Origin of the sequence: Ureibacillus thermosphaericus (assembly GCF_012396605.1) — a bacterium.
In the GTDB taxonomy this organism is placed as follows: domain Bacteria; phylum Bacillota; class Bacilli; order Bacillales_A; family Planococcaceae; genus Ureibacillus; species Ureibacillus thermosphaericus.
Genome location: NZ_JAAXPW010000019.1, coordinates 1 through 56,933, shown reverse-complemented (window position 1 = coordinate 56,933; position 56,933 = coordinate 1). Strand labels below are relative to the sequence as shown.

General features: G+C 34.6%; 58 protein-coding genes and 1 other annotated feature. Of the genes, 17 read left to right on the top strand and 41 right to left on the bottom strand.

Features of this window, described 5'->3' with window-relative positions:
• Positions 1–241 precede the first annotated feature (241 nt).
• From HF990_RS09035 to HF990_RS08980, 12 genes are all read right to left on the bottom strand, one after another.
• Positions 242–1,132 (bottom strand): LysR family transcriptional regulator, encoded by an 891-nt coding sequence (locus tag HF990_RS09035; RefSeq protein WP_096550548.1) that lies wholly within the window; start codon positions 1,130–1,132, stop codon positions 242–244.
• Between the two features lie 90 nt (positions 1,133–1,222).
• Complete coding sequence (cbpB, locus tag HF990_RS09030; RefSeq protein ID WP_016838274.1) at positions 1,223–1,669, bottom strand: cyclic-di-AMP-binding protein CbpB; 447 nt, start codon at positions 1,667–1,669, stop codon at positions 1,223–1,225.
• 110 nt (positions 1,670–1,779) lie between these two features.
• The gene (locus HF990_RS09025; RefSeq protein WP_247595868.1) at positions 1,780–2,025 is read right to left on the bottom strand and encodes a short-chain dehydrogenase; all 246 of its coding nucleotides are present in this window, start codon (positions 2,023–2,025) and stop codon (positions 1,780–1,782) included.
• 82 nt (positions 2,026–2,107) lie between these two features.
• On the bottom strand, positions 2,108–2,875 hold the full coding sequence (gene fadH / locus HF990_RS09020) for a 2,4-dienoyl-CoA reductase (protein ID WP_168412448.1): 768 nt from the start codon (positions 2,873–2,875) through the stop codon (positions 2,108–2,110).
• 394 nt (positions 2,876–3,269) lie between these two features.
• Positions 3,270–4,910, bottom strand: coding sequence for a putative bifunctional diguanylate cyclase/phosphodiesterase (locus tag HF990_RS09015; protein ID WP_016838271.1), 1,641 nt, complete (start codon positions 4,908–4,910; stop codon positions 3,270–3,272).
• Between the two features lie 97 nt (positions 4,911–5,007).
• Entirely contained in the window at positions 5,008–7,185 is a 2,178-nt protein-coding gene (locus HF990_RS09010) for an RNA degradosome polyphosphate kinase (RefSeq protein ID WP_247595867.1), read from the bottom strand.
• Positions 7,185–8,732: a Ppx/GppA family phosphatase gene (locus tag HF990_RS09005; RefSeq protein WP_168412447.1), complete on the bottom strand. Its 1,548-nt coding sequence runs from the start codon at positions 8,730–8,732 to the stop codon at positions 7,185–7,187. The genes HF990_RS09010 and HF990_RS09005 overlap by 1 nt, the downstream gene beginning before the upstream one ends.
• 176 nt (positions 8,733–8,908) lie before the next feature.
• Positions 8,909–9,811: a chemotaxis protein gene (locus tag HF990_RS09000; protein ID WP_016838268.1), complete on the bottom strand. Its 903-nt coding sequence runs from the start codon at positions 9,809–9,811 to the stop codon at positions 8,909–8,911.
• 76 nt (positions 9,812–9,887) lie between these two features.
• Complete coding sequence (locus tag HF990_RS08995; protein WP_168412446.1) at positions 9,888–11,195, bottom strand: MFS transporter; 1,308 nt, start codon at positions 11,193–11,195, stop codon at positions 9,888–9,890.
• Positions 11,196–11,227: 32 nt separating this feature from the next.
• Entirely contained in the window at positions 11,228–12,097 is an 870-nt protein-coding gene (locus tag HF990_RS08990) for an NAD(P)-dependent oxidoreductase (RefSeq protein ID WP_016838266.1), read from the bottom strand.
• Positions 12,098–12,330: 233 nt separating this feature from the next.
• Positions 12,331–12,501, bottom strand: coding sequence for an aspartyl-phosphate phosphatase Spo0E family protein (locus tag HF990_RS08985; protein ID WP_016838265.1), 171 nt, complete (start codon positions 12,499–12,501; stop codon positions 12,331–12,333).
• 48 nt (positions 12,502–12,549) lie between these two features.
• A complete protein-coding gene (locus tag HF990_RS08980; protein WP_016838264.1) occupies positions 12,550–12,738 on the bottom strand; it encodes a hypothetical protein in 189 nt (62 codons plus the stop codon).
• 114 nt (positions 12,739–12,852) lie between these two features.
• Here HF990_RS08980 and HF990_RS08975 point away from each other — a divergent pair, with 114 nt between their 5' ends.
• From HF990_RS08975 to HF990_RS08965, 3 genes are all read left to right on the top strand, one after another.
• The gene (locus HF990_RS08975; protein ID WP_016838263.1) at positions 12,853–13,047 is read left to right on the top strand and encodes a YkvS family protein; all 195 of its coding nucleotides are present in this window, start codon (positions 12,853–12,855) and stop codon (positions 13,045–13,047) included.
• Positions 13,048–13,126: 79 nt separating this feature from the next.
• Positions 13,127–13,744: a CPBP family intramembrane glutamic endopeptidase gene (locus HF990_RS08970; protein WP_016838262.1), complete on the top strand. Its 618-nt coding sequence runs from the start codon at positions 13,127–13,129 to the stop codon at positions 13,742–13,744.
• A gap of 57 nt (positions 13,745–13,801) precedes the next feature.
• Complete coding sequence (locus HF990_RS08965) at positions 13,802–14,449, top strand: hypothetical protein (protein ID WP_016838261.1); 648 nt, start codon at positions 13,802–13,804, stop codon at positions 14,447–14,449.
• Positions 14,450–14,570: 121 nt separating this feature from the next.
• Here the strand turns inward: HF990_RS08965 and HF990_RS08960 are convergent, their stop codons facing one another.
• The 8 genes from HF990_RS08960 to HF990_RS08925 form a co-directional block, all read right to left on the bottom strand.
• The gene (locus tag HF990_RS08960) at positions 14,571–15,017 is read right to left on the bottom strand and encodes a MarR family winged helix-turn-helix transcriptional regulator (RefSeq protein WP_016838260.1); all 447 of its coding nucleotides are present in this window, start codon (positions 15,015–15,017) and stop codon (positions 14,571–14,573) included.
• A 74-nt stretch (positions 15,018–15,091) separates the two neighbouring features.
• Positions 15,092–16,543, bottom strand: coding sequence for a PAS domain-containing sensor histidine kinase (locus HF990_RS08955; RefSeq protein ID WP_168412445.1), 1,452 nt, complete (start codon positions 16,541–16,543; stop codon positions 15,092–15,094).
• A 581-nt stretch (positions 16,544–17,124) separates the two neighbouring features.
• Positions 17,125–18,474 (bottom strand): TrkH family potassium uptake protein, encoded by a 1,350-nt coding sequence (locus HF990_RS08950; protein WP_016838258.1) that lies wholly within the window; start codon positions 18,472–18,474, stop codon positions 17,125–17,127.
• 101 nt (positions 18,475–18,575) lie between these two features.
• Positions 18,576–19,346, bottom strand: coding sequence for a TerC family protein (locus HF990_RS08945; RefSeq protein ID WP_016838257.1), 771 nt, complete (start codon positions 19,344–19,346; stop codon positions 18,576–18,578).
• Positions 19,347–19,635: 289 nt separating this feature from the next.
• Positions 19,636–20,721, bottom strand: coding sequence for an SDR family oxidoreductase (locus HF990_RS08940; RefSeq protein WP_168412444.1), 1,086 nt, complete (start codon positions 20,719–20,721; stop codon positions 19,636–19,638).
• Positions 20,722–21,020: 299 nt separating this feature from the next.
• Positions 21,021–22,598 (bottom strand): peptide chain release factor 3, encoded by a 1,578-nt coding sequence (locus HF990_RS08935; protein WP_168412443.1) that lies wholly within the window; start codon positions 22,596–22,598, stop codon positions 21,021–21,023.
• 188 nt (positions 22,599–22,786) lie between these two features.
• Entirely contained in the window at positions 22,787–24,259 is a 1,473-nt protein-coding gene (locus tag HF990_RS08930) for a UDP-N-acetylmuramoyl-L-alanyl-D-glutamate--2,6-diaminopimelate ligase (RefSeq protein WP_168412442.1), read from the bottom strand.
• Between the two features lie 257 nt (positions 24,260–24,516).
• Positions 24,517–25,905 carry an aldehyde dehydrogenase gene (locus tag HF990_RS08925; RefSeq protein WP_168412441.1) on the bottom strand — a complete coding sequence of 463 codons (1,389 nt, stop codon included), beginning with the start codon at positions 25,903–25,905 and terminating at the stop codon, positions 24,517–24,519.
• A gap of 141 nt (positions 25,906–26,046) precedes the next feature.
• On the opposite strand from HF990_RS08925, the gene HF990_RS08920 reads away from it, so the two are divergent.
• Positions 26,047–26,211: a hypothetical protein gene (locus tag HF990_RS08920; protein WP_016838252.1), complete on the top strand. Its 165-nt coding sequence runs from the start codon at positions 26,047–26,049 to the stop codon at positions 26,209–26,211.
• A 49-nt stretch (positions 26,212–26,260) separates the two neighbouring features.
• On the opposite strand, the gene HF990_RS08915 is transcribed toward HF990_RS08920, so the two are convergent.
• Positions 26,261–26,851 carry a phosphatidylglycerophosphatase A family protein gene (locus tag HF990_RS08915; RefSeq protein WP_168412440.1) on the bottom strand — a complete coding sequence of 197 codons (591 nt, stop codon included), beginning with the start codon at positions 26,849–26,851 and terminating at the stop codon, positions 26,261–26,263.
• 127 nt (positions 26,852–26,978) lie between these two features.
• On the opposite strand from HF990_RS08915, the gene HF990_RS08910 reads away from it, so the two are divergent.
• Both HF990_RS08910 and HF990_RS08905 read left to right on the top strand, forming a co-directional pair.
• Positions 26,979–27,704, top strand: a complete 726-nt coding sequence (locus tag HF990_RS08910; protein ID WP_016838250.1) for an alpha/beta hydrolase — start codon at positions 26,979–26,981, stop codon at positions 27,702–27,704.
• A 67-nt stretch (positions 27,705–27,771) separates the two neighbouring features.
• Positions 27,772–28,287: a 2'-5' RNA ligase family protein gene (locus HF990_RS08905; protein ID WP_016838249.1), complete on the top strand. Its 516-nt coding sequence runs from the start codon at positions 27,772–27,774 to the stop codon at positions 28,285–28,287.
• A gap of 237 nt (positions 28,288–28,524) precedes the next feature.
• Here the strand turns inward: HF990_RS08905 and HF990_RS08900 are convergent, their stop codons facing one another.
• The 6 genes from HF990_RS08900 to HF990_RS08875 all read right to left on the bottom strand — a co-directional run bounded on the left by HF990_RS08900 (position 28,525) and on the right by HF990_RS08875 (position 31,251).
• Complete coding sequence (locus HF990_RS08900) at positions 28,525–28,770, bottom strand: stage VI sporulation protein F (protein WP_016838248.1); 246 nt, start codon at positions 28,768–28,770, stop codon at positions 28,525–28,527.
• A gap of 11 nt (positions 28,771–28,781) precedes the next feature.
• A complete protein-coding gene (locus HF990_RS08895; RefSeq protein WP_016838247.1) occupies positions 28,782–28,964 on the bottom strand; it encodes a YjcZ family sporulation protein in 183 nt (60 codons plus the stop codon).
• Positions 28,965–29,032: 68 nt separating this feature from the next.
• Positions 29,033–29,401: a stage V sporulation protein AE gene (gene spoVAE, locus HF990_RS08890; RefSeq protein WP_016838246.1), complete on the bottom strand. Its 369-nt coding sequence runs from the start codon at positions 29,399–29,401 to the stop codon at positions 29,033–29,035.
• Between the two features lie 10 nt (positions 29,402–29,411).
• Positions 29,412–30,407 (bottom strand): stage V sporulation protein AD, encoded by a 996-nt coding sequence (locus HF990_RS08885; RefSeq protein WP_168412439.1) that lies wholly within the window; start codon positions 30,405–30,407, stop codon positions 29,412–29,414.
• A complete protein-coding gene (gene spoVAC / locus HF990_RS08880) occupies positions 30,401–30,856 on the bottom strand; it encodes a stage V sporulation protein AC (RefSeq protein ID WP_168412438.1) in 456 nt (151 codons plus the stop codon). The genes HF990_RS08885 and spoVAC overlap by 7 nt, the downstream gene beginning before the upstream one ends.
• Positions 30,856–31,251 (bottom strand): YhcN/YlaJ family sporulation lipoprotein, encoded by a 396-nt coding sequence (locus tag HF990_RS08875; protein ID WP_168412437.1) that lies wholly within the window; start codon positions 31,249–31,251, stop codon positions 30,856–30,858. The genes spoVAC and HF990_RS08875 overlap by 1 nt, the downstream gene beginning before the upstream one ends.
• A 156-nt stretch (positions 31,252–31,407) precedes the next feature.
• Between HF990_RS08875 and HF990_RS08870 the strand changes: the two genes are divergently transcribed.
• Complete coding sequence (locus HF990_RS08870) at positions 31,408–31,923, top strand: CotY/CotZ family spore coat protein (protein WP_016838242.1); 516 nt, start codon at positions 31,408–31,410, stop codon at positions 31,921–31,923.
• A 231-nt stretch (positions 31,924–32,154) separates the two neighbouring features.
• A complete protein-coding gene (locus HF990_RS08865) occupies positions 32,155–32,502 on the top strand; it encodes a hypothetical protein (RefSeq protein ID WP_016838241.1) in 348 nt (115 codons plus the stop codon).
• A 139-nt stretch (positions 32,503–32,641) separates the two neighbouring features.
• Here HF990_RS08865 and mgtE read toward each other — a convergent pair whose 3' ends face one another.
• The 5 genes from mgtE to HF990_RS08840 all read right to left on the bottom strand — a co-directional run bounded on the left by mgtE (position 32,642) and on the right by HF990_RS08840 (position 36,909).
• Entirely contained in the window at positions 32,642–34,015 is a 1,374-nt protein-coding gene (gene mgtE, locus HF990_RS08860) for a magnesium transporter (protein ID WP_016838240.1), read from the bottom strand.
• 116 nt (positions 34,016–34,131) lie between these two features.
• Entirely contained in the window at positions 34,132–35,022 is an 891-nt protein-coding gene (locus HF990_RS08855; protein ID WP_184656230.1) for an RluA family pseudouridine synthase, read from the bottom strand.
• Between the two features lie 5 nt (positions 35,023–35,027).
• Positions 35,028–35,819, bottom strand: coding sequence for an NAD kinase (locus tag HF990_RS08850; protein ID WP_026019069.1), 792 nt, complete (start codon positions 35,817–35,819; stop codon positions 35,028–35,030).
• A 1-nt stretch (position 35,820) separates the two neighbouring features.
• Positions 35,821–36,486: a GTP pyrophosphokinase gene (locus tag HF990_RS08845; protein WP_016838237.1), complete on the bottom strand. Its 666-nt coding sequence runs from the start codon at positions 36,484–36,486 to the stop codon at positions 35,821–35,823.
• Positions 36,487–36,522: 36 nt separating this feature from the next.
• On the bottom strand, positions 36,523–36,909 hold the full coding sequence (locus tag HF990_RS08840; RefSeq protein WP_016838236.1) for a UPF0738 family protein: 387 nt from the start codon (positions 36,907–36,909) through the stop codon (positions 36,523–36,525).
• A 103-nt stretch (positions 36,910–37,012) separates the two neighbouring features.
• On the opposite strand from HF990_RS08840, the gene HF990_RS08835 reads away from it, so the two are divergent.
• The 4 genes from HF990_RS08835 (at position 37,013) to HF990_RS08820 (ending at position 39,679) form a co-directional block, all read left to right on the top strand.
• Complete coding sequence (locus HF990_RS08835; protein WP_168412436.1) at positions 37,013–37,603, top strand: CYTH domain-containing protein; 591 nt, start codon at positions 37,013–37,015, stop codon at positions 37,601–37,603.
• Positions 37,604–38,302 (top strand): lytic transglycosylase domain-containing protein, encoded by a 699-nt coding sequence (locus HF990_RS08830; protein ID WP_168412435.1) that lies wholly within the window; start codon positions 37,604–37,606, stop codon positions 38,300–38,302.
• 154 nt (positions 38,303–38,456) lie between these two features.
• Positions 38,457–38,858, top strand: coding sequence for a globin domain-containing protein (locus HF990_RS08825; protein ID WP_016838233.1), 402 nt, complete (start codon positions 38,457–38,459; stop codon positions 38,856–38,858).
• Positions 38,855–39,679: a DsbA family protein gene (locus tag HF990_RS08820; RefSeq protein ID WP_168412434.1), complete on the top strand. Its 825-nt coding sequence runs from the start codon at positions 38,855–38,857 to the stop codon at positions 39,677–39,679. Before HF990_RS08825 ends, HF990_RS08820 begins: the two co-directional genes overlap by 4 nt.
• Before the next feature lie 588 nt (positions 39,680–40,267).
• Here the strand turns inward: HF990_RS08820 and pepF are convergent.
• The 4 genes from pepF to spxA form a co-directional block, all read right to left on the bottom strand.
• A complete protein-coding gene (gene pepF, locus HF990_RS08815; protein WP_168412433.1) occupies positions 40,268–42,073 on the bottom strand; it encodes an oligoendopeptidase F in 1,806 nt (601 codons plus the stop codon).
• Between the two features lie 45 nt (positions 42,074–42,118).
• On the bottom strand, positions 42,119–43,255 hold the full coding sequence (locus tag HF990_RS08810; RefSeq protein ID WP_168412432.1) for a competence protein CoiA: 1,137 nt from the start codon (positions 43,253–43,255) through the stop codon (positions 42,119–42,121).
• 139 nt (positions 43,256–43,394) lie between these two features.
• Positions 43,395–44,039, bottom strand: coding sequence for an adaptor protein MecA (mecA, locus tag HF990_RS08805; protein WP_016838227.1), 645 nt, complete (start codon positions 44,037–44,039; stop codon positions 43,395–43,397).
• A gap of 393 nt (positions 44,040–44,432) precedes the next feature.
• On the bottom strand, positions 44,433–44,828 hold the full coding sequence (gene spxA / locus HF990_RS08800; protein ID WP_172597913.1) for a transcriptional regulator SpxA: 396 nt from the start codon (positions 44,826–44,828) through the stop codon (positions 44,433–44,435).
• 434 nt (positions 44,829–45,262) lie between these two features.
• Positions 45,263–45,475 (top strand) — a binding site (T-box leader).
• A 56-nt stretch (positions 45,476–45,531) separates the two neighbouring features.
• Here spxA and trpS point away from each other — a divergent pair.
• Positions 45,532–46,527, top strand: a complete 996-nt coding sequence (trpS, locus tag HF990_RS08795) for a tryptophan--tRNA ligase (protein WP_168412431.1) — start codon at positions 45,532–45,534, stop codon at positions 46,525–46,527.
• A gap of 267 nt (positions 46,528–46,794) precedes the next feature.
• On the opposite strand, the gene fabF is transcribed toward trpS, so the two are convergent.
• Both fabF and HF990_RS08785 read right to left on the bottom strand, forming a co-directional pair.
• A complete protein-coding gene (fabF, locus tag HF990_RS08790; protein WP_096550515.1) occupies positions 46,795–48,033 on the bottom strand; it encodes a beta-ketoacyl-ACP synthase II in 1,239 nt (412 codons plus the stop codon).
• A gap of 67 nt (positions 48,034–48,100) precedes the next feature.
• The gene (locus HF990_RS08785) at positions 48,101–49,039 is read right to left on the bottom strand and encodes a beta-ketoacyl-ACP synthase III (protein ID WP_016838219.1); all 939 of its coding nucleotides are present in this window, start codon (positions 49,037–49,039) and stop codon (positions 48,101–48,103) included.
• Positions 49,040–49,229: 190 nt separating this feature from the next.
• Here HF990_RS08785 and HF990_RS08780 point away from each other — a divergent pair, with 190 nt between their 5' ends.
• The gene (locus HF990_RS08780) at positions 49,230–49,430 is read left to right on the top strand and encodes a DUF2929 family protein (protein WP_016838218.1); all 201 of its coding nucleotides are present in this window, start codon (positions 49,230–49,232) and stop codon (positions 49,428–49,430) included.
• Positions 49,431–50,201: 771 nt separating this feature from the next.
• Here HF990_RS08780 and HF990_RS08775 read toward each other — a convergent pair.
• Positions 50,202–52,337 carry an ATP-dependent Clp protease ATP-binding subunit gene (locus HF990_RS08775; protein WP_016838217.1) on the bottom strand — a complete coding sequence of 712 codons (2,136 nt, stop codon included), beginning with the start codon at positions 52,335–52,337 and terminating at the stop codon, positions 50,202–50,204.
• 184 nt (positions 52,338–52,521) lie between these two features.
• On the opposite strand from HF990_RS08775, the gene HF990_RS08770 reads away from it, so the two are divergent.
• Entirely contained in the window at positions 52,522–53,229 is a 708-nt protein-coding gene (locus HF990_RS08770; RefSeq protein ID WP_408056483.1) for a Crp/Fnr family transcriptional regulator, read from the top strand.
• Between the two features lie 549 nt (positions 53,230–53,778).
• Here the strand turns inward: HF990_RS08770 and HF990_RS08765 are convergent.
• Both HF990_RS08765 and HF990_RS08760 read right to left on the bottom strand, forming a co-directional pair.
• Entirely contained in the window at positions 53,779–54,093 is a 315-nt protein-coding gene (locus HF990_RS08765; RefSeq protein ID WP_016838215.1) for a metal-sulfur cluster assembly factor, read from the bottom strand.
• Positions 54,094–54,169: 76 nt separating this feature from the next.
• Complete coding sequence (locus HF990_RS08760) at positions 54,170–54,931, bottom strand: alpha/beta fold hydrolase (RefSeq protein ID WP_168412430.1); 762 nt, start codon at positions 54,929–54,931, stop codon at positions 54,170–54,172.
• Between the two features lie 118 nt (positions 54,932–55,049).
• Between HF990_RS08760 and HF990_RS08755 the strand changes: the two genes are divergently transcribed.
• Positions 55,050–55,859, top strand: coding sequence for a Cof-type HAD-IIB family hydrolase (locus tag HF990_RS08755; RefSeq protein ID WP_168412429.1), 810 nt, complete (start codon positions 55,050–55,052; stop codon positions 55,857–55,859).
• A gap of 94 nt (positions 55,860–55,953) precedes the next feature.
• Positions 55,954–56,826 (top strand): DegV family protein, encoded by an 873-nt coding sequence (locus HF990_RS08750; protein ID WP_168412428.1) that lies wholly within the window; start codon positions 55,954–55,956, stop codon positions 56,824–56,826.
• The last annotated feature ends 107 nt before the right edge of the window (positions 56,827–56,933 follow it).

Here is a 56,933-nt window from a genome sequence, read left to right as displayed (position 1 = left end):
GTTTTGCCTCCAGCTTCCTTCAGATTCCGCGTCACCACGGACACCCTTGCTCTTGGCTAACCTCTACTTCTGTCTTCGGGGTTCGGGACTTACACCCTATAGTTCATGTACATGCCGGGCGCACATAGAAAAAGAGCGGATGGAATAAAATCGTTCCATTCGCTCTTTATTTGTTTATTGAGAATTAGTTTTTCAAATACATACTATTGTTCATATTTCGCCATTGTTTTTCATCAATAAATTATCGTTGGGACTCATCTACTGAATCAGCATGTTTTTTCACTACTTCAACAAAAGCTTCCACTTGACGTAATCGGAAGGAGGATTCATAACCAATCAGCCAAGTATCCCGAGTTAGCCCAATATCTGTATCTCCAGATGTTAATGCAATTTTATTTACATTTTCTCCTCCATTTAATGTAATAGAAGGTAAAATCGCATATCCAATACCATTGAGCGCCATTTGCTTACATGTTTCAATTTGATCTACAATGATTTGTCTTTTAGGGCTAGATGCAAAGTGTCCTTGCCACCAAACTTGAATTTCTTGATAATAATTGGAATCGCTTTTAAATTGAATAAATGGCCGTTCCGTCGTTAAAATTTCTTCTAATCTTTCAATTTCTTTATCTACTAGATACATTGTATCGCGGAATAAGTGCATCTTTTTCCCTTTCCACTCTGACTGGCCTCTGACAATACCAACTTGGGCTTCCCCATCATAAAGAGCTTTCACAATTTCAGAACTCCAACCGGTAATTAATGAAATTTTAACATCTGGATAAGTTGTGACAAATTCTTTTAACACTTTTGGTAACCAGTTAATTCCAACGATGGAGGCACAAGCGATTTTTAATGTACCATGCACTTTTGAATCTAGAGCTTGAATCCTTTCAAAAACTTCTTCTTTTTTTTGCAATGTCTCAATTGCATATTGAATAACTAATTCTCCTGCAGGTGTAGGCATCAATCCCTTTTGAGAACGAATGAATAATTGAGTACCCCAATATTTTTCAATCGATTGCAATCGTTGAGATAACGCAGGTTGTGTAATAAATAGCCGTTCTGCTGCCTTGCGCATATTTCGTTCTTCCGCTAATATTTTTATAATTTCTGCTTCTGTCGTTGTCATCCAATCACTCCAAAAAAATACGATACATAAAAATTCAATAAAAATCGACAAAATCCTTTTCATCCATGGATTTTGCCGATGATTGTTCAATTAATAATCTAATACTTGATAAATATATTTTTTTAATTGCTTTAAAATCACTCTTCTCGTTAATATCCCTGCAAAAGTGCCTTCATGATCTACAACGCATAAAAAGGCATGGTTAATGACTAAATCTAATGCCCTTTGAATCGTATCATCGATTTTTAAATATGTGACATTTCGATCCATGCAGTCATCAACTTTAATATGAGCTAATTTTTCATACTCAATCCGCTCTAGCCCAAGTATTGATTCGGTAATCATCTTTGAACTTACCAAACCATGAATTCGAAACTTCGTATCCAATACCGGTACTTGAGAATAACCTGTTTTAGTAAGAACTAACAATGCATGTTCAGCACTATTTCCAACTAAAACATGAGCTACTTTTTCTGCCGGAATAATAAAATCACTAATCGGCGTTTCCAAAAAGGCTCTTGTCTTTGTTGAAATCAAATCCTTCAACCCCTTCCATGAGGACCCCAGTTACCACTATCATATCATATTTGACAGTTTTATGACCATGACAATGACACATGAATTTTTGGGTTGAAGGATTTTTTGTTTTAATAAGAAGCAGATTTTGCCCAATAGTAAAAAATCATGATACCAGTAAATATACCGAAAATAATGTACATAATAATGATTGGATTCATTAAAATTGGATGTTCTCGAACAGTTTTACTAATAGGTGTATCCATAGCGGAAGCTCGCTCTTCTGTTTTCTTCATGACACTTACAGTCATGACATACGAAACACCAACAATAATTAAGCCTACAATAATTGTCGGAATGGTCCATCCACCCATCATCATACTCTCCCTTCTAGTCTTAAGAAGAGTATGTTTCTTTTTTTTATTTTTTATTCTTCTTAATAAAAACGACAGATTTCAATTAAAATGGAAATTGGTTGAGCCATTGGCCGCCATCCAACGTTACACATTCTCCGTTCATATAGGCACACTTTTCAGATAACATGAATGCTGCCAAATCCGCAATTTCTTCTGGTGTACCTAGACGTTTTAAAGGGACGGATTCAATCGTGCGTTTTACTTGTTCTTCTGATTCCCAAAGTTTTTCTGCACCACCCGTTCTGTCAATCGGTCCTGGTGCAATGGCATTTACACGTATTCCATATTTGTGTCCCCATTCAACAGCAAGAGTACGAGTTAATGACAATACTCCTGCTTTGGCTGCTGCGGAGTGAACGACCCCTGCACCTGCTTGCCAAGCATATGTGGCTACCATATTTAAAATTTTTCCTTTTATCCCTTGTTCAATCCAATATTTTCCTACTTCTTGTGAGCAATAAAATGTTCCATTTAAAACAATATCAATAACCGCTTTCCAACCATTTGGCGATAATTTTTCTGCTGCAACAATAAAGTTTCCTGCTGCATTATTTACTAATCCATCAATTTTTCCAAATCGTTGAATGGTATATTGAACCGTTGCCTTTACTTGTTCCACATCTCGAACATCCATCTGAAACGTTTCAATTGTATTGCCAAACTGTGAAATCTCATTTTTTGCCTTTTCAAGACGCTCTTCATTTCGACCAGTTATAACGACATTAGCACCTTCTTGCACAAATTTTTTTGCCATAGCCAGTCCCATTCCACTAGAGCCGCCTGTTACGATAATCGTTTCATTGTTTAACATAAACATTCCTCCCATCGTATATGAATGAATAACCATTCATTTCTATTGTACAAGAAAAGAAGTGCAAAGTTTGTCGAAAATTCAACTTTTGCTATTTGTAAATAAAAAATAAATATACTATATTTTTACATATTTAACATTTAGTATAATTGTTGTATAATATTTTCTAGGTTTTGTTTTCTTAAAATTATTTCAATTATCAAAATCTTCGACATATGTAGTGTCGAAGATTGTATTTGATTGGTAGAAAAGTAATCTTTACTTATTCATTAATCTACTTTTTCCTTTGTTTTTTATTCCAACAATGGAAGTTTGAATAATCCCGAATAGTGATCATGTCACTATTCGGGTTATTGAAATTGGAAGCTATGTAGCAATCCTAAACGAATTGCATTTATTTACATTCTAAATATTTTTTAATAACTTCTTCCACCGGCATCGGTTTATTATACAAATAACCTTGTCCTTTTTTACAACGATTTTCCTTTAAAAATAATTCTTGATATTTTTCTTCCACACCTTCTGCGACCACATCCATCCCTAAATGATGTGATAAAGAAATAATCGCTTTTATTATGGCTTCATTTTTTTCATCTTTGTTAATATCCGAAATAAAAGATTGATCGATTTTGATGATATCAATCGGGTATTTTTTTAAATAACTTAAAGAAGAATAACCTGTACCAAAATCATCTACAGATACATAAACACCGAGCTTTTTTAGCTTTTTCAATATTTCTTCCGTTTCTTCTACATTTTCCATTGAACTTTCTGTAATCTCCAGTTCAATAAATTGTGGGTCAACCTCGTACTTCTTTAATACGGATTCAATTTTATTCGGGAAGTTTAGTTGTTTAAATTGCATTGGTGAAATATTTACTGCAATTCTTACAGGACGATATCCTTTTTTTCTCCATTCTCGCTGATAACTACAAACTTGTTCCAACACCCAATCTCCTATTTCAATAATTAAACCGCTTGATTCAGCTAAAGGAATAAATTGGGATGGTGGAACATAACCAAACTTCGGGTTGTTCCAACGGAGTAAAGCTTCAAAACTATCAATCTCATTCGTTAAATAATTTACTTGCGGTTGCAAGTGGATGGATAATTCATTAAACTCGATCGCCCGTTTTAAATGAGCTTCCATCAGCACTTCATTTTTAAAATCTTTACTCATTTCTTCACGATAGAAACGATAATGAGCACGGCCATGAGTCTTCACATAAAATAGTGCTTGTTCTGCTTGATGCAACAATGAGTTAAAATCTCTTTTTTGCTCAGAATTTAATGTAGCAATCCCAATGGATGCAGTTACAAAATATTCTTGTCCATCTATAATAAAAGGTACTTTTAACTCCTCTAACACTTGGTTAGCAAGAAGTTCCACTTCTTCTCGAAGATAATGCTTCATTAAATAAAGGAATTCATCACCATTATAATGATATAATTCAATGTTTTTTCCTTTTAATCGCTTAAATCGCTCACTAATTTGCTTAATCATTATATCTGCATTTTGTTTTCCTAACGACTCGTTATACTTTTTAAAGCGATCAAGATCTACCAATAAAATTGATAGATTCATATCATGATTATAGTTACGATATTTCTCATCCCAACGAAAATTTAATGCTCTTCGATTTAGCAATCCTGTATTTTCATCAATAAACGATATATAGCTAAATTCCTTCCCTTGACTCATGATGACCGCATAATACAATTCGTCATGAAACTTAATCGGTTCCACATACATTTGCAATTCTTCATCCATATTCATTGTTATGTATTGAATTTTCTCTTGCTTTTCTAATATCACTTTTTTGATTTCATTCCAATTTAATAGCTCAAAAAAATGTTCAGCGTCCATCCCTTTTTCAAAAGTATTGGGCGTTAATTTGTAAGCACTGGAATTAATCATTTCTACAGAAAATTTTCCAGCCCTTAACTGTTTTAATATGACAATCGCATTAAAAGGGTTAAGTTTCATGACATATTGTAAGTAATCTTTTTCTGTATTGGCTGGAAAGTTAATCATCGATGTTCCTCCATTACTATGTAAATGTATAAAAAGGTGTAGTTTATGTGTCCGGTCATTTATTCAATTAAACTACACCATGCATTCAATACAGTTCTTATTCCTCCATCATGACTGTACTAGTTGCTTCTAAAATAAATAGCTCCTGGCTATTGATTACCGACTCGCCTTCTTTACGTTCCTTATATCGATATTTTCCTGTTGAATCTTGAACACGAGCCTTTACATTATCAGCTAGTTGTGTTGAAAAAATATGCATTATTCGTTGTTTAATTTCAGCAGAATAGATTGGGAATAGTATTTCCACTCGACGCACCATATTCCGAGTCATCATATCGGCTGAAGATAAATAAATTTTATTTTCTCCGTTATGATGGAACCAATAAATGCGCGAATGCTCTAAGAATCGACCGACGATACTAGTAACCGTAATATTTTCACTAATGCCTGGTATACCAGGTCTCAAACAACAAATACCTCGTATTAGTAATTCAATTTTAACACCATTTATGGAAGCTTCATACAATTTCATAATTAAATCTTTGTCAGTTAACGCATTCATTTTTGCACGAATGAATCCATTTCCATATTTTTTATGAAACTCAATTTCTTGATCAATCATTTCAATAAATTTATCACGAATATCATAAGGTGATACGACAATATGGTGGAACCTAGGCTTTTCCGTATAACCACTTAAATAGTTAAAGAAATTCGTTGCATCTATACCAAACTCTTTATTCGTTGTAATAATCCCCATATCGGTATATGTTTTAGCTGTCGCATCATTATAATTCCCTGTTCCTAAATGGACGAAACGCTCTATTTTTCCATTTTTCCGTCGAACTACAAGGGTTATTTTTGAATGGGTTTTTAAGTTATGCATTCCATAAATCACAAGGCAACCTGATTGTTCCAGCTCCTTCGCCCAATGCACGTTGTTTTCTTCATCAAAACGTGCTTTTAACTCTACTAAAACTGTCACTTGTTTCCCATTTTCAGCCGCTTGTTTTAGAGCTTGAATAATCGGTGAATTACCGCTTACTCGATATAAAGTCTGTTTGATTGCTAACACTGTCGGATCATTCGCCGCTTCTGTAATAAATTCCACAATAGGCTCAAAGGATTCATATGGATGATGAAAAAATAAATCCTTTTCTAGCGCCTTTTCGTAAATATCTTCATCAGACTCTAAATCTAATGGACGTTGAGGAATAAAACTTTCAAATAATAAATGCTCTCTTCCTTGAGACAACTTCTTCACAAAACTAAATAAAAACGTTAAATCAAGGGGGCCATCAATTTTAAAAACATCGGATTCACTAATTTCAAATTCTTCTAATAAATATTCTAAAACGTCATCATTCATTTCTCCATCGCGAACTTCAAGACGGCTTCCAATTCCCCATTTTCTTTTTTTCAATTCCTTTTCGATTTCAACGAGTAAATCTTGAGCGCCTTCTTCATGAATTGTTAAATCAGCATTTCTCGTTAATCGGAAAGCCTGTACCGATTTCACATTATAGCCATAAAATAGTCGATCTACATGTGAAGTAATGACATCTTCTAATAGAACAAATACTTTTTGATCAGGGCCTGCGGGTACTTCAATAAAGCGATCTAATACAGATGGAACTTGTATAATAGCAACTTTTTCGTTAAACTCGCTTAACACTTTTGTATCTTCTAACAAAACAAGCAAGTTTAACGTTTTTCCAAGTAATGTAGGAAAAGGGCGATAAGCATCTACTGCTATGGGTGTTAGTACAGGGAAAATGGTTTCTTCAAACATTTCATTGATATATTGCTGCTGTTCTTTCGATAATGATTTGATATCTGTTAAGTAGATATTTTCCTTTGGCAATAGCTCGAATATTAAATGACGAAAAACTTCCATTTGCCTACGAACAAGCGCTTGCGTTTTTTCAGCAATTTTCTCCAATTGTTCCTTGGGCGTTAAGCCCGCTTTATTTTCCGGTTTATGAAATCCCGCGCGAACTTGGTCTTGAAGTCCAGCCACACGCACCATAAAAAATTCATCTAAATTCGAACTAAAGATTGCGATAAATCTCAACCGCTCCAGTAATGGATTTGTTTCATCTTCCGCTTCTTCTAATACTCGTTCGTTGAATGCTAACCAACTTAATTCACGGTTATTATAATACTCAGGTTTCGATATTTCATCCAATATTTTCCTTCTATCAATATCCGTTAATTTATGATTATCTATAAGATTTTCCCTTTCAGGAGAGTTCAGCCCTGTTTCATCTGTCATTACTCATTCCACCCTTCATAGATTAACTCAATTTTTACCCTCTTCTTAAATAATCGTTCAATATGCTTCTTTTGGCTTTGTGCTCGATGGATTTCTGCCACTGCACGCCCTTTCGAAACAACAAATAGAGTAATGATATCCTTTTCTTGTAATTCCATTTTAATACTTTTTACGATATTTCTTTTTGAACTATTTAAGGAATATACAAATTTTAATAAAGCACCGAAATTTCGCAAAATTTTTAACTCTTCACGGGTAAACCATGTCAGAAACGGTTGACTAAGACGTCTGAAATAATCTCGGTTTTTATAAGATGCAAGCAATGCAATTTTTACCCGATTTTTATGGTTTAATCCGGGAATAGATTGATTGGCAATTAGATAAAAAGTGTGTTGATTCGATGAATCTAATTCGATATAATCTCCAATTGAAAATACTCTTGCTGCTTTTTTTAGTAAATTCAGATGTTCTTCATTAAATTGAAATAAGTTCCATTTACAACTTTCTATATATATATTCTCTATTAATGTAACTAATGTACCTACTTCAGCCTCCGTTCTCCCATATTTGAATGCTAGATGATTCGCATAATCTTCAAATACGTTAAAGGGTTGAAAAACTTCAGGATTCGATTTCATCACGATATCCATGATTAACCCTTCCCGCAATCCTCTTTTACTAATGTAAAATGAATTCGAATCCACAACTTCCATTAAAGTTTTAAAAATGACTAAAGCAATTTCAATAATGTCCGCTCGATCGGAAGACAATCCATCAATTTGCTTTAATTGTTCAAAAGATTGTTTTCCTAAGTAACCACTCAAATTTTTTAGCGTTTCTTCATTCATTTCATAATGATGGACGCCAGATATTGGATAATCAATTAGATGCTGATGAATTTGCGCGAGATTTCGAGCACTGCCACCAATCCCCACAATTGGTAATTTAACATTTTTTAACCATGCTACATTTTCAAAATATTTCTTTATATTTTGATATAGTTGATATTTTTCCTTTTCGTTTATTTTATCACCGGTAACAAAACTTTGTTTTAACGATACAGTACCAAAAGGAAAACTTATAGAATGTTGTAATTCTTTATTTATAAACAACGTAATCTCCGTTGAACCTCCACCAATATCAATTGTAACGGCAGAAGGGATCTCCATCGAATGAACGACTGCTAAATATCCGAAATAGGCTTCCTCATCTTCCGATAATAAATCGATTTTTATGCCAGTATCTTTTTCCATTTGTAAAAGGATTTCTTGATTATTTTTTGCTTGTCGAATAGCAGCTGTTGCAGCAGCCTTTACGGTCGTCACACCGTAATCTTGCATTATTTCCTTGAACGAAATTAACGTATTTTTTAATACTTCAATGCCTTCTTCAGACATATATCCATCAGTTTGAATATATTTCCTTAGCCTAGCAACCGTTTTCATATTTCCAATTTCACGTAATCCTTTTTCGTGACTATATCTGTATAGCACTAGGCGAATTGTATTCGAACCGATATCTATAACCGCCATGTTTACTTCATTCACCGAATAAAATCCCTACTCTCTATATACGAATTCTAAGTTTAAGAATATTTTGTCATATGTTTAATGTTGGTTCAACGAATAAAAATTAATCAAAAACGTCGGAGCCTTTAAAGGCATCCGACAAATGTGAATTGAAAAAAGCTATTGAATTGATGGATACCTAAAATTGTGCTATGTTACAAAATCAATTCATCAATTTTTAAAATTAAATCTCCAATTTCAGGTTTCGAAATTTGATCATCTGCACCAACTCTTTCCCCTTTATGGCGAAGATCATCGGTAATTAAACTTGAGAAGATAATAACCGGTAACTTTTGTAGCTCTGAATGAGTTTTTATTCTTTTTGTTAAATGGTGTCCATCCATTTGTGGCATCTCAATATCCGTTACCACTAATTGTACATGCTTCGTAATATCATCATTCGTTTCTAATAAGTGTTCCAGATATTCAAAAGCTTCTTTACCATTCTCAAAAAACTCTAAATTAACATACCCTGCTTCTGTTAATGTATCATTTAACAATTTACGCAATAATGGTGAATCTTCTGCCACGATGATTCTTTTTTCTGATCGTTCCCTCTTTCCAAGTTTCTTTACAGAATCCATGCTAATTCCGGAATCTGGATTAATATCAACCATTATTTTCTCAAAATCAAGTAATAATATCATTGATTCACCTATTTTAATGACACCGATAACTTGGTTAGAACTTCCTTGATACATATCTGAAGGCTTTTCAATTTGATTCCAAGAAATACGATGTATCTGTGTAACATTATCCACATGGAATACCACTTTTTGTTTATTAAATTCTGCAACAATATATTTTTGCTGATCACTATAAGAGGCATTTGGTATTCCTAACACTTTCAACATATCGACAACCGGTAATACTTCTCCTCGCAACTGGACAATTCCCTCTATATGCGGATGAGCATGAGGAATAAATGTGACAGGAAGTGGCTGTATGATTTCTTTTACTTTTATTACATTGATTCCAAATTTATTATTTCCTACTTCAAATTCAACAATTTCTAATTCGTTGGTTCCTGATTCTAGTAAAATACTTTTTTGCTCCATCTATCATCATTCCTTCCTATATAACTAAATATAATAATATAACTTTTCTATAAATTCAGATGGTAATAATTTAAATTTAATGTTGCTCCTGCTGTACTTGCAAATGAACAATTAAACCAATAACCGTTAATACAATTAAAGAACCTAAAGCAATTCTTGATGCAAGGGGTCCATAATCCTTTAGCATGAACGTCACCGTTCCATATAACGCTGGGCCAATAATAGAAGAAACTTTTCCTGAAAAAGCAAACAAACCGAAAAATTGACCACGTTTTTCCTCCGGTGATAATTCAATAATCAATGTTCTAGAGGTTACCCACATGGAACCAAGTGACACACCGAACATGCTTCCCGCAATCCAAAACATCCATTCTTGTGTAGCACATACCGCTATTATTAAAGCGATAATCATAATGATGCTTACGATTGCAACAGCTTTTCGGGCACCAATTGCTTTTGTAATGTTGCCAAAAATGAAAGACCCAATCACAGTAGATATGGTACTTACTAAATATAAAATTATAAATTTCCCAGAAGTAAAGCCAACAATCACTGTTGCGTAGACTGCCATCATCGCTATTGTCGTTGCAATGGCGTCGTTTAAGAAAAAGTAAGCAATCATGAAAGTAAAAATTGCTTTATATTTTTTCATATCTTTAAAAGTATCGACAATTTCTTTATATCCTTTAAAAAATCCAAACTTTTTTCTTTGATGTTTAGGGATTGGTCGATCTTTAATAAAGAAAAATAATGGTAAGGAAAATATAAGATAAAGAATTGCCGTTGGAATAAAAGCTCGATGAAAACCACCATCAGCTACGAAAAAGTATATCGATAACCCTACTATCGTTCCTAAATAACCGACAGCTACACCAAATCCTGAAATTAATGGTATCTCTTCACTTGTGCCAAGATCTCCTAACATCGTGTCATAAAACACTAAACTGGAATTAAAACAAAATTTTGCAATGACAAAACTAAGAACAACGAAACACAAACTGAGGGGCAATCCTGAAATATAACTTGAAACATCCAGTTGAGCAAAAATTCCCATCATAAATGTAAAAAATATTGAGATAGATGCAAACCAAACGATAAATCTCTTTTTATAACCTGTTTGATCAATCCAAACACCATAAAGCGGAGAAAAGAGCACCAAAAAGAGACTTGCAAAAGCATTGGCATAAGAAATAAAGGAGCTTGCAACCTGTTCCATCACTCTATCTGTTCCAAGCACTTCATCCATATAAAAAGGAAAAAAAACCGTATTAATATTGGATGAAAAAATCGTATTCGCAAAATCGTACAATGCCCATGAAAGAATTGGAAGGGAACAATATAATGCGAATTGATTCCTCTTCCTCAGGTTTTGGCCTTTAATCAAAAATATCGCCCCTATCAGTTTAAAATTGCCACTCAGACATTGTAGTATTTAATTAACGCTTGAGTTCCCAAATCACCATACCCTTTGTTTAACAACGTCTCATACATTTCTTTCGCCAAATGTAAACCTGGTAAATCTAATTCCATTTTTTCTGCTTCTTCCAAAGCAATTTTCATATCTTTAATAAAATGTTTAATATAAAAGCCTGGATCTAGATCGCCTTTTAATATACGTGGTCCCAAATTTGATAATGACCATGAGCCAGCAGCTCCTGATGAAACCGACACTAATACTTTATTTAAATCTAATCCTGCCTTCATTCCATAAGCAATGGATTCACACACGCCAATCATGTTCGTCGTTATTAATAATTGATTGCACATTTTTGTATGTTGACCAGAGCCAGCTTTTCCTTGATAAACAATATTGGAGCCAAATAATCCAAAAATTGGCAACATTTCTTTAAAAACTTCTTCATCTCCACCTACCATAATGGATAATGTACCATTTCTTGCACCTATATCTCCCCCAGACACCGGTGCATCAAGGCTCATTATTCCCTTTTCTTTCGCTGCCTCATATATTTTCTCTGCAAGGCTCGGTTTTGAAGTCGTCATATCTATGAGAGTCGAACCTTTTTTTGCTGTTTTGAAAATGCCATCATCTCCAAAATACACATCTTCAACATCTTTAGGAAAACCAACCATTGTAAAAATGATATCCTTGTTTTCAGAAGCAAGGGCAGGTGTATCAGCCCAAGTAGCTCCAAGGTCAATTAAAGGAATTGCTTTTTCCTTCGTACGATTATATAACGTTACTTCGTATCCCGCCTTCAATAGATGCTTTACGATACTAGTTCCCATAACCCCTGTACCGATAAATGCAATCTTTTTATTAAACATAATTCCCCAACACCCCTGTATCATTATTAAAAATATGCATATTTTACACTTTCTTGTAATGTACCATATAAATGGGCAATTGTTGATATGTAATGAAAAAATTGTTAATACATAGACAAAAAAAAAGAGCAGCAAGATACGCTGCTTGAAAAGGGGGAAAATGAGAATGTTGCTGTGTTCAAAAAATACTATTGCCAATTGCATGATTTTTTATAACAAAAAATTGAAAAAAATTATTTTTTCGTAATAATCAATGGGGATTTTTCATGCTTTTGATATTGATTTAAAATCTGGTCCAGTTGTTTACTTAATCGAATCGTTTTTGGTGATTGCAGGCCATTTTCTAAACCTGAACGAATCATTTTTTCCCGAACGTACTCCAAATGTAGCTTCAATCTATCCATACTTCTAATCCCCTCTTTCATATAGAAATGGGTGGAAGTAGTTTTTTGTTATGCACGCGGTGTATCTGAATAAGTATAAATGACCCTTCCACCTTGTTTTGCTTCACCTCTAAAATGTTTAAACTTTTCATCATTCACAAGCACTTCACGAAACTGCAAAAATTCCTCTTTTGTAATTTCTATACTTTTTATTTCCCCATTTTTTAACTTTTCAATCATATCTTTGTAGTTATTCATAAATATTTTACCTCCTACTTCTTATATTTTCGAAATTATTCTAAAATCACTTTACATTTGTTCTATTATCATGCAAACTAACTTCATAGTAACTGATAGAGGAGGGGCACGCCAATGAAAATAGCAGAAGTGGGAGATATTATTGAATTTAAGGATGGACTTCGCGGAATGGTTGAAAAAGTCAATGATAATTCAGTAATTGTTGATTTAACAATTATGTCGAACTATCGTGACTTAGATCTGGAAGAAAAAACCGTCGTTAATCATAAACGTTATAAAATCGTAAAGTCAGTAAATGATTTTAAATAAAAAAACTTCCCCTTTTCATTTGTAATTGATGATAGGGGGAGTTTTTTTTGATATTATGATAACAAAGGAGGCAAGTAACATGAAATTTTCAAAACAAATGATTGTACTCCTTCTCTCGCTTGCTTTCATCTTTATAAGTATGTATTGTTCCTTCGAAGTAAAAAAAATCTTCTGGCATTTATATACTTTTACTCTCCTCGTCGGTACTGCAATCTCCATCCTTTTTGGGAAATTCAAAGATGAACTCCCAACTTGGAAATATATCCTATTTGGTATCGGATTCGGCACAATTACTTATGGCATCATCCGACTTGGTTATATGTTGCTTAAGTTTACAGACAGTAGTTCAATAAAAACGATTCGCAAATTTTTAGAAACATATGGTCCGAATAATATTTGGCATTATTTATTGCTCATTTTTATCATTGTCGTCGGTGAAGAATTGTTTTGGCGCGGCTACGTTCAACATGCACTCAAACAATATGTTTCTCCAGTAATTGCTTGCATCATGACTAGCTTATTATTTGCATTGGCAATATCATTGAGCGGTTTTATCCATGGTGTCATTTGCGCATTCATTATATCCCTAATATTTGGGTTTTTATACGAATGGAAGAAAAGTATGCCATTAGTCATCGTTGCGCATGAAGTTTTTGTTTTGCTGTTATTTTTAATATTGCCTTTTATTCATTATTAAAAAAAATGAAACTTCCTTCGTTTCATATTCGTTTAATCAAAAAGGAGGTAGAGTAAAATGAAAAAGAAACTACAACTATTTATTTCAGTAACTCTATTAATGTTCCTTCTCGCTGCTTGTGGAACAACAAATGGACAAAATACGGAGCCAGATCAAACAACAGCAGATTCGGAAAAGGAAATAGAAAATGTTGAAGATGAAGAGACAACAGAGAATGGAGCACAAGACGAAGAAACAAATCAGCCTGAAAATAAAATTGAATACACATCAAAAGGTGAAGTGTATACTCATGAAACCGCAGTTGTAGAAGAAGAAAATTATACAATACAAATTTTAGAAGGGTATGAACTCACAAAAGAAGAACCAGGAAAAGAAGTTCTTTTCCTCCAAGATAATGATGCCATCTCCATGCGTATTGAAGTGTTTCCAAAAAATGCTTCATCATATGATCATCTCGTAAAAAGTACAGAAGAATGGATGGCAGCCATCAACGAATACAAACCATTGGATATTACTGAAGCGGTTAATAAACATCCGGAAATTACTAATTCTGTTGCATTCATAACTACCATTGAAAATGATGAAGTCGTTGGAATCGTTTACGAAAAAAATAATATACTAGTTCGTTTATCTGTTTTTGATCAAAAAGATTACGATTTAAAAGACGCACTCATCAAAATGGGGTTAACAATTGAAGAAAAATAACTTATCCCTCTAAAATTAGGTGGAGGATGAAGTTACAATAAAATAAAAAAATTTTTGAAGATAATTATACAATTCAAAAGAATATACAAACGAGCTGTTCGTCTTAGCGAACAGCTCGTTTTTAATAAGACAAATCTTTAATCGATAAACCTAATTTTTTCAACAATTCGATTGCTATTTCTTTTTCACTTGGTGTTAACGCGTTCATCAATTCATGTAAATTTTTCTCATGCTCTGGAAATATTTCTTCCATAAATTTATCGCCTTCTTCAGTTATCTCTGCATATGTGACTCTCCTGTCAGAAGGACAAGATACCCGTTTAATCAAACCTCTTTTTTCAAGTTTATCAACAACATATGTGATAGACCCACTTGCTAATAAAATTTTACTTCCAATTTTTTGTAAAGGTTGTCTTCCCTTATGATATAACAATTCCAACACAGCAAATTCAGTTGGATTTAAACCTTTTTGTTGAAAAAACTGATTTGTCACTTCATTAATCGCTTTATTTGCTCTTGATAACACAATATACAATTTTAACGATTGTTTCATCTCATTTGACGGCAAGACAAATCATCCTCTTTTTTCTATCTATATAAAAGCATTATATCTATTTGAGAGAAGATTTGTCAAAGTCGTGCCTATACAACTGGTAATGAATTAACTTCCTGGGTAGTCAACCATTTTTTCAGTTGGCTGTCGTTGTAATAAATCTTAGTATAACCCTCGGTATAATTTGGAAATTCTAAAATAAACGTAGATCCTACACCGACAGTACTTTTCACAACAATCTTCCCTTGATGTTCATCTACCACTTTTTTTACAAGACATAGACCTAATCCTGTTCCTTGTTCCTTTGTTGTAAAAAATGGCGTAAATAACTTGCTTAAATTTTCTTCAGGAATTCCTATCCCTTCATCTTGTACCGAAACTTGAATTTTATTGTGGACATCCTTTAATTCAATTGTAATCGTTCCACCTTTTTTCATTACTTCAATGGCATTTTTCACTAAATTAATGAACACTTGTTTTAACTGATTGACATTCCCCAATATCGTGGAATTGCAATTGTCTTCAGAATTTAATTGAATAATCACATTGTTCGAGTATGCATGTGGTTGCATTATTTGAACAACTTCTTTCAAAATTTGTAAAAGCGATACCTTTTCCTCAAAGGCCTTACTTGGTTTTGACAAATAAAGCAATTCTGAAAGAATGGATTCCATTCTTTCCATTTCAGATTCCATTACATGTAAATATTTTTTTCCTTCTTCGGTTGTATTATCTTTCAACAATTCAACAAAACCCTTTAATGATGTTACAAGATTTTTTATTTCATGGGTAATGCTTGCCGACATCCTACCCATATTACTTAACCGTTCTAAATCTCTCATATTTTGCTTTAGTTTTACATTTTCCGTATTATCAATAACTGTCATCACATACATATCTAAATAATAATTGTATTTGCAGTTTAGTGTTAAATAAACCTCTTCTTCATTATTTAAATGGGAAATTTCCAACGTTGCTTGTCCATATTTTTTTAAATCAGACAGGAATTGTAATTTATTATTTTTATAGTCATGATATTTTGAGAGAAAAGATTCCAGTGACAAGTTTAAACCTTTTTCAACATCAATCTTTAATAATTCAACCGCTTGAGAATTTATTTCAAAAATCTGATCTTCTTTGAAGAATATGATGCCATAAGGCAAATCATTAAGAAAACCTCTACTGCTCACTTGAAACTTCTTTTTTTCATCATCACTTAATATTTTTAAAAATACTAAATTCTCCTTTTGGATAAACATTCCCAAAACTTTAATTTCCTTAAAAGATGAATCCTTATTTTTAATTTTAAATGAAGAGAAGGAAAAACTCTCTTGTCTAATTCTTTTTAAAAATGAATACCAACGTGATTGAGATAGTTTATCCATGGAAAGGGGCTTCCCAACCTCCACAGCTAAGTTCAACAATTCGGCTGCTTTTTGATTGATTGACTCAATTTTACATGAGGTGTCTAAAATAAGCACTGGATCATTATCATATTGGACTAATTCTTCCAAAAAAGGCAACATTGTGGCACTTTTCATTAAAATACACCAATCCTTCCCCTCAATCATAAATTTCTCTTATCTTTTCTATCTATATATAAATTGCTAATTTTTAATTTTACAAAATTTTCTTAATTTATATTTTGTACAAAATTATTTCATAAAACAATTCAGAATAAAATGGGTATAATATACCTATTTTCTAATTTTAACCAATATCGGATATCAATTTTACTTTTATATTATTATATTTTTTGATTGTGATAGTAATTTAGTTCTATTATTAATTCACTTATTCGATTATATTAGATTACTAATTACTACTTCCCCTTATTTTGTATATTCTTGTATTTTTTTGAAAAAACCTTTTTTTACAAAACATATGATAAAAAGGACAAGGATATTCATATTTTTCAGAAAAGTTTTAATAATAACTTCTAATACGACACCATAGAAAGAAAAAATGGTCAATTCGACTTATTATTTTGTCACCCAATTTGGTATTTTGTTAAACAAATGGCATATTAGCTTTTATACTCTTTGATAATATTCATTAGAAAAATTCACCATTTTCATTTTAAAAATGGTGAATTTTTTGGTTTATTCACGTGTTCAACTCATTATCCAATAATTATTCGTTCTTCTGGGTACCGATATTTTGGATTTTGGGCCTTTCCACCCAAAGTAAATAAAAATGAAATCAACCCGACTCTTCCAATGAACATGAGGGTCATAATGACCAATTTCCCTGCAGTTGATAATTTTTCAGTAAGTCCAAGAGACATGCCACAAGTTCCGAATGCAGATGTTATTTCGAAAACAATTTGCGTAGCAGTTCCATGGGGTTCCGTCACTACCAATATCATCGTCGAGATCATGACCATAAATAAAGCTAAAATGATCACTACAAAGGATCTTAAAATATCATCCATACAAATTTCTCGACCAAACACTTGAATTTCTTTTCTTCCATTTGCGAAATTAATTAAAAATAATATAGCTATCGCAAATGTGGTAGTTCGAATCCCCCCACCAACAGAACTTGGCGAAGAACCGACAAACATTAAAAAACTAAGAAAGATATTTGTCGCCTCATTAAACATCCCGATATCCATTGTCGTTAGGCCAGCCGAACGTGTAGAAACAGATTGAAACATAGCGACAAAAATTTTTTCATGCCACGATATACCTTTTAATGAATGAAATGATTCAATAAATAAGACAACAAGTGTACCTAATATAAACAATCCCCCATACGTTACGGTCGTAATTTTAGTAAACAAACTAAAGCGAAATGCGGGATTCTTTTTCATTAAAAAATGTTTCAATTCCACTAATACCGGGAATCCAATGGCTCCGAGTACGATTAATATCATCGTAATAAATTGAACAAAATAATCGGAATAAAATGGTTCAAAGCTATGACCCGTAATATCAAAGCCGCTATTCGTCGTAGCAGAAATTGAAGCAAAAATGCCATGTTTAAAGGCCTCTGACCATGACTCAAAATACCTTTTAAAATGAACGCTTAAAATAAGTGCCCCTAATGCTTCAATAATAAATAAAATTTTCACAATTTCTTTCAGTAACCGAACAACCCCTGCAAGATGATGTTGATTAAAATCAATCATAATCAACTGTCTTTCCCGCATCCCGATTCTTTTCCCTATCAATAACCAGATAAAGGTGCCGATAGACATAACACCAATCGCACCTAATTGAAGAATAATCAATAAAACAATCATTCCAAAATTAGTGAAAGTTTCCGAAATATCGAACACCGTCAATCCTGTAACACTGATTGCGCTGACAGCAGTAAACAGCGTATCAATAATTGATACTTCTTTTCCATCTTTATAGACAGCAGGGATTCGTAATAACAAAAATGATATTAATATAGCGATAAAATAAAATGATACTAGCAGTTGAAATGGCGTTATATTTTTTATTCTCTCGGACATATTTGCCATTCATTTCGCCCTCTTTATTGTCGAATAAACTTTTTATTAGTATAAGAAAAATTTTATATAAAATAAAGAGGAACAGCTGCTAAAACTGCTCCTTCCTTACTTTAAATTTCTTTTGTTTTTTGTTTTTTATTTTTTACCATGCTAACAAACCATCCACCAATTGCAATGGCTAATAAAACGCCCCAGAAAGTAAGTTCCCAAGGGGTTGAATGCGGGAATTCATGTGGCAATATGCCAACTTTTTGATGCGATAATGTTAACACCACTAACTTCACTCCGACCCATCCTACAATTAAAAAGGCAGCAGTTTCAAGTTCAGGATATTTATTTAATATTTTCACAAAGGCTTGCGCTGCAAATCGCATTAAAATCAAGCCAATAACACCACCGAAGAACATAACAGCAAATTGTCCTCCGTTAATGCCACCGATATGGAAGTCACCAACTTCTGGTAAAGTTACTGCAATTGCAACAGCAGCAAGCATTGAATCTACCGCAAAGGCGATATCTGCAATTTCTACTTTTAATACAGTTACCCAAAAGCCTTTGCCTTTTTGTAGATGTTCATCTATCTTCTCTTCTTCATTCTTAAATTTCTTCTCGTAAATATTTTTAATGGCAATAAACAATAAATAAGCTGCACCAATCGCCTGAATTTGCCAATAATTCACTAATATTGTAATTAAGAATAATGCTGTAAAGCGGAAGATGAACGCACCAAATAATCCGTAAAATAGCGCTTTTTTCTGTTTATCTGGTGGTAAATGTTTTACCATAACGGCCATTACAACCGCGTTATCTGCAGCCAATAGCCCTTCTAAAACGACGAGAACGACTAAGACCCACAAATATTCCAAAATAATTGCTTCCACTAATAATTCCTCCTTAAATTTTTTATGCCCAACTTGTAACTGTTTTACTAGTCAAGGAACTCTAATTTTAAGCAAACGAAAAGACCTTTGCCTAATTAGGCAAAGGTCTTGCTAAGCAAATTGAATAAGTTTGCTTTCATATCCGATGGCAATTGCCATGTAGTGACGAATATGAAGTAAGTATTTAGTCACGCTAAATACTTATAGCTACTCCCCTTTGACAATGTCAATGGTTGTTCGATTTTCTATAGGATAAGTATAGCAATAGAATATTATATTTGCAATGAATTTATTTTATTGGAATATGAAATTGTTGGTTATTTTTATTTTTCTTATAAAATTGAACCATTGAGGGAATGGTTGCTATGAAATCCGGACAACTGATATTCCCTTTTGATAAAAGTTCTTTTGCTATCGAACAATCAAAGGTTGCATTCCATGTCAAATAATCAAGCGTTTCCTTTTCCACACCAAGTATTGTTCGAACCTTTTTTAATTGCAAAAATTTCTTCGCTATTGAAAGTGGAATTCTCCCTTTTGGAAATTTTCCTGTCATTTCCTTAACCATCGCCCGATATACTTCTTGAACAGGATGGGGATTGGGATCCGTTAAATGGACCGTCTTTCCAATCGCCTCTTCCTCTTCACAAAGGAAAATAGCCGCTTCTGTTATATAGTCTATGGGTACTACGTTAATGTGTGTATCCGATTTTCCGATGTAAGGAATGAAAGGTAAAAAACTCAAACAATCAATCATATTTAAAAAGAAATATGGACCGTCAAATTTATTGGTCTCTCCTGTAATCGAATGTCCTTTCACAATGCCTGGACGAATGATAGTTAGAGGAATTTCTCCAATTAAATTTTTCACAAGCAGCTCCGCTTCAAATTTTGTTTCTTCATAATAGTTTTTGAATTCTTTTGGACGAATTAACTCCTTCTCAAGAATTACTCCTTCTCTTCTCCCTGCTACATAAGCAGTGCTAAAATACATATATCGTTTTAAATGAGGTAATGATTTGACAAAATCGTTTACATGGGAAGTCCCTAGCACATTGATTGTCCACGCCACATCTCGAGGAACTGCCAAATCATAGATTGCCGCTAAATGCCAAAAATAGCGAACTTCCTTTGCAATTCGATTGATTGTCTCTTCCTTTAAATTTAGTTTTGGTACTGTAATATCCCCTTCGATGATTTCAATCCTTCTTCCAGGATAAGTTTCTAAAATTTTTTCACGTTCTTTTTCCGCTTTCTTCATTTCCGTTCTTAACACAAGAACATACACGGAGTCCGTTATGTTTTTTTGGAACAATTCTCCAATCAATTGTCTCGTTATAAATCCAGGAAAACCTGTAAAAAAGTGAACTGCCATCGCCAATTCCTCCATCCCCCTTTTTCCTTTTATCAATTATTCTTGATAAAAATCCGTATTCCTTTCTTTCATATACTGTATTACAAATTTGTAATTGCATATGATACAATACCGTTTCTTACACTTCGTTAATAGTTAAAGCTGTCAGCATCATTGTCAATCTACATGCCAAAATCGAAAAGAATAATGTAGAAAGATTGCAAAAAAGAAAAAGAGCGAAAGGATAACTCCTCGCTCTCTTCCTACACGCTTATTATTCGTAAACTTGTATTCTTGCATTACTTATACAACTAAACAACTTAAAGCAAACTATATAATTGAATATGCTCGTTTTTCTCTGAAAACCAACGCATTGCAAATTCATTTTCAAATAAAAAGACAAGATTGTCGAAACGGTCTTTTACGAGCATAGAACGGGATGAAGACATTGATTCTTTTACCTCATTTTCATTTTTAATCCAACGGGCAATTTTAGATCCGATTGGTTGCATTACGACTTCCACATTATATTCATGCTTCATTCGATGTTCAAATACTTCGAACTGCAATTGACCAACCGCACCAAGCATAATCTCTTCCGTGTGTAACGTTTTATAATATTGAATGGCTCCTTCTTGTACAAGTTGAAGAATTCCTTTATGGAACTGTTTGGATTTCATTACGTTTTTTGCACTTACTTTGACAAACAATTCCGGTGTAAATTGTGGGAGTTTTTCAAATTGGAATATTTTCTTTCCACCAACAATCGTATCACCAATTTGATATGTTCCCGTATCATATAGACCAATGATATCTCCCGCTACCGCTTCGTCAACCGTTTCACGAGTTTCAGCTAAAAATTGTGTGGATTGGGTCACTTTAAACGTTTTGCCTGTACGAGCTAAAGTAACATTCATTCCTCGTTCAAACTTCCCAGATACAATGCGAACAAAGGCAATCCGATCTCGATGGGCTGGATTCATATTTGCTTGAATTTTAAACACAAATCCGGAAAGTTCTTCATGTGAAACTGGATCAATCAATTGTTCATCTTCAGTTAATCTAGGTTGTGGAGATGGTGCAAACTGTAAATAGGTTTCTAAAAAAGTTTGCACGCCAAAGTTTGTTAATGCAGAACCGAAAAAGACAGGTGTTAATTCACCGCGGCGAATTTCTTCTTCAGAAAATTCGTTACCTGCTTCATCTAATAATTGAATATCATCCATTGCTTGTGTATAATACGAAGTTTCCTTCATTGGATGATCAACAGCTAATTCTCCATTTTCATCTAATGGTAAAAAACGATCCTTCTCATCTACTCTGAATTGCTCAATGCGTCGATGGAAGCGGTCGTAAATACCGAGGAACTCTTTCCCCATACCAATTGGCCAGTTCATTGGATAGGCTTGGATTTCAAGCACTTCTTCAATTTCTTGAATTAATTCTAGCGGCTCTTTTCCTTGGCGATCCAATTTATTAATGAATGTAAAAATTGGAATTCCACGCATGCGACAAACTTTGAATAATTTAATTGTTTGTGCTTCAATCCCTTTTGCTGCATCGATGACCATGACAGCACTATCCACTGCCATTAATGTACGATACGTATCCTCTGAAAAATCTTGGTGTCCAGGAGTATCTAAAATATTTACTCGATAACCGTTATAATCAAATTGCAGCACGGAAGATGTTACGGAAATCCCCCGTTGTTTTTCAATTTCCATCCAGTCACTCGTTGCAAATTTTCCAGTTTTTTTCCCTTTTACTGTTCCAGCAGCTCGAATGGCCCCACCAAATAGCAATAATTTTTCAGTCATCGTCGTCTTCCCTGCATCCGGGTGGGAAATGATGGCAAATGTACGACGAGATAAAATTTCTTGTTCTAATTTTGTAGTCATTTTCTACGTCTCCTTTTTCTACGTAAACAATAATAAAAGAATTTCCCCTATTCCGACAACCATTTTCTGATTTTCATGAATAGCCTTCTATAAATTAACAACGAAATCTCTTACATAACAATACCTTTTCTTATCATCATAATTTTAGCCGTCCCTCAATTATTTGAGACGGCTATATTTTCATAATATTATTTTACGAATTTTAATTTCGCAGCTTCTAATGCAATATCAGCATCACTATGCGGGTACTTTTTATTGCCTATTATTTGATAGTCTTCATGACCCTTTCCAGCAAAAATGATAATATCTCCAGGATTAGCAACAGATACTGCATGGCGCACCGCTTCTGCCCGATCACCAATACAAGCATAATTCTCATGAAGCATTCCTTTCGCTAAATCCCCTGTAATACTATCATAATCTTCAAAACGTGGATCATCCGTTGTTAAAACAACATAATCAGCTTTGGATGCTTTTTCAGCCATTGTTGGACGTTTTGATTTATCTCGATTTCCACCAGTCCCCACAAGGAAGATGAGTTTATTTTCTGGCTTTTTAAAAGGCATTGCCGCTTCAATTGCTTTTTCAATCGCATCTGGCGTATGGGCATAATCAATAAAAATATGTAGTGGTAAATCTGTTTTAACCTTTTGCATGCGACCTCGAATCGGTACTAAATCTTCAATTTGCTCGATGATGATGTCAATCGGATACCCCCGAGCATATAAAACAGCTACAGCAGCTAAAACATTATAAACATTAAACTCCCCTAGTAATTGCATTGTAACAGGAAACTTTCCTTCTGGTGTAATCATGTCAAAGGAAGTGCTTTCATCATTATACTCGCAATTTTCAGCCCGGAAATGAGCATCATTTTTTAACCCATATGTCCAAATTGGAAACGGTGTCATAGTTGCATACTTTTTAGACCAAGGATCATCCGCATTTAATACAACTGTTTTATTTTTTGTCAAATCTTGTCCTAATTGTGAAAATAATAGCCCTTTTGCGTAACCATACTCCTCCATTGTTCCATGGAAATCTAAATGGTCATGGGTTAAATTTGTAAATACAGCCACATCAAAATCCACACCCGCAAGTCTTCCTAATGATAGTCCGTGAGATGAAACTTCCATGACCATCGTGTGGCAACCTTCCATCTTCGCACGGAATATCATTTGTTGAGTGTTTAAAGCATCGCTTGTTGTATTTGCTGTTTCATACAGAACACCATTCAAATTAAAGCCAATAGTTCCCGATAAAGCAGATTTTTCTCCTATACCCACGTACATTTGATGAATGATGTTTGAAACGCTTGTTTTTCCATTTGTTCCAGTGACACCAATCATCGTTAAATCTTTTGAAGGATAATCAAAAAATTTAGCGGCAATGAGTCCTAATGTCCTCTCCGTATCCGGTACAATTACTTGCGCCACATTCCCTTCTAATTGCAACGGTCGTTCTGCAATCACAACCGTCGCACCTTGATTCACTGCATCTTGAGCAAAATCATGACCGTCTACCGTGTAACCTTTAATACAAATAAATAAACTTTTTGGTTGCACACTTCTTGAATCGTTGGAAATATCCTTAATAGTATTTGGCAATTGTCCAATTACTTGTTTTAGTGGTATGACGCTCAATAATTCTTCTGTAATCATTTTTCTTCCTCCGTATATCCAATGGTAAGTTACGATATAAACTCACTTTTCTATGTAGCAACGGTGTATATTGTTATTAATAAACATTTTCTTTAATGATAATAATCATATCAAAAATAGATAATATTCGACAAAAATAATTTTTGAAATATGAATTTTTTAGAATTATGTCGAATTTTGACGACATAAGCCGATTTTTTTCAAAATAAATACGCTATGAAATAATTTTTCTTTTTACCACAATTGAATAATTCAATTTATTTCAGGATTTTTCGAACTAATTTCACTTTTTGTTTATATGGTGGAAATAATAAGTTATTAGCAAATTTAGATGAACGCTTCAAAATCGATTTTGCATGGGTAAACGTTTCAAAACTCGCTTTTCCATGGTAACTGTTCATTCCAGAAGTGCCTACGCCTCCGAAAGGTAAATAGATATTGCCTACGTGAGTCACCGTATCGTTTATACAACCTCCACCAAAAGGTAACTCTTGTAAAAAATTATCAATTTGTTTTTCGTCTTCTGAAAAGAAATAAGCTGCTAACGGTTTTGGAAGTTTTCGAATTTGCTCAATTACTCTTGATAAATCGTCGTACTTCAATACAGGCAATAACGGTCCAAATATTTCATCTTCCATAACAGGACTTTGCCAACTTATATTTTCAATGATGGTAGGCTCGATATATAAATCCTTTCTGTCCGTTCTTCCGCCAAAAGTGACATTGTGCTTTTCCGATTGTAAAAGTTTTGCAAGTCGATCAAAGTGTCGTTCATTGACGATTCGTCCGTAATCTTTACTTAATTGAGGATTCTTTCCATAAAAACTAACAATTGCTTGCTTTAGTTTTTTCATAAATTTTTCATAAATCGAAGAATGGACTAGAAGATAATCAGGTGCGACGCAAGTTTGTCCAACATTGTTAAATTTGCCCCATGTAATTCGTTTTGCTGCAACATCAAGATTTGCACTTTTATCTACTATTGTAGGGCTTTTTCCACCTAACTCAAGAGTAATTGGTGTAAGCCGTTCAGCCGCAGCACGCATGACAATTTTTCCGACCGAGACGCTGCCTGTAAAGAAAATATAATCAAAAGGAGCATGAATCAATGCATTTACTTCTTCCTTCTCTCCTTCAACAACTCGTATATACCGCGAATCAAAGGTTTCTTCAATAATTTTTTTAATGATTTGAGCAGTATGAATAGCAGACTCAGAAGGTTTTACAATGGCAGTATTTCCACCAATGATAGCTCCAATTAACGGCTCCATCACTAATTGGAACGGATAGTTGAAAGGACCAATAATCAATACAACACCATATGGTTCTCGAATAATCATGCTCTTTGCCGGTTGAAAGTGGAATGGCGTTTTCACTTCCACAGGTTTTGCCCACTCATCGATAGACTTGATCATATGTTGAATGCTGTGCAACACGAAACCAACTTCATTAGAATAAGCTTCGAATTCGCTTTTTCTTAAATCCAAATTTAATGCTTTTAATATTTCACTTTCATACTTTTTGATTGTATTTCTCAAGTTTAGTAATTGTTTTTTTCGATATTCTATATCCCTTGTTTGCCCCGAATAAAAAAAATCCTTTTGTTCTCGAATCATTACTTCCACATCATATATATCAAATTTCATTATTTCCTCCCGAATACATAAATTAATTTTTTCAGTCCATACTAACTACAGTAATATTACTACAACTTATTGAAGAACTCCTTTTAAAAATTAGCTATGGAGGTTCTTTAACAAGAATTTTTGAAGAGGGGGCAATGATGTATGATTTCGACTGAATATTGGTGGGAAGAAATTTTTTCTGGACCCTTGGCTATCGGAATAAATGAAGAAAAAATTCATCAATTAGAGGACGAATCGTTTTTATACTTTAAAGAACAATTACCACAAGAGGAAAATAATTATACTGGTGAGGAAACAGAAAATTAAACATTTAAATAAATAAGAACAGGCTGGGCATGTCTCACCCCAGCCTTTATTATGGTTCATCATCGACCGGCAACATTTCTCCTTCAGGTCCTAATTCCATTGGAGGAACATCTTGAAATGTTTCCCCTTCTTCCTCTAAATCTCGCATTTTATGTGCAATACGGCTCGCAGCACATGCGGAAATACTAGCCACTAAATCATCTAAAAATGTATGGACTCCTTTGCCAGCTTTTGTGTCTAACTTTTTAATAATACCGATTTTATTTTTATCTAAATGACCATAAGTCGTTAATGCAATACTTCCGTATGTCAAAACAGAACCTAAAGCAATCGTTTCATCGACACCAAACAAACCCTCATCATTTTCAACAAGCGCTTGAAGTGGTTCTGAAAGCATCTTTTTTTCTGCTAATTCATCTAGTTCTATGCCGACAAGTATTGCATGTTGAACTTCCCGCTTCATAATAACGCGCTCAACGGAATTAATGCAATGTTCTAAAGTTAAGCCATGATTATATGGTGACTGCATTTCATACACAATTTCAGCTATATCTTCAATTGTTACGCCTCTTCTTTGTAATGCTTCCTTAGCTGCTTTCGTCACGTAATTCGAATGTACTCGACTTTGTTTCTCTTGCATTTGTGAATCCTCACTTTATTTGAATTTTCCTTTATAATGCTTATTTTAAATATTCTCTTATTTCATAATACACGATATTTTCGAATTATGATACAATTATGAACAACTGTTTTAAGGAGGATAAAAGGTGGAAAAAGGATCTATTCAAGAAATACCATTTTATAGTAATGCATTAGATGAACACTTTGAGTTGCTTGTATATACTCCTGGAAATTATACCCCTCTCTATAAATATAACATTTTAATTGCATCAGATGGAAAAGATTACTTCCAATTAGGTGGAATTTCTCGTATTGCTGATGAATTAATGGACAATTATGAAATCGAAAACTTAATTATCGTCGGAGTGCCTTACAAAAATGCACAAGATCGTAAGAGAAAATACATACCGACAGGAGATCAACATGCTGCTTATTTGAAATTTTTAGCACATGAGCTAGTACCATTCATTGATAATGAATTTTCAACAACAGCGCTTGGTGCTAGTCGAGGGTTAATTGGAGATTCCATGGCAGCAACTGTATCTCTTCTTGCCGCAATCAAATATCCACATACTTTTGGCAAAGTTATTTTACAATCACCTTATGTAGATGAATGGGTATTAAAAGCAGTTGAGGAAGCACCAACTCATAATACGTTGTCAATTTATCATGTTATAGGAAAACAAGAAAAGGAAGTTGTAACACTTGATAAAGAAGTGAAGGATTTCCTAACACCTAATCGGGAATTAAATAAATTGTTACACTCTAAAAATTATCTCAATATATTCTACGATGAGTTTGATGGCAACCATACATGGAAATACTGGAAACCAGATTTAAGAAGAGCACTTTGCAAAACTTTTGGAATATAAAATAATGTATTCTCCGGGCATTATTTGCTATACTTAAGTAAAATTTGCATTTTAGGGAGGAAAGCGGATGAAGTTAAGTGTTGTGGCATTTCCATCAAAAAAACTGCAAGATTTGGCGAATACTTATCGCAAACGATATGATTCCCATTATTCAAAAATTACCCCTTATATTACGTTAAAAGAAGCCTTTGAAGTGGATGAATCACAAATTGAAAGTGTTTCAAATACAATCAAATCCATTACAAATAAATATGGTCCGCTAAAAATACACGCATCGAAGGTCAGCTCGTTCTTTCCAACAACGAACGTCATTTACTTTAAAATTGAGCTAACGGATCAATTGCAAAACATTCACGATGATTTATATAAAGAAATCAACATTGGTGAACCAAAACATGTGTTTATCCCACACATTACAATCGGTCGTGATTTAACGGAGACAGAACATGACGATATTTATCCTCAATTGCGTATGATTGGTATTGATGAAAAGGAAGAAATTGACCGCATACACCTAATTTATCAATTGGAAGATGGGTCTTGGACAACGTACGAAACATATAAATTAACTGGAGAATTATAATCAAATTCATTGACACTTAAAAGCAGCTTAGCTTAACAATGGGCGAGTTTTTTAATTCGCTCATTTTCTTTTCTCAAAATAACTGCATGAAATGTAAGAGCCTTCTGAAAAGCCTTTTGAGATCTCGCCTTTTCAATGAGGAAACTTGTTTCAAATACCACAGAAACAAAGATAGATAATCATAAGAAGTGAGGGTGTCTGGAAAGTCGAAAACTTTCTAGACACCCTCTATCAACATTACCCTAACATTCTTTGAATGCTACTTAAGTCTAATGATTCTCCATTATTTATAATTGAATTCACAATTTGATCTTCTAATTCCTTAGAAATCGGCTTATTTGCTAACTGACTAACTCGGCGAACAATTTTACGCACTTGCTTTTCATTTGTAAAATCCGCATGTTGTATCGCATTTGCTAGTGCAAATATTTCTTCCATGCTTACGCCAGTCTTTTTTTCAATTTGTTTAAAAAAATGATTCATGCTTCCCCTCCTTACCACTTACATGCTCCTACAATTATTAATAAAATGAATAATACAACGAGTAGTACAAACATGTTACCGTTGTATTTACATTTACCTCTATAATATGCAGGACTTACATATGAGGGTGCACAATAGTCATAGGCTGGCATAATTTGTTGATATTGTTGTTGGCATCCACATTTATTCCACATAAAAAATCCCCTCCTTTCTATACAGTCGTAGTGTATGCATAGCTACAACGTTAAGGAGGGGTAATCGTCTAGTTGACTTTTCCTTTCGGCTTAAAAATTAACGCTGCAATAAACCCGAAAACAATGGCAGAACTAATACCTGAACTTGTTACTTCAAACATTCCAGTTAATACGCCTACCCAGCCATGTTTTTCGGCTTCTGCAATTGCTCCTTGGGTTAATGAATGTCCAAAAGATGTAATGGGTATTGTCGCTCCAGCACCCGCTAAGTCGATTAAAGGTTGATACCATCCTAATCCAGAAATAATTGAACCCGCAACAACTAGAATAGATAAAGTTTTTCCTGGTGTCATTTTTCCGACATCCATTAATAACTGACCTATAGCACAAATCAATCCACCTACAATAAATGCAAGTAAAAAGTCAATGAATATCATATTTATGCCCTCACTCCATCGTCACTTCGATTGCATGGGCAGTACAAGGAATTGTCTCCCCTTGTTGGAAAGTTAGTGGGGAGAGAAGAGAACCTGTCGCTACAAGTAATACTCGTTTATAACGCCCATCTTTTAATTGCTGAAGTATATAACTGAAATATACTGAAGCAGAACATCCAGCTCCACTTGCCCCAGCTAAAAAGGATTTATCTTCTCCGTAAAATTCTGCCCCGGCATCGCGGAAAATATTTAATTCTTCCTGGGTTGCACCTGTTTCAGCAAACATTCTTTTTAATATTTCTAATCCGATTTTCCCTAAATCTCCTGTCATGATGACATCATAGTCTTTTATTGTTTGTTTTCGCTTTTCTAGATGTTTGGTAATGGTGTCATATGCAGCAGGCGCCATTGCAGCTCCCATATGAAATGGATTCGTTTGTCCATAATCTACAACTTTTCCAACAGTCGCAGCTACAATTGAAGGGTTTTTCGGATTATGTTTCCCAATTAAAGTAAAGCCTGCTGCCGTTACAGTCCATTGGGCAGTCGCTGGTTTTTGAGCACCGTAATAAATAGGATAGCGGAATTGTCTTTCAGTTGAATTATGTTGGCTGGAAGCACCTGCAATAGCGTATTTTGATGCTCCTAATTCTGTCAGCAAACAAGCAATAATGACAGATGAAACCGATGTTGCACATGCTGAAAATAAACCTATAAAAGATGCAGCGATTTCTTTTGCTGCAAAATTCGTTGGCGTCATTTGATTCACCAAATCACCCGCTAAAAAGAAATCGATATCCAAGTTATTTAAATTCGCTTTTTTTAATAAAATTTGACATGCTTCTTCAATCATTTTTGCATTACCTTGCTCGTTTGTGGTTTGATGCCATCGTTCATCTTCAACAACAGAATCGAAATAAGAATAAAAAACACTCTTTCTTTCCAAAGGCCCTGCGACAGCTGCGCTTGCGATGATAGACGGTTTGCTCTGAAATATGATTACCATTCGATAACACCCATTGTTACAAGAATTAATTTAATGAGGGAGACAACAAAAGCTGAAGAAACGCCAAATAATATAACCGAACCAGCTAATTTAAACATATTGCCTCCCACTCCAAGCACAAATCCTTCTGTTCGGTGTTCAATTGCTGCTGAGATGACTGCGTTCCCAAATCCTGAAACTGGAACAGCACTTCCTGCTCCTGCAAATTGACCGATTTTTTTATATAAGCCAAAACCAGTCAATAACATGGAAATGAAAATAATTGTCGCAGCTGTCGGGTTCCCAACCGTTTTTTCTGTAAAATCAAAAAAGATAATGTAAAAGTAGGTAATAGCATGTCCAATGGTACATATAAGGCCGCCAACTAAAAATGCTTTTAACACGTTTTTCACATAGGGCGTTGGAGGGGTAATTTCCTGCTCAATCTTGTCAAATTGTTCCTGATTCATTACGTTTCCTCCTTTTTCAATTTTTTTAGCTTTTCCAATTTCTCCTTCACCTTTTCGCTGTCTTCTTCTTTCAAAAGTTTTTGCGCTTCCCAATAAAGTTTGTAATCCGAGGAAACAGTGATGTCGTATTCAGGCAAGATCTCTTCCAGCTTCTTTTTTAAATTTTTTTCAATTTTTGTTTTTTTATAATCCAACCAAGGTTTTGCTTGAACAGCTACCAACAATTGGTCTTCCACAAAAATGGCTCTTCCGCTGTTTATTTCATCTTCATTTTTAATAATTGCAGCAACTTCTTTCACTTCTTCACCATTTGCATTATTTACTTCAAGTGTTTTTTCATCATTGCATCCCACTAATAAAATCGAAAGAAAAATAGGAAGTACCAATTTTTTCAAGTTCCATCCCCCTTTTTAATGTCATTATGCGTTTTCATAAAAAAAACTATTCAAGATAAATGACTTAAATGAAACGCGCCTATAGACAATCGCCCTTATTTCAATCGCACTTTTACATATTGTAGATTGAACAAAATTAAGTGAGGTGACATGATAATGGGTTGTGGAAGAAAACATTTTGAGAGTTCATCTCATCATGGTCGTCGTCATGAAGGATGCATTTGTGAAGTAGTAGAAACAATATTAGAACTTCAAAATCATGTAGTGGAAGATGATGATGATACTTGTGGAACAAGTTGCTTCTTAGAACCTCTTGGGGGAATTAACAATAAAAATCGTCGCAACCATGCAGATACTCGGGTATTTATGTTACTAACAGAAGATGGTTCTCCATTTAAAGTAATGTTCTGCGATAAAGAATATGGTTGGTACAAAACGCCATTCTTCAGAGTGGAAGATATGTTCGGTGATTGCTGTGCTACACTTAGAGCAATTGCTCCAACAAGCGAAGCATATGAACCAATATCAGCAGTAGATGGAGAGACATTAGATGCTGGAGCAATGATGGATTGCTACCACTTCAAGAAAACAGATACTTGCGTAACAGTTGATCTATCACGTTTTGCTGGAATTCAATGCATTGCTGACGTAAATTTACACATTAACAAGTAAGGAATAACATCCACCAAGAGGAAGGGGCAGCTTGCTCCTTCTTTTTATTTACTTTTATTGATTTACTCTTGAAAATCTTCTTGAATCTCTTATAGGTATTAATTGAGCTGAATTCTAGTGATAATCCAGTACAAGAAAATCGTCTTAAAATGCAATTGAAACTGCTGAAGCTAGACAATTGTCACGAAATAAAATGAGTTGCATATTTTATGAAAAAAAGGATGTGCATCAGTGGAAGAACCATTACTATTTATTCAAACCCCTCCTTTTTATTACATCGAAGTTGATGAAGACACGGAAGAAGCGTCTCTTGAAGAAAGTACTTCTGTTTATGAAATTACGCGTAGAGAGCGAATTAAAAATTCCGTTATTGCAAGGCAATTGCATTATTTTTCACAACCCATCAACCGTAAAAATCGTCATTTAATTTTCCATTTAAACAATGGTGAAAAAATTACAGGAATCATTGAAGGGTTAGATGGCATTTTGATTAAAATCCGTACACAAGACGACTTGAAAACCATTAATGCCAACGATATCGAAACAATTACCGTATCATCCAAAAAAGCATTTAAATAATTTTGTTGTAGGCAATTTGCCTTCTATAATTTTCAATATTTAGTTTCGTCCACTCCCCCGATAATTTTTCATTATAAAAAGAAAAAATCTGCTCTTCCATTTAAAAGCAGATTTTTTCTTTCCATTTTTTTATGAAAGTTTACAACTGTCCTAACAATAACGTTGCCAATCCTAAATAAATTAAAATACTTGTAATATCATTTAAAGTCGTAATAAACGGCCCTGATGCGACTGCTGGGTCGATGCCTAATTTATGAATCAACAACGGAATAAAGGAGCCAGCAATCGTTGCTACAAAAATCGAACAACAGATGGCTGTCCCAACAAGCAACCCGATTAATAAGGATTGCTTCCAAACAAACACAACTCCTACTACAATCAAACCACAAACAATCCCTGTGATTAATCCGGTACCCATTTCACGAAAAATCATTTTTAGTTTGCTTTTTTCATCAATTTCTCCCGTTGCAATTCCTCGAACAACGACAGCTAGAGCTTGCGTACCACTATTTCCGCTAGTTCCAGAAATGAGAGGAATAAATAAAGCTAGCAACGCAACTTTTTCAAGTGTCTCTTCAAACTGGCCCATTAATGTCGCTGTAATCATTCCTAAAAATAGCAACATTACTAGCCAAGGTAATCGTTGTTTTGCAGCTTTGAATGGACTTGAAGCAATATCATCAATATCGGAAATACCGGCTAATTTTGAATAGTCGTCGCTCGCTTCTTCATCAATGACATCAATAATATCGTCTACAGTAATAATCCCTTGCAATACGAGATTGTCATCAACAACAGGAAAAGCAAGGAAATTGTAATCTTTAAAGATTTGGGCAATTTTTTCTTGATCATCTGTGACCTTTGCATAAACAACCCGATCACTCATGATATCTCGAATAAATGCATCTTCATCTGCAACAATTAAGTCTCTTAGCGATAAAACTCCTGTTAAACGATGAGATTCATCGACAACGAACACATAATAAATTGTTTCTGCATCAGGTGCCTCTTGACGAAGCACATTCATCGCCGAACGTACCGTTGAATTTTCTTGAATTGATACATATTCCGTCGTCATGATGGAACCGGCTGTATATTCTTCATACCCCAGCAACTCTGTAATTTCTTCTTTCGTTTCTTCATCCATCAATTCAAGAAAACTATTTCGATCATCTTGATCTAATTCATTTAATACATCCACCACATCATCGGTATACATGTAAGACAACATTTTTGCCGCATATGTGGGGTCCATTTCTTTAATAAAGTGTTCAACTTCTTCATCGTCCAATTCAATGGCTTCATAAATTTCCGCCATTTCTTCGGGAGACAAAAAATGATACATTGTCCTACGTATGTCTGGTCCAACCTTAACATAAAATTTCGCCCGCTCATACGCATGAAGTGATAAAAAATGCTTCCGGAATTCATCAATATTTTCTTCAATTAAATTTTGGAACAGCTGCTCCTCATCATAAGAAACATCCCGTTTTTCATCTTTTTCTTCGATCATTTTGTCTCCCTCCTCTCAACCTAAATGATAGGTTGCATTTTTAATCTCGACAATAAAATTTTTATGAATATTTTTGTGTATTTACAGAAAAAAAGATGCTCGAATAACTCGAACATCTAATTATGGATTATTTTTTTCATGGATTCAACTAGTTCACTAGAAAAAATAATTTTTTTCTTCAATAACGGATGAATCATTTCCAAGTATACGCAATGAAGGGCTTGACGATTTAATATATGTTTACTTCCTCCATATAATTCGTCGCCTACAAGCGGATGCCCGATATGCGACATATGAACACGAATTTGATGGGTTCTTCCAGTATGTAATCGTAGACGAACATGTGAAAGCGGCTCATTTTGATAAATGAAACGTTTTAATACTTTCACATCGGTATGTGCATATTGTCCATCTTCTCTTACTTCCCGTTCGATTATACTTGAATCTTTCCTGCCTATTGGGAGAATAATGGAAAGATCCTTTGAAACATGTCCATGTACAATGGCTTCATATTCTTTTATGATTTGACCCTTTTGCAATTGCATACTCATTAAGTGATGAATATGCCGATGTTTTGCAATACAAACAAGCCCTGTAGTATAACGATCTATTCTAGTCACAACATGGACGGTGGAATCAATTCCTTGTTCCAAAAAATATCCATAAACAAAATTAGCGATACTTCCCGTCGGATGTTCCCTTGAAGGAATGGTATTAATAAAAGGCGGTTTATCAATAATTAACAATGCATCATCTTCATAAACAATATTTAATTCTCCATACTCTGGTTTTAGATGCTCGCTCGCCTGTTCTTCAGGGAAAATGATTGTAATTTCATCCCCTTTCGAAAGGATGTGGCGAACATTTTGTTCTTCACCGTTCACTAAAATTTTACCACCGCGAAATTTGATTGCCGTTAATGCCCTGCTCGAAATATCTTGTTTTAAAATCGCTTCTCTTAATAATTGTCCATCTTCCATTGCTTGAAACTGCAGTTTAAATGGCATTTGAATCACTCACTTGCAATAAAGGAATCATGAACCCTTTCCCAAAATGGAAACGGACGGAATCTTGCAAATCGCACTTTCTCTTTTGCCACTTTGAAAATGACATAATCCAATTCATTGTGGTCCAATTGCAGATGGTCAATTGTCATTGTGAACGTTTGGTTTTTGACCGGTTTTAATTTACATGTATGATGGGCTGGTAACACTAGGGAGGATCCGATTGTACGGAAAACGCGGTTATTGATTGATGCCATTTCCGTCACTTGAATCGCTTGCAATGTAGGATGAATGATAGCACCGCCTAATGCTTTATTATACGCTGTACTTCCTGATGGGGTTGAAATACATAAGCCATCACCGCGGAAACGTTCAAAATGGCGATCATTTAGAAACACATCCATCACTAACGTTACATTGGGCGATTTAATCGTTGCCTCATTGAGTGCAAGATAAGTACTGATTTCTGTATGATTGCACACATTTACTTCCAATAATGGATATTCAACGACCTTATATTGATTTTTCGCAATACATAATACTAACTTTTCCAATTCAGAAGGTTTCCAATCTGCGTAAAATCCTAAATGCCCAGTATGAATCCCTACAAAAGCCACTTTATCCAATCTTTTCACATGGTTGTGGAAAGCATGCAAAAGAGTACCATCTCCGCCAATGGAAATGACAATATCCGGTTCTACTTCATCCAATATTAATCCGAAATCCTGTAAGTAATTTTTTGCAAGTTCCTTCAATTCATTTGATTGAGAATCATTGCGTGATTGAATAGAAAACTTCAAATTATTCACGCTCCTTTTCCTCTCGGATCTTTGGATTTTGAGCTTCCTTATTTTCACTAAAATACGCCTGTGCTTCTTGTATTTCATAACGGATTGATGACATTTCTTCATCTAGTTGGAATGCTGCCTCAGCCGCACGTTTTAGGCGTAATTTAATTTCTTCAGGAAAATCGCCCTTATATTTATAATTTAAAGAATGTTCGATTGAAGCCCAAAAATTCATGGCTAACGTACGTATTTGTATTTCTACTAATACCGTCTTTTTCCCACTGACCGTTTCCACTGGATACTCTGCAATCATATGATATGAACGATAACCACTTGGTTTTTTATGAGTAATATAATCTTTTTCTTCAATTACTCTCAGGTCATCCCGCTGGCGAATTAAATTAACAACCGTTGTGATATCATCTACAAATTGACACATAATGCGAATACCAGCGATGTCTTGCAACTCCCTTGCTAATTGTTCTGAAGGTTCAAAGGGAATTCCTTTTTCAAAACTTTTATCATATATACTTGCTAATGGTTTCACTCGACCAGTAACAAATTCAATGGGTGAAGTTGTGCCTTCTGCAGAAAACTGAGATCTCATCCCTCTAAATTTCACTTTTAGTTCATCGACTGCTTGTTTATAAGGTCCTAGGAAGCGTTCCCATTGCCCCATAAAAATCCCCCCAATACGCTACAAAAACTCAATCAATTATTGTGCTTCTAATATTTCACGAAAAGTTTCTTCTACTGCTTGTACAAATTCATCACCGTAATTGCCATTTCCTTCAATGTTATATATGAGCATTTCTAATTCATTCGAAAAATTATGTAATAGTATGGATTCATTATCTAAAATTAATATCGGATCTTTCTTCTTTTTTATCATTTCTACTAATGCATGCCACACTTTTTTAGGAAATTGTAAATAACTATATTCGTTGTCTTCTTCAACGACATAAATAAAAGCAAGCTCGTCAGAATCCGTTAACACTTGTCCTGCTGGCTGAATTTGTATTTTGGAGTGATTTTTGTTTAAACTAAAATAAAGTTCATCATTTTCAAAACGATAATCATCAACGACATAAACGTTGCGCATTTATAACAATCCCTTCCTACCATTTCTCCTCATATTTTAACATAGCAGGAACTATTTTCGATAAAAAGGTTCAATAAAATGCATAAATGAAAGGGATAAAGTCATGAGTCAACAGTATGAAATTGAATTTAAAAACATGTTAACAAAAGAACAATATGAACAATTATTAACAGAGTTCAACATTCAAAAACATCAAATCGTTCGACAAGTTAATCACTATTTTGATACAGAAAATTGGCACTTGAGGAAATTTTCCAGTGCCCTACGCATTCGAGAACAAAAAGGAAAATATTTTTGTACTTTAAAAGAGAAAACGGCAAAACATATTCATCTTGAAACAACGGACATTTTAACACAACAACAAAGGGATGATATGCTTTCTGGCAAGGGATTTTGGGCACCTTCTGTCAAGGAAAGATTACTGCGATTGCAAGTGCCTATTGAAGATTTACGCCCCTTTGGAACATTGACAACAGATCGGGCTGAGGTGCCATATGAGGGTGGAATTCTTGTTTTTGACCATTCCTTCTATTTGCACTGCGATGATTATGAGGTAGAATATGAAACAAATAACCCAACAGTAGGGGAGAAACGGTTTTTATCTTTTTTACAAGAACGAAATATCGATATACAAATAGCTGACAAAAAAATCGCCCGATTTATGATAGCTGTCCAAGAGAAAGGAGTACAGTAAATGGATGTAACAATGTTGAAAACCATATTAGAAATTGACGCATTGCGTTCCCTAAATAGCTCTTCTATCAATGCAACGACTGAGGAAGGTTTATTTGCAGAAATGCTAGAAGAAATATTGGCTACTACCCAAAATAGCGATAATCCAGAAAAAGCCCTACTTGAAGCGATTGAAAACTTTTCTTATAAAAACGGACTAAATGATGAAGCAAAAGATTATATTTCAAAATTCATATTATCTAGCCCAAATCCGTACATAACAACATCCTATTCTCAATCTAACGCTTCCGAATCAGAAACAAATATCGATTCAGCAACGCACGGAGATTATCGTGAAATTATTCAAAGAGCATCTGCCAAATACGGTATTCCTGAAAAATTAATTATGGCAGTTATAAAACAAGAATCGAATTTTAATCCAAATGCAGTAAGCTCAGCTGGGGCTACCGGGCTTATGCAATTGATGCCAGGTACCGCAAAATATTTAGGTGTAACGAATTCGAAAGACCCTGAACAAAACATCATGGGTGGTACAAAATATTTGCGTCAAATGCTCAATCAATTTGATAATGACTTGGAACTGGCTTTAGCTGCATATAATGCAGGACCTGGTAATGTAAAAAAATATGGAGGAATTCCTCCATTTAAAGAAACTCAAAACTATGTTAAGAAAGTGTTAAATTATTATCGAACGATGTAGTTGGATAATTTCTATATTTCCCCTCAATTATCAACACTTGCTGAAAGCGATTTGTTTGAGAAAACGGTGAGTCGTTGATAGAATGAAATATAACTAATCAAGGTCGATCACAATTCGTACATGCGGGAAAAGTGTATAAAAGGAGTTTACACCTATGAATCGAAAGTATATGGTTCCTTATGAGGAAATTGGTGCTGAAAAGTTAGAAAAGCTTATTCATGCATTTTATAAACGAGTTGATGTCCATCCATTACTCCGTCCATTGTTTCCAGAAGATTTAAAAGAAACAATTCGCAAACAAATACAATTCCAAACGCAATATTTAGGTGGTCCGAATTTATATACTCAAGAACATGGTCATCCGATGATGAGAGCAAGACATATGCGCTTTAAAATCACTCCAGACCATGCTCAAGCTTGGCTGGAATGTATGAGTGAAGCGATGGATGAAGTAGGACTTGAAGGCCCATTTCGTGAACAATATTTCCAACGTCTTGTTTTAACAGCGCATCATATGATTAATACTCCGAGTGAGGATGAGGGGGGATTAGATTGAATAATATCCAGCTACTGTCAGAACCTGTCGCATCCACGAAGACGACAAAACCAATTGAACTTTATATTTTTATTGACCCGCTTTGTCCAAATGCCTTTAAATTACAGTCAATGTTAAAAAAGCTACAATTGGAATACGAGCATTATTTCACTTGGCGATACGTACTGAGCACAGAACTACAAACTTTAAACTGTGTTACTAGACGTATCAAAGGGTGCTTAACAGGTACTGATGTGGATATTACTCATCCTGCCTTACCCTCACTTGCCATTAAAGCAGCAGAATTACAAGGTAAAAAAGCAGCAAATCGTTATATTAGAAAATTGCAGGAACATGCATTGTTGGGAACTAAAAATGTTCATTCCTATTCAGCTTTAGTAGAAATTGCGAAGGAAGCAACATTAGACCAAGAGGAATTTATTAAAGATTTCGGATCAAAAGAAGCGGTGCGTGCTTTTCAATGTGATTTATATATCACTCGTGAAATGGAAGTTGATGAAGTGCCGAGCATTGTATTCTTTAATGAATGCATTGAAGATGAAGGTCTAAAAGTAAGTGGAATGTATTCCTATGAAATATACGTTCAAATATTGCAGGAAATGTTGGATGAAGAAATCGTCAGTAAACCGTTACCAACATTCGAAGAGTTATTCCAACGTTTTCAATACTTAACAACCGATGAAGTGGCAAGCATCTATTCGATATCCATGAGCGATGCGGAAAGAGAATTGAAAAAACGGATGTTACAACAAAAAATCGAACGTGTTTCAAATGATGCTGTTACATTATGGCGTTTAAAATCATCTTCTTTTTCACTCTAGTAATTGTGGATTAAATTTTTGATAATGATAGAATATCTAGATGCTTTTCTGAATGTAGACATGATATAGCATGTCTACGTTTTTTTTGTTTTTTTAACCAAAGCTATGTTGTTAAAAGAGAAAGATTTATTACAGGTCTTTTGGTGCGAATGTATCATTGATGAGAATAAAGTAAAAGAGGCATTTGCTGCAGCAAATGCCTCCTTACACAAAGGGGATGGGAGAAATGTTCACGTTCAAACAAAGGGGTGTATGTTTGATATGTGATTTATTTCACGTTTTTAATTTATCATGGAATAATAATTTGTGCAATAAAGTTTAATGGAATTTCACAAATTCGACATAATGTAAACACTTTCATGAAACTTGTAAAAATTATTGAAAAATTAGGAACAATCAAGATTGTAAAAGCTATATATGTACTTCAAAAAACGTTCACATTCTCTAAATAAAATCGTCAAAAAAAATTATACATTAAAAACTTTTATTTCAAGAAAAAAAAGCTTCAAAAGAGATTTTATTAACTCTTTTGAAGCTTTTTTACTAACTTTAATGTGTATTTTACCGTATGAGTTATACAGTAATTCACTATTTCAATAACAGTGATTCTAATTGATTGAGTTTTTCTTCAAATACTTTGCAAGCTTGAGCGATTGGTTCTCTTGATTCCATATCTACACCAGCTTTTCGCAATACTTCAATTGGGAAATCAGAACATCCCGCTTTTAAGAAGTTGTTAATATAGCGATCTACTGCAGGACGTCCTTCTTCTAAAATTTGACGGCTTAAAGCAACTGCTGCACTTTGCCCTGTTGCATATTGATATACATAGTAATTGTAATAGAAGTGTGGTATTCTCGCCCATTCCAAGCCAATTTCTTCATCTACCGTCATTTCATCACCGAAATATTGTTTATTTAAATCATAATAAATTTCTGTAAGATGTTCAGCAGTAAGCGCCTCACCATTTCGATCCATTTCATGAATCATATGTTCAAATTCAGCAAACATTGTTTGGCGATAAACCGTACTTCTGAAACTATCGAGCCAATGATTGAGTAAGTAAACTTTCACTTGTTTATCTTCCGTCGTTTTTAATAAATAATCGAATAAAAGCTCCTCGTTACATGTAGAAGCTACTTCCGCCACGAAAATGGAGTAATCCGCATAAGGATACGGTTGATTTTTCCGAGTATAGTAACTATGCATACTATGTCCAAATTCATGGGCTAACGTAAATAAATTATCAATATTATTTTGCCAGTTCATTAATACGTACGGATTCGTGCCGTATGTCCCTGAAGAATATGCTCCGCTTCGTTTTCCTTTATTCTCCATTACATCTACCCAGCGGCTATTTAATCCTTCTTGGACGATAGTTTGATATTCTTCCCCTAATGGAGCAAAGCTTTTCACCATAATATCTTTTGCTTTTTCATAAGGCATATCCATTTTCACTTTTTTCACAAGAGGTACGAATAAATCATACATGTGCAATTCATCCACATCGAGCACTTTTTTACGCAATGATACATAGCGGTGAAGTGCTGGTAAGTATTCGTGTATCGTTTCAATTAATTGATCATAGACCTTTTCAGGTATATGGTTGCCTGCTAATGCGCGATGACGAGCAGAATCGTAGTTCCGGATTCTTGCATAAACATTATGTGATTTTACGTTGCCTGCTAATGTGGAAGCAAAAGTATTAATATACTTGCCGTACGTATCATACATCGCTTTAAAAGCATTTTTTCTTACTTCACGATCTTCACTTTCTAAAAATGTGATGTAGTTTCCATGAGTCAGTTGTACTTCTTCGCCATCTTCATTCTTGATAGTTGGAAACTCTAAATCTGCATTATTCAAAGCGCTGAAAGTAGTACCCGGAGAGCTTGTCACTTCTGAAAATTGTGCTAATATAGCTTCTTTATCGGCCGATAATACATGTGGGCGCTGTAAATTTAATTCTTTAAACATTTGCTCATATAGACGCAACGGTTCGTATTCTTCTAAATATTGTTGTATTTGTTCTTCCGATAAAGTTAAAATTTCAGGAGTTAAGAAAGACCATGCCGCATTAATCTTTGCTCCTAGAGAACGTGCACGGCTTTCCATCCCTTGATATTTGCTTTTCGTCGTATCTTCATCGTGTTTCAAATGACTATATACGTATAAATTCCCGAAGCGCTCAGAAATTTTGTCGCTAAATTGCAATGTTTCATATAAACTTTTTGCGCTTTCTGTTGCTTTCCCTTTATACTTTTCTGCTTCTGAAATTAATTGCTCAATCTGTTTAAATTCTTCCTCCCATGCCTCGTCTGAAGGGAAAATTGTTGATAAATCCCAAGTCAATTCGACAGGCACTTCATCACGTGTTAATAATTTTTTTGCCATGTCAATGCCCCCGTAATGATAAATTTTTTTCACAATCATATTTTCTCAATATTTTCCTCTTGTTGCAAGAAATTGCCTATATAGCAATTCCTCTAATTGTTCTTCCTTCACTGTGCTCATCATATCTTCCACAGACAAATCTTTGAGAAGTTCTACATATCGATTAACAACTTGTATAGCCTCACTCGTACATGCCCGCTTTGACCATCGTAAAAAGTCAATTATTACTTTTTGATTGATTGCATGTACCTTAATTCCCAATAAATGAATAAAATACATTAGTTCAGTTTGCCATTCTATTGCACATACATGAAATGCTTCATTTCCGCAAATAGGAATCCCTAAAAATATTGGAAATTGATAAAGGTCTATTCGCAGCTCATAAACACTTCTCAAAAATAAATCATTTACACCTTTTCGGCTAAATAATACCCTTGATTTTAAAAATTGATTGATAAAATTATGGTATGCATTTAATACATTGGAAAATTCCTTTTCTGTAAAAGGCCTCGGTATATAAAATGGGAATTTTTGTTTTAATAGTGGGAGAGGACTAATTTTTGATAAATAACTAATTCCCTTTAAATGAATGAGGTTAGATATATACAAAAATTGCTTTGTATTTGGATTATATGTCATTAAATATTTTGCTTTCTTTTCGCTAGTAATAAATTGTTGGAGTTGATGGGGAAGGGTAATTTTTTGTAAGCCATTTTCTTTTATTTTTTGAACAGGAGTCAATGCAATCCAAATAGGTTGGATATTTTTTTGATTGTAACCGCTATTTCGCTCAAGAAATCGTTGATGCTTTATTGGACTACATTGGAATTCGATTGCATACTGATATCCATTTAAATTTATTAGCAGATCTGGTCGTTGATTTAGTTCAGCTATATAAGGCTCTAGCAATACGGGAATTTGAAGATATCGAAAAAGTTGAAACAGCTGTTCTTTTCCTTGGAGATGTTGTATTGTTTCACCTTCAGAAAAATAAGACTCGCAATGACTTATTGAAATGTGAGCAAAGTGAGGCATTTTAACGGTTCCAATTTTCAATTGGAGTTTTTCACCACATTGTGGGCAATAGAATTGTCTTTCTTCTCTAAGGCGTTTTAATGTTGTATGAGGAATTGTGGAATCAATCACAAATCGTTCTTGATTTTCTGTAATTGCTACAAGCACAAAACCCCCCCTTTTCACACCATTTTATGGTAGAATTTTAGGATTGACAAGAGCATACAAAAAGATATATTTTTCAAGGGGGAGATTAACTGAAATTCAAAATATTAACATAAAAAAAAGTGCCTACACCTAGGCACATTTAATTAAAGTAATGAACAATTGTTTCCAAGCAATCTTCTTCCATGATCGCTGTACCGTACTCTTTTAAACGATATATTGTCATTTTTGAACTTGTTAAATATTCATTTAAAATCGAGCGTATATTTTGACGAGTTGCACTATCATTCACACCAGCAAAATCGATGGCAATATAGTAATAATTTTCATATTTATATAAAGAAGTGTGCAAGCCGTACTCCACTAATCGATTTGCTACTGGAATAATTTCGTCGATATCCTTGAATTTATATAATGACATGTTCGCAATTCCTTCATGATTTAACACATCATCATCTTCGAAGGGATTGAACGGGTCTTTATGGTTAACTGTAGCTTCATGATGTTCATCAAAATTAGAGAACAGAGAGCTTGGATCTGAATCATTTACATTGGCACGTGTGACGATTACTTCTAAACCTTGTTCTGAAGCATTCACGTGTATCCAAATTGGGCCATCTAAATCGAAATATTCTTCTGTGTTAATTTCACCAATCATATCCCAAAATAACTCTTCGCCTTTTGCTCTGTTATACCATATTTCTTCACGGCTATAACCGCGATCCTCAATATCACGATATGTGATAAAGAGCTTTATTGTATTTTCATTTACGCGTTCGATGTCCATGAGACTTCAACTCCCTTCACAGTCATTGGTTGAAAAACCGAAAGCGTGTACTTAGTATGTTTGAATCGGAGTAAAATACACCCCAATTCTTTAGTGCCTTTCCCCTTTACTTCCTTTGGTATACAGAACAAAACGCTTAATGAATATTTATGTTTCATTCTATGATTCTATTGTATGATGAACTAATAGAAAATGAAAAGGAAAAACACCCTTCAAATAAAATTATTTGAATTATTCAAAATTGTAGATGACAATATCAATTAAATCAAGTATTAAGTGAAAAAAGGATGAATTTTCTTTATGAAGGAATTCATAATAAAAATGCAATAAAAAAAGCGTAAACAAGTCAAACAAACGTTGACTGAATTTACACTTTTTCACTACATTATATGATTAATTGACCATTTTTTGGGCTTCCATTAATTGATAAGCACGTACTTTTCGAGGTAAAAATCGACGGATTTCATCTTCATTGTAACCAACTTGCAGACGCTTCTCATCTAAAATAATTGGTCTTCGGAGTAATCCTGGATGCTCTTGGATTAATTCATATAATTTTTGTAAAGGTAAACTTTCCACATCAACGTTTAACTTTTGGAATACTTTAGAGCGTGTAGAAATAATTTCGTCAGTTCCATCCTCTGTCATTCGTAATATTTCTTTAATTTCACTAATTGTTAGCGGTTCTGAAAAAATATTTCGTTCTCTATATGGAATATCATGTTGCTCTAGCCAAGCTTTCGCTTTTCTACATGATGTACAACTAGGTGATGTAAATAATGTTACAATCATTGTTACACTTCCCTTCTATATATAAATCAAAGGCATCTATGCTTTATTATTTATTTAGAATTAATATCATTTTAAATTCTGTATCAATTATACAACATTCTTTTTCTTTTGAATATAGGATAATTGAAAAATTCACATATTCATATGATAAATTTAAAAAAACATTCGTGAATCTTAGCTTTTTTTCACAATTAACATAAAATTTCCTACTAAAGTTGTATTTTCTCCCCTCCTTTATCTTCCAATTCATTTTCTCAATTAGATAACGACAATCGAGAATTTCTATATTTATTAATAAAATTTCCTTACATTTTCCTACTACCATACTACCCAAATCTTTTTCATCTCATTCCAAAATGAAAAATTTTTCACGTTTGATTTTTCCTTTGAATTACTTTATAATTCACTCATAATTTACCGAATATATACATTGAACAACGATGACGAAGAGTAGTACATTTGATTTCTGCGTTTAGAGAGTCTGTGGTAGGTGAAAACAGATCGCAGAGCAAATGGAATGGACTTTCGAGTTGGCTTTACGAAAGTGAGTAGTAAAGCTCGTACACTTCACGTTACGAAGAATCGAGAGTGGCCGTTTAAGGCAAACTGGGTGGTACCGCGGATATACATCATTCGTCCCAATACAATTTGTATTGGTCGTTTGATGTTTTTTTATGGATAAAAATAGGAGGTAGTGTTAATGAAGACTATTTTTTCAGGAGTACAACCAACTGGAGTTATTACATTGGGGAACTATATCGGAGCATTTATGCAATTCCCTGCACTTCAAGATGAAGGAAATGCCATTTACTGTATAGTAGACCAACATGCCATTACCGTTCCACAAGATCCAAAAGAATTGCGACAAAACATTCGCACCCTTGCTGCTACATATCTTGCAACGGGCATTGATCCGAAAAAAGCAACGTTATTTATTCAATCGGAAGTACCTGCTCATACAAAAGCTGGCTGGATGTTACAATGTATTTCATCCATTGGTGAGCTCGAAAGAATGACTCAATTTAAAGATAAATCAGCAAAGGAAGGAAAAGAATTCGTTTCTGTTGGTCTATTAACTTATCCACCGTTAATGGCTGCTGATATCCTATTATATAATACGGATATCGTTCCTGTTGGAGAAGACCAAAAACAACATATTGAATTGACTCGTGATTTGGCAGAACGATTCAATAAACGATATGGTGAAGTATTTAAAATTCCAGAAATTCAATTACCAAAAGCAGGAGCTCGCATTAAGTCATTGCAAGACCCGACGAAAAAAATGAGCAAGTCCGACCCAAATACAAAAGCGACAATTCGCTTATTAGATACACCTAAAGAAATCATGAAAAAAATTAAATCAGCCGTTACAGATTCAGATGGTGTTGTCGCTTTCGACGAAGAAAAGAAACCAGGTATCTCCAACTTACTTACAATTGAAGCAGCAGTAACAAATAAATCCATTGATGAGGTTGTAAAAAAATACGAAGGCCTTGGATACGGTGCCTTTAAAGAAGGAATTGCTACTTGCTTAATTGAACATTTAACGCCCATTCAAGAACGATTCAACGAACTTATCGATTCAGAAGAATTAGATAAAATCTTAGATGAAGGTGCAGAAAAAGCCAATGCCATTGCAAACGAAACCGTTAAGAAAATGGAAATCGCGATGGGAATAGGTCGAATATCACGATAAATAATATTACTAATGATATGATCATTAAATACAATTCAGGAGAACCTAAAATATAAAAAAAGACTGCGCGCCAAGAATAACCAAGCGTCCGATAGTTTAAGTATAAAAGAAGATTGCTTACCGAAATAACGCAAATGCCATAGCTGAATAAAAACAGCATAAATCGAAATATCAAGCCACCATCCTTTACTACTCTTATTATTCATCAAATGAAGTAAAAATGCGTTTAGCTTTGAGCTAAACGCATTTTACTTATCGACAATTTTTTTATTCTTCTATTTTTTTGAATACAAGGCTTGCATTATGTCCACCAAATCCTAAGGAATTGCTCATAGCATATTGAATATCTGCTTTACGAGCTTCATTTGGTACATAATCAAGGTCACACTCAGGATCTGGATTATGCAAGTTAATTGTAGGTGGTAAAATTCCTTCTTTTAATGCTAATGCTGTAAAGATTGCTTCAATACCACCCGCTGCACCAAGCAAGTGACCTGTCATGGATTTTGTTGAACTCATAGCTAATTTATATGCATGGTCTCCAAAGACAGTTTTGACAGCCATTGTTTCATATAAGTCATTGTATGGTGTACTTGTTCCATGAGCATTGATATATCCTATTTCTGTAGGATCAATACCCGCATCTTCAATAGCTTGCTGGATAGCGCGGGCAGCACCTTCACCATTTGGCGCTGGAGCTGTAATATGATAAGCATCACCAGTTGCACCGTATCCAACGATTTCCGCATAAATTTTTGCACCGCGAGCTTTTGCATGTTCATACTCTTCTAATACAAGAATACCTGCACCTTCACCCATAACAAATCCATCGCGTTCTTTATCGAATGGACGGGATGCCGTAGCTGGATCTGTGTTTAGCGAAAGCGCAGTGCTTGAACAGAATCCAGCAACAGCCATTTTTACGATTGGAGCTTCCGTTCCTCCCGTAATCATGACATCTGCATCGCCGCGCTGAATCACTTTAAAAGCATCACCAATAGAGTTTGTTCCAGAAGCACATGCAGTTACAGTACAAGCATTTGGACCTTTTGCTCCTAAATAAATCGAAACTTGCCCACTTGCCATATCTGGAATCATCATTGGAACGAAAAATGGACTTACTCGGCGGGCACCACGTTTTTGGAACACTTCAAATTGTTGTTCATACGTTTCCATCCCACCGATTCCAGAACCAATCCAAACACCAACGCGGTTAGCATTTTCTTCATTAATTACTAAATCTGCATCTTTTACTGCCATCAATGCAGAAGCAAGCGCGTAATGAGTGAAACGGTCCATCTTTCTTGCTTCTTTTCGATCAATATATTGTTCAATATCAAAATCTTTTACTTCAGCAGCAACTTTAGCTGGGAATAATTCTGCATCGACTCTTGTTAACGGCCCAATGCCGGATTTCCCTTCTTTAATTGCTGACCAGGTTTCATCTACTGTATTACCTAGTGGTGTAACAGCACCTATACCGGTAATCACTACTCTCCTTTTCATGTATCTCTAGTACCCCCTTAGGATTTACTATACTTATAAATTACTATAACTGGAATATGAAAATCTATTATTTTCCCCATTTTATTACGGCGCCGCCCCAAGTGAGTCCTCCACCAAATCCAACTAAAACGACTATATCATCATCTTTAATTTTTCCTTCATCAAGTTCATCTTTTAAAGCAAGACCGATTGAAGAAGATGATGTGTTACCGTATTTATGGATGCGTTTTGATAGTTTATCTTCATCTAGCTCTAATCTTTCTCTTGCTGCTTCCATAATGCGAATGTTTGCTTGATGCGGAACTAAGAAGTCAACATCTTCTTTTGATAATCCAGCCTTTTCAATAACGGATAATGCTGTTGCCCCCATTTGACGCACAGCAAATTTAAATACTTCACGTCCGTTCATATAGATGAAATCTTCGTCGTTCATCTTCAAATATTTTCCGCCAGTTCCATCTGCCCCTAATTCAAATGCTAAAATTCCTCTGCCCTCTGATACTTTACCAACAACTGCAGCGCTTGCTCCATCACCAAATAGTACAGCAGTATTCCGATCTTTCCAATCCGTAATTTTTGATAATTTTTCTGCACCAACAACTAAAACGTAATCATAACTGTTGCTTTCCACATACAATTTCGCTGTTGCAAGAGCATAAATAAAACCAGAGCAGGCAGCTGAAATGTCCATTGCAGCCGCATTGCTAGCTCCTAATCGTTCTTGCAATTGACAAGCAACACTTGGAAAAGCACGGTCCGGAGTAACGGTTGCTACTAAAATCAATCCAATTTGTTCAGGTGAAATCCCAGAGTTTTCAAGAGCTTCTTTTGCCGCTTCAAATGCCATATCTGAGGAATCTTCATCTTCACGAGCAATTCTTCTTTCTTGAATTCCTGTACGCGTACGAATCCATTCATCATTTGTATCTAAAATTTTCTCTAAATCAAAATTCGTTACAATCTTTTCAGGAACATATTTTCCTAATCCTAGAATTCCTGCATTCATGGTATTTAACCCCCAATTTAATACTTACGATTAGTAGTTGGTCTTAATTATAGACCATGATAATGAAATTCACAACAGAAAAATTTGTTTGTACGAAAAGTTTATTGTTCATTTTTGTCGTACTATGTTATGATTATTAAGATGAGCAAAGTATATACTAGTAATTAAAGTTCGATAGAGGTGAAACGAAATGCAATATATTATGTCATTCATTTGGGGAATTTTGTTAATTTCTATGTTAAGCTACGTAGTTGGTTCTATTTTAGGAATTACAGTTTTTGACTTTGTTACAACTTTAGTAGTTGCTGTTATTTTCACAGTACTCGTTTGGGTTGTAGCTGCGATTATTCCTAGCGAATCTCCAAAAGAACTTAAAGCAGATCAACAATAATCTATTCAACAGCTTTGACAAGTACAAAAAAATTAACGAATGGGACTCCTAACTTTCCCATTCGTTTTTTATTTTTCTAACTATTAATTTATGCAATTATCGGTATAGGTATTCGCTTGAACATAATAGCCAAGGAATAGATAAACAGGTGGATACTTCCAAGATTTGAGAATATTAGTCAATATCGAACTCATAATAGTCAACCTGAAGTGGATATTAGACATTCTATGGAACTTATTAGTCAAACAATCAAAATGAGAGGCTGCGATTTACTTTATTAGTCAAAATCGAACTGATAATAGTCAACTTGGGGAAGATATTAGTCATTCTTTGGAACTTATTAGCCAAGCAAACAAAATGGGGGGACAGAGATTTACTTTATTAGTCAAAATTGAACTGATATTAGTCAACCTAAGGAAGATATTAGTCAATCTGTAGAATTTATTAGCCAAGCAAACAAAATGGGAGAACTGTGATTTGCTTTATTAGTCAAAATCGAACTGATATTAGTCAACCTCAGGAAGATATTAGTCAAACTTAAGAACTTATTAGCCAAGCAAATAAAATGAGGGAACTATGATTTGCTTTATTAACCAACTCGAACTGATATTAGTCAACCTGAGGAAGATATTAGTCAAACTTAAGAACTTATTAGCCAAACAATCAAAATGAGAAGCTTAGATTTGCTTTATTAATCAAAATCCATTTTATTTTCGCCTATTTTAAAAAAACGGCTGAGCAAAAAGAGCTCTAGCCGTTTTCACACGTACTTTATTCACCTTTTGCTACTACTAATTGACCTTCTAGTAATGAAACCCTCATCATCTCGCCTGGAAGAATTTCTCCCTTTAACAACTCTCTTGCCACAGCCGTTTCAACATGTCGTTGCACAAATCGTTTTAATGGTCTTGCACCAAATTGTGGGTCAATACCGTTTTCTACAACCCAATTTACCACTTCATCATCCACGATTAGCGTAATTTCATTTTCAGCTACTCGTTGTTGCAATTGTTTAATGTATTTCCAGGCGATTGTAGTAAAGTGTTCATCCGTCAATGCATGGAATAAAATAATATCGTCTATCCGGTTTAACAATTCTGGCTTGAAATGTTTTCGAAGTTCTCTCATTACAACATTTTCAACCTCTTCGTCAACATGAGAGCCTGCTTCCAATAAATACTGAGAACCTATATTGGATGTCATAATGATAACCGTATTCGTAAAGTTTACAAGACGCCCTTGGCTATCCGTAATCCGACCATCATCTAAAATTTGAAGCAAAATATTCGCCACATCTGGATGGGCTTTTTCAATTTCATCTAATAAAATAACAGAATATGGATTGCGACGTACCGCTTCTGTCAATTGTCCGCCCTCTTCATAGCCAACATACCCTGGAGGTGCACCAACTAATCGTGATACACTATGTTTTTCCATATATTCGCTCATATCAATGCGAATAAAATGATCTTCTGAATCAAATAATTGTGCGGCCAATGCTTTTGCAAGCTCCGTTTTCCCTACTCCAGTTGGACCAAGGAAAATGAAGGAACCGATTGGACGGTAAGGATCTTTAATGCCAGCACGTGCACGCCATACAGCTTCTGTTACGAGTTTCACCGCTTCATCTTGACCAACGACTCTTTCATGGAGAGTATCTTTTAAACGCAATAATTTTTCCCGTTCACCTTCCACTAATTTTGTAACTGGAATTCCAGTCCATCGAGAAACAATTGTTGCAATTTCTTCTGCTGTAACTTCTTCTCTTAAAATCCGATTTTCTGAAGCATTGGCTAAAGTTTTTTCTAATTGTTTGATTTCTTTTTCCACAGCAGGAATTTTTCCGTATTGGAGTTCCGCCAATTTATTCAAATCTTGCCTGCTCTGTGCATCTTCAAACTGACGGCGGTACTCATCCAATAATGCCCTTTTTGTTTGCAGTTGCTCCAAACCTTCTTTTTCGAATTGCCATTTCTTTTTTAATTCTTTTTGTTCATCTTTTAGTTGTTGTAATTCTATTCTAAGGGCTTCTAAACGTTTTTTACTCGCCTCGTCCTTTTCTTTCATTAACGCCTGCTCTTCTATTTCCAGTTGCATCACGCGGCGAGTCACATCATCCAATTCTTGGGGCATGGAATCGATTTCTGTACGAATCATTGCGCAAGCTTCATCAATTAAATCAATGGCTTTGTCCGGTAAAAAGCGATCTGTAATATAGCGATTTGAAAGTTGAGAAGCAGCTATTATCGCACGGTCATGAATTCTTACTCCATGATGCAATTCAAAACGTTCTTTTAAGCCCCTCAATATCGAAATCGTATCTTCAACAGAAGGTTCTCTCACCATCACTTGTTGAAATCTTCGTTCTAAAGCTGGATCTTTTTCAATATATTTACGATATTCATCTAACGTAGTCGCCCCGATACAATGAAGTTCACCACGAGCAAGCATTGGCTTCAAAATATTCCCAGCATCCATTGAACCTTCTGCTTTACCTGCACCAACAATCGTATGAATCTCATCAATAAATAAAATGATGCGCCCATCTGATTCCCGAATTTCTTTTAACACGCTTTTTAAACGTTCCTCAAATTGACCACGGAAACTAGCACCAGCAATTAATGAACTCATATCTAATTCCCAAAGAATACAATCTTTCAATCCTTCTGGCACATCTTTACGAACAATTCGTTGAGCCAACCCTTCAACGATTGCGGTTTTCCCAACGCCAGGTTCTCCAATTAACACTGGATTATTTTTCGTTTTTCTGGATAAAATACGAATCACATTTCGAATTTCTTCGTCGCGGCCAATAACAGGATCAATTTTCCCTTTTTTTACTTCTTCATTTAAATTGCGTCCAAATTTTTCTAATGCACTTCGATTATCTTCCTGTTGTAATTGCATCCAATCACCTTCTTATATGTTTGACCTTCTTTGACTAACTTGATTATAAGATTACGATTATGGAAATGCAAAAAATATCTCCAAAATTATTCAAAAAAAACAGTAGATTAATGTGGTATTATATATATAAGTTTAAATGTGTGTCGTTGAATGGAACCGACAAATTAACATCATTATTAAGGATGTGATGAATAGCATGGTCTTAGTCGATATGGTTCCTATGAATTTCAATTCGCTATTTGCAGAACATGGTCTGTTATTGAAAATAGATAAAGGAAATCAAATCTTCCAGGAAGGTGAAAATGCAGAAGAACTTTATCTTATTCAAAAAGGAGCCGTACAATTAAGCAAAGAAACAGAAAGCGGTAAAGAATTGACTCTAAGAATTTGCGGTCCTAACTCCATGATCGGTGAATGTTCTGTTTTTGGTCCTCCTATCAATCATACAATGACTGCTAAAGCAATGATGAATACTGAACTTTTGTCCATGAAAAAAGATTCATTAGAAATGCTTTTAACTGAGCAACCGACATTAATGATTGAATATATTAAATGGCTACAAAATGAACATCTGAAAACCCAAAGTATTTTACGGGATTTAGTGATGCACGGTAAAAAAGGAGCTCTATACTCAACCCTTATTCGACTTGCCAATACTTACGGCAAATTAAATGAAAACAACGATCTTTACATTGATTTCAATTTAACGAATTCGGATCTTGCCAATCTTTGCTCCACAAGTCGAGAAATGGTGAATCGTATGCTGAATGATCTAAAAAAACAAGGAGTTATTTCATTGGATAAAAGCATCATTACCATTCACAATTTAGAGTATTTGAAGAAAGAAATATGTTGCGAAAACTGTCCGCTATCCGTTTGCCGCATCGATTAATCAAATTAGAGGGACTGTGAAATAGACAGTCCTTTTTTTATATATTTGGATAATATCCAGACAAGTTAATATCTTTTCCGCACAAGTTGATACACTATTTGCACAAGCTGAATCCTTATCTACACTAGTTGATACGCTATCCGCACGAGGCTAAAACCTATACACACAAGTAAACACTTTATCCGTACAAAGTAATTCCTCGTCCTCTCAAGTTGATACACTATCCACACAAGGTTGAATCTATACACAAATAAACACTTTATCCGCACAAAATGATTCCTCATACACACAAGCTGAATCCGTATTTATTCTAATTAATGATTATTTACACAAGTTCAAATCATATCCGCACAATTTTAATCCTTCCTACTAAGTATTAACCAATCCAAAAAAAGAGCGAATTAGAAAACCTATTGTTTTTCCAATTCGCTCTTTTTCATTTCATAAGGTGTCGGAAATGCCTAATTCGTACTCATCTTTTGATTATTAGTTTATCCAAATTATATAAAGAAATACATATATTAAATTATTATGATTGCCCCAGTTGTATTAGCGTATTCCTAGAGCCATTTTTGCGTAACGGGACATCATATCTTTATTCCACGGTGGATTCCAAACAATATTGACATCTACATCTTTTACTTCAGGCAATTCGCTTAATACCGTTTTGATTTGATCAACAATGACAGGACCAAGTGGACATCCTAGAGAAGTTAATGTCATTGTAATTTTACATACTCCTTCATCATCCATATCCACATCATATACTAAACCTAAGTTGACAATATCTATACCTAACTCAGGGTCAATAACGTTTTCCAAAGCGCCAAGAATACTTTCTTTCATATCCGCATCCATTGCCATCTCTCATTGCTCCTTTCGTCCAAAATGATAACCATTCTCAATCATCATACTATACAATCGACAAAATTACAAAAATTTAATTTCCTGTTAAATGCTTCGCGAGGAAATCAGTCACAGCTAATACACCGCTGCGATTCACTTTATGTCCTTGATTTTCATCCACTACAAAATGCAAATTCTCTTGTTGCTGATAGTATGGACGTATTGATTCATAAAAATGTAGAGCATTCTCGATTGGTACTGTTTTATCTTTTTTGCCATGCCAGAAAATCACAGGACGGTTGTTTAATTGTTCTGGTGTTTTTGTTATATCATATTCAGAAAGCATATTATGTATCTGTTCGATTTGTTCATCACTAAAAGGAAGTTTTGCTCCTAACTTTTCAAATTCTTTCAATTGGTAATCTGCAAATGCAATATATCCTGGAGCACCCATACATACCCCAGCCGCATCAATCCAATTATATTTCTTTAAACAGCCGCATGTAACAATTCCACCCATACTTGTACCCGCAATACCTACTTTCGTTGGTTGGAATCGAGACTGTATTTCATTGTATATCTTGCCAACGTCTTGTATAGAATTCACTACGATGCTCCAAAACTTTAAGTTCATTTTTTCTTCCGATATTTGCTCACTTCTTCCACCATGAAATAGAGCATCAGGCAAAATGACACGAATCCCTTTTTTCACTAATTGATAAGCATAATGTAAATTGTGCTCTTTCGCACTTAAAAAACCATGTAAAAAAATAACAATAGGTGAATACTCATTCATTTCTTCGGTATAACAATGGATGAGCGGAATATCTTCCCATAATTCATCATTTATTATCATTACATTCACTCCTCAAAGGCTATCTCTTGTTATGTTAACAAAAAATATCAATAGAGACAAAATTTTGACGTACACGTAATGTCACGATAAAATCGAAAGAACAGAAAGGGGACTTTCTATGAAACAACATTTAATTGTATTAGACTTGGATGGTACTTTATTAACGGACAATCATGTGATTTCTCCAAAAACAAAACAAATATTAATGAAAGCAAAAGAAGCTGGACATCAAATTATGATTGCCACTGGAAGACCATTCCGTGCAAGCGATATTTATTATGAAGAATTGGGATTAACTACTCCGATTGTCAATTTCAACGGAGCTTATATACACCATCCGAAAAACCCATCTTGGCAAGCAATCCATTCCCCAATTGATATGAAAGTTGTACATGATGTCATTGACTCAGTAGATAAATATCAATACGAAAACTTAATTGCTGAAGTGATTGATGATGTTTATATTCATGTGGAAGATGCAACGATGATGGATATTTTCAAAATGGGTGACCCAAAAGTAACGATTGGAAATTTACGTGGAAACTTAAGTGAGGACCCAACGAGCTTATTGATTCATGCTAATGAAAAAAATGTACCTTTAATTCGACAACACTTACAAGAAGTGCATGCTGAGCTGATTGAACATCGCCGTTGGGGAGCACCTTTTAACATTGTTGAAGTAGTTCGTAAAGGATTAAATAAAGCAGTCGGTGTTTCCCTTATCGCGAAAGATTTAAATATTCCACGGGAACGAATCATTGCCTTTGGTGACGAAGATAATGATTTAGAAATGATTGATTACGCCGGCATTGGGGTTGCAATGGGAAATGGCATCAGTGAATTAAAAAACATCGCCAATGAAGTAACAGGAACGAATAACGAAGATGGCATTGCGAACTTCTTAATTGAAAGATTAAAATTAAAATAACACATTGTTGTTTTCCACAAAAAATCAACACCCTTCTTACTAATTTTGAAGAAGGGTATTATGATTTTTTAAAGGATGGAAAGGAGAGGAAAAGATGAAACTATTTACGGATAGCGGTAGTGATTTACCTAAAGAATTCTATGAAGAACATGATGTCACATTATTCCCGCTGCGTGTTCACCTGAATAACAAAGAATATGAAGATGTCATTGGCATCGACCCTAAAGAACTATACGAGGAAATGAGAAAAGGAGTTACTCCCAAAACCTCTCAAGTATCACCAGAAGTCTTTTTAAATACTTTTGAGGAATACGCAAAAAAAGGAGGAGAAGCGATATATATCAGCTTTTCTTCCCAACTGTCCGGCACTTACAACACGGCTGTCATGATTGCCGAACAATTGCAGGAAAAGTATCCGGATTTCAAATTAAAAATCATTGATACGAAATGTGCTTCCCTTGGACAAGGCCTTGTTGTGAAAAAAGCCGTAGAATTGAGAGATGCTGGAGTCCCTTTCGATGAGCTCGTTGAAAAAGTGGAAAATTACGCAAAACATATGCAACATATTTTCACCGTGGAAAATCTGGATTACTTGGCAAGAGGCGGACGCATTTCAAAATCAAGCGCGTTTTTCGGTGGCTTATTGAGCATCAAGCCCATCCTGCATGTGGAGGACGGGAAGCTCATTCCCCTTGAAAAAATAAGGGGAAGAAAAAAAGCCCTTGCCCGGATGGTTGACATCATGGCTGAACGCGGCGGAGATTTTTCGGATAAAATCGTCGGAATCTCCCACGGGGATGATTTGGACACGGTGGAAGAAGTGAAAAAGTTGATTGAAGACAAGCTCCGTCCAAAAGGCTTTGATGTCACGATGGTGGGCGCTGTGATTGGTTCCCATTCCGGCCCTGGCACATTGGCGATCTTCTTTACGGATAAAGATTATCAAGAATCGAGTAGGAGGGAGTGATTAGCTCCCGTCCTCTCACACCACCGTACGTACGGTTCCGTATACGGCGGTTCAATTAAGATAATTGACGCAAGTTTTCATAACTTCCGTGAATAGCTTGTCTTCTT

Excerpts from the sequence above, each read along its gene's own strand:
- HF990_RS09035 (WP_096550548.1), bottom strand. The coding sequence starts at position 1,132 with ATGACAACGACAGAAGCAGAAATTATAAAAATATTAGCGGAAGAACGA.
- HF990_RS09025 (WP_247595868.1), bottom strand. The coding sequence starts at position 2,025 with ATGATGGGTGGATGGACCATTCCGACAATTATTGTAGGCTTAATTATT.
- fadH (WP_168412448.1), bottom strand. The coding sequence starts at position 2,875 with ATGTTAAACAATGAAACGATTATCGTAACAGGCGGCTCTAGTGGAATG.
- HF990_RS09015 (WP_016838271.1), bottom strand. The coding sequence starts at position 4,910 with ATGATTAACTTTCCAGCCAATACAGAAAAAGATTACTTACAATATGTC.
- HF990_RS09010 (WP_247595867.1), bottom strand. The coding sequence starts at position 7,185 with ATGACAGATGAAACAGGGCTGAACTCTCCTGAAAGGGAAAATCTTATA.
- HF990_RS09000 (WP_016838268.1), bottom strand. The coding sequence starts at position 9,811 with ATGGAGCAAAAAAGTATTTTACTAGAATCAGGAACCAACGAATTAGAA.
- HF990_RS08990 (WP_016838266.1), bottom strand. The coding sequence starts at position 12,097 with ATGTTTAATAAAAAGATTGCATTTATCGGTACAGGGGTTATGGGAACT.
- HF990_RS08985 (WP_016838265.1), bottom strand. The coding sequence starts at position 12,501 with ATGGATAGATTGAAGCTACATTTGGAGTACGTTCGGGAAAAAATGATT.
- HF990_RS08980 (WP_016838264.1), bottom strand. The coding sequence starts at position 12,738 with ATGAATAACTACAAAGATATGATTGAAAAGTTAAAAAATGGGGAAATA.
- HF990_RS08975 (WP_016838263.1), top strand. The coding sequence starts at position 12,853 with ATGAAAATAGCAGAAGTGGGAGATATTATTGAATTTAAGGATGGACTT.
- HF990_RS08970 (WP_016838262.1), top strand. The coding sequence starts at position 13,127 with ATGAAATTTTCAAAACAAATGATTGTACTCCTTCTCTCGCTTGCTTTC.
- HF990_RS08965 (WP_016838261.1), top strand. The coding sequence starts at position 13,802 with ATGAAAAAGAAACTACAACTATTTATTTCAGTAACTCTATTAATGTTC.
- HF990_RS08955 (WP_168412445.1), bottom strand. The coding sequence starts at position 16,543 with ATGAAAAGTGCCACAATGTTGCCTTTTTTGGAAGAATTAGTCCAATAT.
- HF990_RS08950 (WP_016838258.1), bottom strand. The coding sequence starts at position 18,474 with ATGGCAAATATGTCCGAGAGAATAAAAAATATAACGCCATTTCAACTG.
- HF990_RS08940 (WP_168412444.1), bottom strand. The coding sequence starts at position 20,721 with ATGGCAGTTCACTTTTTTACAGGTTTTCCTGGATTTATAACGAGACAA.
- HF990_RS08935 (WP_168412443.1), bottom strand. The coding sequence starts at position 22,598 with ATGACTACAAAATTAGAACAAGAAATTTTATCTCGTCGTACATTTGCC.
- HF990_RS08930 (WP_168412442.1), bottom strand. The coding sequence starts at position 24,259 with ATGATTACAGAAGAATTATTGAGCGTCATACCACTAAAACAAGTAATT.
- HF990_RS08925 (WP_168412441.1), bottom strand. The coding sequence starts at position 25,905 with ATGAAATTTGATATATATGATGTGGAAGTAATGATTCGAGAACAAAAG.
- HF990_RS08920 (WP_016838252.1), top strand. The coding sequence starts at position 26,047 with ATGATTTCGACTGAATATTGGTGGGAAGAAATTTTTTCTGGACCCTTG.
- HF990_RS08915 (WP_168412440.1), bottom strand. The coding sequence starts at position 26,851 with ATGCAAGAGAAACAAAGTCGAGTACATTCGAATTACGTGACGAAAGCA.
- HF990_RS08905 (WP_016838249.1), top strand. The coding sequence starts at position 27,772 with ATGAAGTTAAGTGTTGTGGCATTTCCATCAAAAAAACTGCAAGATTTG.
- HF990_RS08900 (WP_016838248.1), bottom strand. The coding sequence starts at position 28,770 with ATGAATCATTTTTTTAAACAAATTGAAAAAAAGACTGGCGTAAGCATG.
- HF990_RS08895 (WP_016838247.1), bottom strand. The coding sequence starts at position 28,964 with ATGTGGAATAAATGTGGATGCCAACAACAATATCAACAAATTATGCCA.
- spoVAE (WP_016838246.1), bottom strand. The coding sequence starts at position 29,401 with ATGATATTCATTGACTTTTTACTTGCATTTATTGTAGGTGGATTGATT.
- HF990_RS08885 (WP_168412439.1), bottom strand. The coding sequence starts at position 30,407 with ATGGTAATCATATTTCAGAGCAAACCGTCTATCATCGCAAGCGCAGCT.
- spoVAC (WP_168412438.1), bottom strand. The coding sequence starts at position 30,856 with ATGAATCAGGAACAATTTGACAAGATTGAGCAGGAAATTACCCCTCCA.
- HF990_RS08870 (WP_016838242.1), top strand. The coding sequence starts at position 31,408 with ATGGGTTGTGGAAGAAAACATTTTGAGAGTTCATCTCATCATGGTCGT.
- mgtE (WP_016838240.1), bottom strand. The coding sequence starts at position 34,015 with ATGATCGAAGAAAAAGATGAAAAACGGGATGTTTCTTATGATGAGGAG.
- HF990_RS08855 (WP_184656230.1), bottom strand. The coding sequence starts at position 35,022 with ATGCCATTTAAACTGCAGTTTCAAGCAATGGAAGATGGACAATTATTA.
- HF990_RS08845 (WP_016838237.1), bottom strand. The coding sequence starts at position 36,486 with ATGGGGCAATGGGAACGCTTCCTAGGACCTTATAAACAAGCAGTCGAT.
- HF990_RS08840 (WP_016838236.1), bottom strand. The coding sequence starts at position 36,909 with ATGCGCAACGTTTATGTCGTTGATGATTATCGTTTTGAAAATGATGAA.
- HF990_RS08835 (WP_168412436.1), top strand. The coding sequence starts at position 37,013 with ATGAGTCAACAGTATGAAATTGAATTTAAAAACATGTTAACAAAAGAA.
- HF990_RS08830 (WP_168412435.1), top strand. The coding sequence starts at position 37,604 with ATGGATGTAACAATGTTGAAAACCATATTAGAAATTGACGCATTGCGT.
- HF990_RS08825 (WP_016838233.1), top strand. The coding sequence starts at position 38,457 with ATGAATCGAAAGTATATGGTTCCTTATGAGGAAATTGGTGCTGAAAAG.
- pepF (WP_168412433.1), bottom strand. The coding sequence starts at position 42,073 with ATGGCAAAAAAATTATTAACACGTGATGAAGTGCCTGTCGAATTGACT.
- mecA (WP_016838227.1), bottom strand. The coding sequence starts at position 44,039 with ATGGACATCGAACGCGTAAATGAAAATACAATAAAGCTCTTTATCACA.
- trpS (WP_168412431.1), top strand. The coding sequence starts at position 45,532 with ATGAAGACTATTTTTTCAGGAGTACAACCAACTGGAGTTATTACATTG.
- fabF (WP_096550515.1), bottom strand. The coding sequence starts at position 48,033 with ATGAAAAGGAGAGTAGTGATTACCGGTATAGGTGCTGTTACACCACTA.
- HF990_RS08785 (WP_016838219.1), bottom strand. The coding sequence starts at position 49,039 with ATGAATGCAGGAATTCTAGGATTAGGAAAATATGTTCCTGAAAAGATT.
- HF990_RS08780 (WP_016838218.1), top strand. The coding sequence starts at position 49,230 with ATGCAATATATTATGTCATTCATTTGGGGAATTTTGTTAATTTCTATG.
- HF990_RS08775 (WP_016838217.1), bottom strand. The coding sequence starts at position 52,337 with ATGCAATTACAACAGGAAGATAATCGAAGTGCATTAGAAAAATTTGGA.
- HF990_RS08765 (WP_016838215.1), bottom strand. The coding sequence starts at position 54,093 with ATGGCAATGGATGCGGATATGAAAGAAAGTATTCTTGGCGCTTTGGAA.
- HF990_RS08760 (WP_168412430.1), bottom strand. The coding sequence starts at position 54,931 with ATGATAATAAATGATGAATTATGGGAAGATATTCCGCTCATCCATTGT.
- HF990_RS08755 (WP_168412429.1), top strand. The coding sequence starts at position 55,050 with ATGAAACAACATTTAATTGTATTAGACTTGGATGGTACTTTATTAACG.
- HF990_RS08750 (WP_168412428.1), top strand. The coding sequence starts at position 55,954 with ATGAAACTATTTACGGATAGCGGTAGTGATTTACCTAAAGAATTCTAT.